The following is a 54048-nucleotide window of genomic DNA, read 5'->3' as shown; positions in this document are numbered from 1 at the left end:
CGAGCTGTGGCTGCATCATCGCGGCAGTCCGCTGCTGCTCGACATCGGAAGCGAACGGCACAGCACCACAACGCATGTGCTCGGCAGCGACATCATGGCCGGTGAGCGACCACAGGCGCTGGTGCCGCCCCGATACTGGCAGCGGGCCCGGCCTCGCGACGACGAGCCCAGCCTGGTCAGCTGTGTGGTAGTGCCTGGCTTCGACTACGCCGACTTCGGCCTTGGGCCGGCCGACTAATCCTGCAGCGACGACAGGTTGAACCCCGCGCCCGTCGGGTCGGCGGCTGCCGCCAGCCGCCCGTAGGGAGTGTCTTCCGCACCGCGCAGCACCGCGCCGCCGTTGTCGGTGATCACCTGCAGCGTCTTGTCGACGTCTTCGGCGCCGAAGAAGATGGTCCAGTTCGATCCGACGCCGGCGGGCATGCAGCCGACGCCGTCCATCACGCCGAGCAACTGTTGGTCGTCGAAACATGCAGTGGCGTAACGGAATTCGTCGGTGTCGGACACCTGTTCGGTTCGCCAGCCGAATACCTCACGGTAGAAATCGACAGCAGCGCGAAAGTCGCGGGTGGTCAACTGGTGCCAGACCGGGGCGCCGGCCTCGCCGATCACCGCGAAGCCGTGGTGCTCCAGCGGCTGCCACAGGCCGAACGGCGCGCCCGTCGGGTCAGTGGCCATGCTCATGAATCCCTTGGCGGGTATCTTCATCGGCTCGATGCAGGACGAGCCACCCGCCGCGGTCAGCGCCGACACCGTCGCGTTGACGTCGGCCGTGTGAAAGTAGGTGGTCCAGCCGTCCGGCGCTTGCCATTCCGGGTTGTTGGCCGTCAGGCCAGCGACCGGCTGGCCGTCCTTGGCGGCGTTGACGTAGCCGCCGTATTCGGGTCCGGCGGATTCGAATGTCCAGCCGAAGACAGTGCCGTAGAAGTCGAGGGCACGGTCGAGGTCGGATGACGCCAGGTCGATCCAGCAGGGGGCGCCCAGCGGCGCGCCGTGACGAATGGGCACGATGGTCTCCTTCGATACGGTGTGGCCCCGAGTCGGGGTTCACCGGTATCGACCGCCGCCGGCTCCGAAACTCACCGCACCGGGGCGAACACCTTGACGAAATTGTCCAGCGATTCGCGGATGTCGCCCCGCAGGGCGCCGGCGACGATCATGCCGATCGGACCGAACAGCGCCGGACCACCCAGGTGCACGTCGAAGTTGACCTCGCAGCCGTCGCCCTTCGGTTTGATCTTGGCGAGCAGCTTGACCTTGACGCCGCCGACCCCAACTCCGTTGAGTGTCATGGCTTCCGGCGGCTTGTAATGCACGATCGTCCACTTGATCCGGTTCGGCATGCCCTTGACTTCGACGATCGACTCGACGACGGCGCCCTTCTCCAACTTCTCGGGCAGCTTGCTGCGCCATACCCGGTGGATGGTCAGCCATTCCTTGTAGCGGGAGAGGTCGGCGGCATGCTCCCAGGCCTGCTCGGCCGGCAGGGGTACGTCGATGGATCCGGAGACTTTCGCCATGAGCTAGTTCTCGGGGTTGCCTTTGTCCACAGCCTTTTTGGCCGCGTCCTGCACCTTGTCGACGGCGTCCTTGTATTTGCCGCCGGTCTTGTCATCGACGATGTCGCCCGCCTTGTCGATCGCCTGTTCAACCTTGTCGGCGTTCTGCGACAGCAGGCTTTTGGCCTTGTCCAGAAATCCCATCAGTTCATCCCTTCCGTCAGCCGACCTTACCGTCGGGCCTTGTCGTCCTGAAGTCGCCACCATGGTTCGAATTCCGTTGGTTCGCTGAGATCCACGCGTTGTCCGAGTTTGGGCACCACCACCCGGACATCGGATGCCTCGGCGGCCGTCAGCAGCCGTTCGACCGGCTCGTCCCACGGATGCGGCGCCAGCCGGAAGGTGCACCAGTGGATCGGCAGCAAAACCCGCCCGCCGACGTCCAGGTGTGCCCGGACCGCCTCCTCCGGATTCGTGTGGATGTCGGGCCACGCCTTGTTGTAGGCGCCGACCGGCAACAGCGTCAGGTCGAACGGCCCGTGCTCGGCACCGATCTGCGCGAAGCTGTTGGTGTAGCCGGTGTCGCCGCCGAAGTACGCGCGATGCCTCGGCCCGATCAGTGCCCACGAGGCCCACAGCGTGGTGCTGCGGTTCAAGAAGCGGCCGGAGAAGTGCCGTGCGGGTGTGCAGACCAGGGTGAGCTCGTCGACGTTGGCGCGCTCGTTCCAGTCGAGCTCGACGATGCGCTCCTCGGGAATGCCCCACGACCGCAGGTGCGCCCCCACGCCGAGCGGGACGAAGAACGGCGCCCATTGGGTGCGGGCCAATGCGAGGACCGTGTCGATGTCGAGGTGGTCGTAATGGTCGTGGCTGATGACGATCGCGTCGAGGGCCGGCAGTCCCTCCAGTTCGATCGGCGGCGGGTGCATCCGCTGCGGACCGATGACATCCGACGGCGAGCAGCGATCGCTCCAGACCGGGTCGGTGAGCACCCGGTAGCCGTCGATCTCCACCAGCGCCGTCGCGTGGCCCAACCAGCAGACCGCGAGGTCCAGCGGGCTGCCCATCGGCTCCGGCGCGGCCAGCGGGATCGCCGCGCGCGGGCGGGTGGCGGCGCGACCGCCGACGATCTCGCGCAGGATCAGCCGCTGCTGCTCGCGGTCCATGCTGAACAGCGAGCCCGGTTCCAGGTTGACAAAGACGCCGTCGCGGAAATTCGGCGAGCGGCCGGCCACCGCGCGGATCGCAGCGGGGTCGGCGCCGAGAGCGGCCGGTGCACCGTGCAGCGCGCGCAGCACCCACCCTCCGCTGGCCAGCGTGACGGTGCCGGCGGCCAGTCGCAGCGCTCCGCGCAGCATCCGATCAGGCTCCCTGGAATTTCGGTGGTCGTTTTTGCATGCGGGCCACCTGCGCTTCGATGACGTCCTGGCTGGCCCACGCCTTGTCGAAGAGTTCCTTGTGCACCGGCCAGGCTTCCTCGATGGCCCCGTCGTCGTTGAGCACCCGCTTGGCGTGCTGCAGCGCCAACGGCGCCAGGCCGGCGATCTCTGTGGCCCAGGCCTGCGCGTCGGCCAACGACCCGATCCGGTTGGCCATCCCGGTCTGCAGCGCGACGTCGGCGGTCAGCTTCTCCGCCGAGAGCAGCATGGCCCGGGCCCGGCCGTGACCGACCAGCGAACACAGTCGTCGGATACTCCAGTTGTCAAGGGCCAGACCATATTTCGAGGTCGGGAACTGGAAGAACGCCTCCGGCGCCACCACCCGCAGGTCGCATTGCATCGCCAGCTGCAAACCCGCGCCGATCGCGGGACCGTTGATCGCGCCGATCACCGGCATCGGTGCGGCGTCCATGGCCTTGTGCAGCTCGATCAGGCGGTCCGGGTAGTCGGCGGCGAATGCGTCTCCGGACAGGTCCGCGCCGGCGCAGAAGACGGTGCCCTGCCCGGTCAGCACGATGGCGCGGACGTTCTCGGCGGCCGCCTTCTGCACGGCTTCCCGCAGCTCCTCGACGAGCTGGGAGTTCAGCGCGTTACGCCGCTCGGCGCGCTGCATCTCAATGGTCAGGACGTCTTCGTCACGGGTGACACCGATCATGCGACCACCATACGAGAGGCTCCGGGTCAGTCCGAAGGCGTCACCAGCTGCCAGTCGTCGGGGAGCCCGTGGGCCTTGGCCAGCTCACTCTCGGCTTCCACATGCACGGTCAGGCTGCCCAGCCGCAGATCGGTCAGCGCGATCCGGCCCCAGGCCGCCGGAACATGCGGCGCAATCGACAGCCTGCGGTGCGGCACGTCGGGGTCGAGTCCCAGAAACGCGCGCAGCAGCAGCAGCGGCGCCGCACTCGACCATGCCTGCGGCGAGCAGGACGTCGGATAGGGCACCGGAGAACCGAACTGGCTGCGGGGAAAACCGCAGAACAGCTCGGGCAGCCGGCTGCCGAACGCGTCGGCCGCGTCGAGCAGCCCGGTGGCCAGGTGCTCGGCCAGCTCGACCGCGCCGGGGATGTGCCGGTAACGCAGCAACCCGGCCACCGCGATCGCGGTGTCATGCGGCCATATCGAGCCGTTGTGATAGCTCATCGGGTTGTAGGCGCCCATCGTGCTGGCCAGCGTGCGCAGGCCGAACCCGGAATCCATCTCCTGACCGGCCAGCCGCTCGACGATCTGTGCGGCGTGTTCGTCGCTGGCGATGCCCGTCCACAAGCAATGGCCCACGTTGCTGGTCAGCGCGTCGACCGGGCGCTTGTAGCCGTCCAGCGCGACCGCATACCAGCCTTTCGCCGGAAGCCAGAAGGTCTCGAGGAACTTGGCCCGCAGCGCCTCGGCACGCTCACGCAGCCGGGCCGCGGTCGGCAGGTCGCCGAACCCGTCGGCGAGGTCGGCGCGCGCCAGCAGCGCCGCGTACAGGTAGCCCTGGACCTCGCACAGCGCGATCGGCGGTTCGGCTCGCCGCCCGGCAGCGTCGTTGATGCCGTCGAAGCTGTCCTTCCACCCCTGGTTGATCAGCCCGCGGTCGGTGGCGCGGCGGTATTCGACGAAGCCGTCGCCGTCGCGATCGCCGTAGCGCTCCGCCCAGGCCAGTGCGGCGTCGGCAGCGGGCAGCAGCGCGCGGACCGCCGTCTCGTCGGCTCCCCATCGCCAGCACTCGGCAAGCAGCATCACGAAAAGCGGTGTGACGTCGACAGATCCGTAATAGACGTTGCCGCCCAACACGTCGTCGCTGGCCGGTCCGCGCCGGATTTCGTGCATGATCCGGCCGGGTTCTTCCTCGGTGATCGGGTCGATACGCCGGCCCTGCAAACTGGCGAGCCGCTGCAGCGTGCCGACCGACAGCCCGACCTCCAACGGCAGGGCCATCCAGGCGGTGAGCACGCTGTCGCGGCCGAACAGCGTCATGAACCACGGCGCGCCGGCGGCGACAAACGATCGGCCGCGGCCAGCCTCGTCGTGCATGAGCAGCGCCCCGAGGTCGCTCTCGGTCTGGCGCAACACCGCGGCCAGCCCCGGATGGTCGGTTTCGACGTTGGTGGCACTGTCCCGCCAGGCCTCGATCTTGCGCGCGGGCGCGCTGGATTCCACATTCGCGCCGGCGCGAACGCGGCTGGTGATCTTCTGGTTCGCCCACGTCGGCTGCAGCACGATCTCGGCCTGCCAGCGCTCCCCCGGCGGCACCACCACCCGCCAGTTCAGCGAACCGGGCAACACGATGGGGTCGCCGGTCGCGTCGATGGTCAGGCCGCGCACCTGCTCGCCGCGCTCGCGCAGCACCAACTCTCCGTCGGTAACCGCCATGTCGGCGCCGCCGACTGCGGCGCGGCCTTCCTTGACCGCGAACAGGTCGGCGAAGTCGGCGTCGGCGTGCAATTCCAACGACACCACGGTGCTTTCTTTGTCGAGGTTGTGCAGCGAGACGGTCTCCCGCAGCCCGTCGACGATCAGCCGTTCCCGCACCACCAGCAGAGTGCTGTCCGCACGCCCGGCGCGCGGCGCGCGCCGCAGGATGAACTGCGCCGCAAACGCTTCCGTCGACTCCACCGACAACGATTCGGGGACTTGGCCATCCACCCGCAGCTCCCAGCGCGACAGCACGCGTGCGTCGCGGAAGAACAGCCCGTGCGGCCGGCCCACGACCATGTCGCCGTAGCGGTTGGACAGGCAGAACGTCGCGCCTTCCACCAAGGTCACCGCGTCGTTGCCGGACCCCAGGCGGGCCGGCGTGCCGGTGTTGAATCCCGAGGTCACGCGGTGGCCTTGTCGCTCAGTTCAGGGATACGCGCGATCGGATCGATATCGGCCGTCGGCCCGGGCTGAAACCGGTGCCGGCCCAACGCCTTCCGGTATATCTGCTCGTATCCGTACCCCAGCTGCGCAACCTCGAAGTGCGCGGCGACGTGGCGGCGGCAGGCGTGCGGGTCGATCGTCTGCGTCCGCTCGATCGCAGCGGGCAACTCGGCGGGCCGCTCGCACACGAAGCCGGTGACGCCGTCGACAACCACCTCCGGCACGGCGCCGCCACGCAACGCGACGACGGGCGTGCCGCACGCCATCGCTTCGATCATCACGATCCCGAACGGCTCCTCCCACTGCACGGGGAACAGCAGACACCGCGCACCCGCCAGCAGTTTCCGCTTGCTGACCGCATCCGCCTCGCCGAACACGTGGTCGTCCTCGGTGAGCAGCGGGCGCACGCAGTCCTCGAAGTACTCCTTTTCCGCGGGCTCGCTGCACTTGCCGGCGAGGACGAGCGGCATGCCCACCTCGTGGGCGGCCCGCACCGCCAGGTGCGCACCCTTGTAGGGCGCGAAGCGCCCGAGGAACAGGCCATAGTCGCCCTTGTCGGCCGAAAACGGCCAGTCGTCGATTCGCAGCGCATTGTGAACGCGGCCAATCCAATTCAGGTCGGGCGCCAATTCCTGCTGGCGGTCGCTGATGGCGACCAGACCGACGTCGCGGCCGAGCTCGCGGTAGTACGGGTAGAGGTCGTCGTCGATGGGACCGTGCACGGTCACCACGGTCGGCAGCCCCAGCGCCTGATAGGCCGGGGCGTTCAGGGGGCCGGCGAACGTGTGGTCGTGCACGATGTCGACTCCGTCGGCAGCGGCGATCCGCGCGATCGCGCTGCGGACCTTCAACGCGTGCATCACCTCGGGGTAGGGCTCGCCGAGTCGGTCGGGCAGCGTCCGATCCCACAGCGGGACGAACTTGGCTGCGGTACCCGGCTCCCCGGCGCCGATCACCGTGACGGCGTGCCCACGGGCGACGAGCGTGTCGGCGAGGTCGGCCACGACGGCCTCGACACCTCCGTAACCCTTCGGCGGAATGTCGAAATAGGGCGGTGCCACCAAGACGATCCGCAACTGACGCGCGGGATCGGAACCATCCGACCAAAAGACGAAATCAGCGCCGCGCATTGACGTTTCCCTCCCTCCGACTCCATCTACACGCGTTAGCACTCTCATTCGACGAGTGCTAATTATGGTGGATCGACCGCGGTCTGCCAAGTCCTGGCTACTCTCATCCGGTGAGCCGGATCAGCGCCGACGAACTGCGCGAGGCGGTGCTCGACGCAGATTCATTTGTCAGCTGGGACACCGAGCCGCTCGCAGTCCCGACCGACGAGACGTACGCCCGCGAGCTGGCCGCTGCCCGGGCCGCGACCGGGCGCAGCGAGTCGGTGGTCACCGGTGAAGGCCGGGTGCGCGGGCGGAGGGTAGCCGTGATCGCTTGCGAATTCGACTTTTTGGCCGGCTCGATCGGGGTGGCCGCGGCCGAGCGGATCACCACCGCGATCGAGCGAGCCACCCGGGAGCGCCTACCGTTGCTGGCCTCGCCGAGTTCGGGCGGCACCCGGATGCAGGAAGGCACAGTGGCTTTCGTGCAGATGGTCAAGATCAGCGCGGCGATCCAACTGCACAAGCGGGCGCATCTGCCCTACCTGGTGTATCTGCGCCATCCAACCACCGGCGGGGTGTTCGCGTCGTGGGGTTCGCTCGGCCATGTCACGATCGCCGAGCCCGGTGCGCTGATCGGTTTCCTGGGTCCGCGGGTGTACGAGCAGCTGTATGGTGAGCCATTCCCGGAGGGCATCCAGGTCGCCGAGAATCTGCAACGCCATGGCGTGATCGACGGTGTCATTCCGCTGCGATGGCTGCGCCGCACGCTGGAACGGGTGCTGAAGGTATTGGTGGATCCGCCCGCCGGCCCGCCGCCCGCGCTCGAGCGTGAGCCGGTACCCGATGTGCTGGCATGGGATTCGGTGGTGGCGTCGCGTCGCCCGGAGCGTCCCGGGATCGCCACGTTGCTGCGCCACGGCGCCACCGAGCGAGTCCTGCTGTCGGGCACCGGCCAGGGCGAGGCGGGCAGCACGCTGCTGGCGCTGGCGCGCTTCGGCGGTCAGCCCGCCGTCGTTCTCGGCCAGCAGCGTGTCTTCGGCGGGATCGTGGGTCCGGCCGCGCTGCGCGAAGCCAGGCGCGGCATGGCACTGGCCGCGGGTTTGCGGCTGCCGCTGGTGCTCGTCGTCGATACTGCCGGCCCCGCGCTGTCCGAAGCCGCCGAGCAGGGCGGGCTGGCCGGTGAAATCGCGCGCTGCCTGGCCGAACTCGTCACGCTGGAGACGCCGACGGTGTCGGTCCTGCTGGGTCAGGGCAGCGGCGGGCCGGCGCTGGCGATGCTGCCCGCCGACCGAGTGCTGGCCGCGCTGCACGGCTGGCTGGCTCCGCTGCCGCCGGAGGGCGCCAGTGCAATCATGTTCCGCGATACCGACCATGCCCCCGAACTCGCTGCGGCCCAAGGCATCCGGTCTACAGACCTGCGGGCATCGGGCATTGTCGACGTCGTCGTGCCCGAACACCCCGATGCGGCCGACGAGCCGATCGCGTTCGCCAAGCGGCTGTCGAGAGCCATTGCGCACGAATTACACACGCTACGAGCGGTTCCCGAGGCCCAGCGCATGACTGACCGCCTACAACGTCACCGGCGGATCGGCCTGGTCTAATGGCGGCGACCCGCTGCCATGAGCCGATCAGCGGTGCCAGCGGACCGGGCCGGCCCGCAGCGGAGGCTCGTCGTACTCGCGGGAACGTCTGCGGGTCACCGGTATCCGGGTAGGGGCGGTGCGTTTGCGGACAACCGGATGAGCCCGGTCATAGGCTGCGCGACGCTTGGGATCGCGCAATAGCGCATAGGCGGCCAGGATTTGGCGGAGCCGTTCGTCGGCTCCGGAATTCGGCTCACCGGAACGTCTGTCGGGGTGATAGTCACGCAGCTGGCGCCGGTAGGCGTGGGTGATTTCGGCCTGCGTCGCCGTCGGAGATACACCGAGCACCGAGTAGGGGTCATCCATCTCAGGCACCGGAGCCTTTCCGCCCAGGGCCGACAGTCGTGTGCCGGGGTGGGCGCGTATCGGGCCACAAACGCGCCCACCCCGGGCCGATGAGGTCCGTGCGGTCCACCAAAATGGCCACTATCGGTGGCGATGCGTGCGCGATACTGCGTCGGCCGCTCTCAGGTAGCAATCCTTGTGGACGGCACGGGGGTCACCGCTGTGGGTTTCGACTGTCGACGCATCACCTCCTCATCGTCATGCGACACGTTGGCCATGGATGGGGCAGCGCCCCACCCCCGTCGAGCGGCGACCGGCGCGATCGCCGCTACGTCCCTCAGGCGTTGATCGCCGTCTGGTGGCCGTCGTGGCTGATTTCGATGCGGCGCGGCTTGGCCTTTTCAGCCACTGGAATCGTCAGGCGTAGGACGCCGTCGTGGTAGCTGGCCTCGATCTTGTCGGTGTCGAGGTTCTCGCCGAGGAATAGTTGCCGGCTGAAGACGCCACGCGGACGTTCGGCGGAAACCATTTCGCGGTTTTGATCCAGCTCGGGACGCTCGGCACGGACGGTGAGCACATTGCGTTCGACGTCCAGGTCGAGCGAATCGGCGTTCACGCCAGGCAGGTCGAATTCGACGATGAACTTGTCGCCGTCTCGCCAGGCGTCCATCGGCATGACCGCCGGCCGGGCTGCGGTCCCGAGCACTTGCTGGGTCCACCGGTCGAGGTCACGGAACGGATCGGTACGCATCAGCACCATGACTTAACCTCCCGAGTAGTTGCCAGATGACTTGTGTCTACTGACATAGCTTTGTGATATCACTAGAGGCAGCATTATGCAAGTGTTAGCCACTAAATTTTTGGAGAATCCCAGTCGCCCCGCCCTACTGCTTCGACGAGAAATCTATGTGCGCTGACACAGCTTTGTCGTATCCGTTATGATAGCTTTGTGTACGCGGCAACCAGGAAGCTCGACGACGAATGGAGACGCAGTTGACCAGCGACGCGACCCCGCGGTCCGCGCGGGGCGTCTACGGCATCTCGGTGGCATCCGAGCTGTCGGGCATTGGGCCGCAAACGTTGCGGCTCTATGAGCGCTGGGGACTGCTGAGCCCGTCGCGCACCGACGGCGGCACCAGACGCTACAGCGACGACGACCTCGACCGGCTGAAGCGAATCAGCGAACTGGTCGACCAAGGGATCAACCTGGCCGGCGTCGTGCAGATCCTCGACCTGGAGGAGCGCAACTCCCGGCTCGAGTCCGACAACACTCAACTACGGTCGGACAACGCCGAACTCAAGGCTCGTCGCGCCGCACCCGGCGGCAACGCATCGCGAAGGGGAAGGAGGGACTCCGATCATGAAGAACGTCGAGGGAATCGTCCGGGTCGACGAAGCACCCGAAGCTGATGCGATGGACCAGCAGTGTCTCGTCGATGCCGATGACCAAAGCGGTCTGGACACTTCGTATGTCGCCGACGTCGCCGATCGCGATGCCAACCCCGCTGACCTGATCGACCAGGCGATCGTGGTCCCGGTGCCCGCCGACGACTGAGCGCAGGCGTTCACCGTCTAGCCGTCGGTGGCCGGAAGCTCGTCGAGGTCCTCGACACCCGCACGGTCGTGTGCGTTGTGACCGAATAGGCGCCCCCACGTGCTGAGGGCGACGGCCATGGCCGCGTCGTCGAGGTCCTTGCCCGGCTGAGCCTCGGCGATGGCCACCAGTGCATCGGCCAAGCTGACCGGATTGACTCCGTGACGCTTGGCCGTATGCATGAGTTCGACGAACGCTTGGTCGACACGGCAGCGGCGCAACGCGACGAGCACTCCCTCGGCGGTGTCCAGAATCCGCGCACCGATGCGGCGCGTGTCGCGCGGCCGTCGATAGTCGTTCATCAGGTCACCTCCTCACGCAGAGAAACTTGTGATATTACACATATATTTCCTGTGCTCGCTTGACAAGATCTCGCAACGTTGCGGTCGCCCCGCGGATACCTCAACATTCAATCGATGGCCAGCCACGACACATCCACGCCAGCGGTCCCGACGCATGATCGGGCCGCGCTGCAAGCGGTCAGCTTCTTCATGGCCGACATGGAGGCCGGCATGGGGCCGTTCCTGGGAGTCCTGCTGGCCGGGCGTGGCTGGACGACCAGCGCTATCGGCGCGGTCATCACCCTGGGCGCCATTGTCGGCATGTGCACCGTCGCTCCGGCAGGAGCCTTGGTCGACGCCACCACTCGAAAGCGGGCGTTGGTCATCGTCGTCGGTTTGGGTGCCGTGGCAGCGTCGGCCGTCATTCTCGCCTCGGGAAATTTCTGGGTCGTCACCGCCGCGCAGTCGGTGATGTGCATCTCCGGGGCGACCATCGCGCCGGCGGTCATCGGCATCACGCTCGGCGTCGTGGGCCAAGCGGGATTCACCGCGCAAAACGGCCGCAACCAGGCTTACAACCACGCGGGCAACATGATTGGCGCCGCACTGTCCGGGCTGCTGGGCTGGCTCTTCGGTTACGCCGGGGTGTTCTGGCTGGCGGTGGGATTCGCCGCTGTGACCATCGGCGCCGTGCTGGCCCTCCCGGCCGATCACATCGACCACCATGTGGCCCGCGGCGAGGCGCCGCCCGGCGATCGTGCGCCGGTCAAGCGGTTGCGGGTGTTGCTCGAGTCGCGGCCACTGTTGGCGGTGGCGGCGGCGGTGATGTTGTTCTGGCTGGGCAACGCCGCGATGCTGCCGCTCTACGGCCTGGCCGTCGTCGCCACCCACACCAACCCGTTCACCACGGTGGCCAGCACGGTAGTGGTGGCCCAGGCCGTCATGATCGTCGCCGCGCTGGCCGCTACACGGATCGCCCAAACCCGCGGGTACTGGCTGGCCATCGCGATCGCGTTCAGCGCACTGCCAGTCCGTGCGCTGCTCGCCGCCGGGGTCATCACGACTTGGGGCATCATCCCCGTGCAGGTGCTCGACGGCGTCGGCGCCGGCATGCTGTCCGTGGCGGTGCCGGGCCTGGTGGCACGCATCCTCGACGGCACCGGCCACGTCAACGTCGGGCAGGGCGCCATCATGGCGGCGCAAGGCCTCGGCGGTGCGCTCAGCCCGGTCCTGGGCGGTTTCGTCGCCCAACACCTGGGATTCCCAACGGCTTTCCTGATGCTGGGCGGGCTGTCGCTGGGGTCGTTGGTCATCTGGTTCGGCTTCGCGTCCACGCTGCGCCGCGCCGAACAGGTGGAACCTTCGCTCAACGCGGCAGAAGATACGCGTCGCGCTCCAAGCCGTCCCTGACCCACGCCACGGTCTCCTCGACGGTCTGGTCGCTTGAGTCGACGACGTGGCGTTCCAGTTCGCCGCGGTCGCTGAATTGCGCACGCAACTGCGAAATAGGTTCGGGCAGGGACAATTCGTCCCCGCCCCGTGTGGTGGCCCGAGACAGCGCGACATCCACGCGCGGCCGCAGGACCACCTGTCCGGTCGGTCTCATGCCGCCGCCTCGTCGGCACCGCCGAATTGGGTGAGATAAAACTCGGCGTAGCGCCCGCCGCGGGCGAGTAGTTGGTCATGCGTGCCGCGCTCCACGATCCGGCCGTCCTCCACGACCAGGATTTGATCGGCGGCCCGCACGGTGGACAGCCGGTGCGCGATGACGATCGAGGTCCGGCCCGCCAACGCCTCCGAAAGCGCCTGCTGCACAGCGGCTTCCGACGCCGAATCCAGCGATGCCGTCGCTTCGTCGAGAACGACCACCCGCGACTGGCCCAGCAGCAGCCGGGCAATCGTCAGCCGCTGCCGCTGACCGCCGGAGAGACGGTAGCCACGCTCCCCGACCACGGTGTCCAGACCGTCGGGCATCTCGGCGACGACGTCGGCCAGCCGGGCACGCCGCAGCGCCTCCCACAACTCGTCGTCCGAGGCGTCAGGCGCCGCCAGCCGCAGGTTCGACCGGATCGACTCGTGGAACAAGTGGCCGTCCTGGGTGACCAGGCCGACGGTCTGGCGCAGCGACGCGGTGGTCAGGTCGCGCACGTCGACCCCGGCCAGCCGCACCGCGCCGGAGTCCACGTCGTAGAGCCGGGCCAGCAGAGCCGCGATGGTCGACTTGCCGGCCCCGGACGATCCCACCAGCGCCACCATCTGCCCCGGGTCTGCGGTGAACGAAATCCCGTGCAGCACTTCGTCTCCCCCGCGCGCATCGAGCACCGCGACCTCTTCCAGCGACGCCAGCGACACCTTGTCGGCCGACGGGTAGCCGAATCGCACGTCGTCGAAGGCCACCGAAACGGGACCGTTGGGCACCGCCACGGCGCCCGGTCGCTCGACGATCAGCGGCTCCAAATCCAGCACCTCGAAAACCCGCTCGAAACTGACCAGCGCACTGGCGATTTCCACCCGTGCGTTGACCAGCGCGGTCAGCGGCGCGTACAGCCGGGTCAGCAGCAGCGCCAGCGACACGATTGCGCCGGCCTGCAGATGACCGCCGATGGCCAGCACCCCGCCCAGCCCGTACACCAGTGCCAGCGCCAGCGCCGACATCAGCGTCAGCGAGTTCATGAACACCGACTGCAGCATCGACGAGCGCACCCCGATGTCGCGCACCCGCCCGGCGCGCAGCGCGAACTCGTGCGACTCGCGCGCCGGGTCGCCGAACAGCTTGACCAGGGTGGCGCCCGGCGCGGAGAACCGCTCGGTCATCTGGCTGTTCATCGTCGCGTTGTGGACGGCGCGTTCCCGGCTCAGCCGCGCCATCGTGGTGCCGATGCGGCGGGCCGGCACCACGAACAGCGGCACCAGCAACAGCGACAACGCCGTGATCTGCCAAGAGATCCCGGCCATCACCACCAGTGTCAGCGTCAGTGTGACCAGGTTGGAGACAACGCCGGAAAGGGTGTCGGAAAACGCCCGCTGGGCGCCCATCACGTCGTTGCCCAGCCGGCTGACCAGCGCGCCGGTGCGGGTGCGGGTGAAAAACGCCACCGGCATTCGCTGCACGTGGTCGTACACCGCGGTCCGCAGGTCCAGGATCAGGCCCTCGCCGATGGTCGACGACAGCCACCGGGTGACCAGTGACACCGCCGCCTCGGCGACCGCCACCAGAGCAATCACACCCGCCAGCAGCACCACCGCAGCGGCGTCCGTGCCGCTGACGATCTCGTCGACCACCTTGCCGGCCAGCATCGGGGTGGCCACGGTCAGCAGCGCGCTGACCACGCTGACCGCGACAAATGCGCCCAGCCTGCGGTGATGCCGGCCGGAGAAGCGCCAGATCCGGCCGACCAGGCCGCGTCCCACCAGCGAGCGAAGCTCGCCCGACCGCGCATGCATCTGCCGGTAGAGAGCGCGGCTGGCCACCGATTCCATATTCACGGGCTTCACGGTAAAACCTCAACAAAGGATGAGGTCAACCGACGCGCCGAAGCCCGGGCGGCTCCTCCCACCGCCACGCCGCTCGATCAGGCAAGATGGGCGGCATGGACACTGGAGTGACCTCACCCCGGGTTTTGGTGGTCGACGACGACTCCGACGTGCTCGCATCGCTGGAGCGCGGGCTGCGGCTGTCCGGATTCGAGGTGTCGACCGCAGTCGACGGCGCCGAGGCGCTGCGCAGTGCCACCGAGACCCGGCCGGACGCGATTGTGCTCGACATCAACATGCCCGTGCTGGACGGCGTCAGCGTGGTCACCGCGCTGCGCGCGATGGACAACGACGTGCCGGTCTGCGTGCTGTCGGCGCGCAGCTCGGTCGACGACCGGGTGATGGGCCTGGAGGCCGGCGCCGACGACTACCTGGTCAAGCCGTTCGTGCTGGCCGAGCTGGTGGCGCGGGTCAAGGCGCTGCTGCGTCGCCGCGGATCCACTGCGACGTCGTCGTCGGAAACCATCACGGTCGGCCCGCTGGAGGTCGATATCCCGGGCCGACGCGCCCGGGTCAACGGGGTGGACGTCGACCTGACCAAGCGGGAGTTCGACCTGCTCGCGGTGCTGGCCGAGCACAAGACCGCGGTGCTGTCCCGCGCGCAGCTGCTGGAGCTGGTCTGGGGCTACGACTTCGCCGCCGACACCAACGTCGTCGACGTGTTCATCGGCTACCTGCGGCGCAAGCTGGAGGCCAACGGCGCGCCGCGGCTGCTGCACACCGTGCGAGGAGTGGGATTCGTGCTGCGCATGCAGTAGCACCGCGACCATGAACGTCTTGTCCCGGATCCTGACCCGTACGCCCTCGCTGCGTACCCGGGTGGTGATCGCGACGGCGATCGGCGCGGCCATTCCGGTGCTCATCGTGGGTGCCGTCGTGTGGTTCGGGATCACCGGCGACAGCAAGGAGCGCCTGGACCGCCGCCTCGACGAGGCTGCGGGGTTCGCGATCCCGTTCCTGCCGCGCGGCCTGGACGAGATTCCGCGATCGCCCAACGACCAGGACACCGTCATCACCGTGCGCCGCGGCAACCAGGTCACGTCCAACTCGACGGTGGTGTTGCCGGAGCTGCCCGCGGGCTACGACGACACCTACGTCAACGGGGTGCGCTACCGGGTGCGCACGGTGGAAATCCCGGCGCCGCAGGCCACGTCGGTGGAAGTCGGGGCGACCTACGATGACACCATCGCCCGGACCAACAACCGGCACCGCCGGGTCATCATCATCTGTGGCCTGGCGATCGGCGCCTCGGCCGTATTCGCTTGGCTGCTGGCAGCTTTCGCGGTGCGACCGTTCAAGCGGCTGGCCCAGCAGACCCGCTCGATCGACGCCGGCGACGAGGCGCCGCAGGTGGCAATCCGCGGCGCCACCGAGGCCGTGGAGATCGCCGAGGCGATGCGAGGCATGCTGCAACGCATTTGGAAGGAGCAGGAACGCACCAAGGAGGCGCTCGCGTCGGCGCGTGACTTCGCGTCGGTGTCGGCGCATGAGCTGCGAACGCCGCTGACCGCAATGCGCACCAACCTCGAAGTGCTGACCACCCTGGACCTTCCGGACGACCAGCGCAAAGAAGTGCTCAACGACGTGGTCCGCACCCAGACACGTATCGAGGCCACGCTGTCGGCGCTGGAGCGACTGGCGCAGGGTGAGCTGTCGACCTCCGACGACCACGTGCCGGTAGACATCACCGAACTTCTCGACCGCGCCGCGCACGACGCCATGCGGGTCTACCCCGACCTCGACGTCTCGCTTGTGCCGTCACCGACGTGCATCATCGTGGGGCTGCCGGCCGGGTTGCGTCTCGCGGTCGACAACGCCATCGCCAACGCTGTCAAGCACGGCGGCGCGACCCGGGTTCAGCTGTCCGCGGTCAGTTCCCGTGAGGGCGTGGAAATCGCCATCGACGACAACGGCAGCGGCGTTCCCGAGCAGGAGCGCCACGTGGTGTTCGAGCGGTTCTCCCGCGGGTCGACGGCCTCGCATTCCGGCTCGGGTCTGGGGCTGGCGTTGGTGGCCCAGCAGGCCCAATTGCACGGCGGGACAGCGTCATTGGACGACAGCCCGCTGGGCGGGGTGCGGCTGCTCCTGCGCCTGCCGCCGCCGACTTAGGATGCGTCGTCGCTCTTCTCGGAGGTCTGCGAGTTCGAAGCGCTCACCGGCACTTCGCGTTTCACCCGCCGCACCATCAGCGCGAAGGTCAGCACCAATCCGAGCACAAAGGACAGCACCATCAGCCACCAGTTCGGGTCGTGCATCAGCGCGCTCCCATCTCACGCGAGCCGGGCAGGTCCGCCAGGGCTTCCTCTTCGCTTGTGCGCCGAATCGATGCGACGGTGATCGCCCACGCCACCGCCGAGCCCACCACGAACGCCAGGAGATACCACAGCCATTGGATGACGAAGTCCATGTCGGATCCTCCTTATCTGCCGTGGCCGCCGGGAGCAGGAGCCGGGGCCGGCGATCCGGTCGGCGTGATGGGGCCGCTCACCTCGATCTGGTTGTCGATATTCAGGTTGGGCCAGGCGTCGTCGGCGGCCTGCAGGACGGCGTCGGCCTGAGCCATCGATGCGGCAGTGCCGGTCAGCGTGATGGTGTCGCCAGCGACGGAGAGGCCGAAATCAGGAATCGATGCCGCGGCGTTGAAAACCGGTCCGGCATCGGAGAAGTCGAGCGCGTTGATGTCCGGGTTGATTCCGAGGTTGTCGATGACGTTGGCTTCTGAGCCAACCGATGCGATCACCGCGTCGAGCAAAGCCCTCTTGGCTTTTTCATCGGGAAAGTCGCCGCGCAGCGTAATGTCCTTGCCGTTGCGGGTGATTGACACCGGAGCCAACGATATCGGCGGAATGGTCGGCGCCGGTGGCGAAGCACCCGCCGACGTGGGCGGGGCCAGCGTCGGCAATGCGCCGGTGGGTCCGTTGACCTGCGAGCGGGTGCGTTCCGACAAGCCGTAGCCGATTGCGCCCAGCAGCAGCGGAATTACCACCAGGGCGATCAGCCAGGGCACACCGAGGGGTCGTCGGTAAAACTTGGCGGCTCGCCGCCACTGCGTGGTTTCGGCTGCTTCGTCGGAATCCGCCATAGGCCCTCCGTCATCGAGTTCGTGCCACCGCGCGATTTGAAGCCTAGGGCAGCAGGCTACCGAGTGGCGAGCAGATCGATGACGAAGATCAGCGTCTTGCCTGACAGTTGGTGGCCCGAACCGGCCGGCCCGTAGGCCTGTGCGGGCGGGATCACCAGTTGCCGCCGACCGCCCACCTTCATTCCGGGAATGCCGTCCTGCCAGCCCTGGATGAGGCCGCGCAGCGGAAACTCGATGGATTCGCCGCGGCTCCACGAGCTGTCGAACTCTTCGCCGGTGTCGTACTCCACGCCGACGTAGTGGACCTCGACGGTGCCGCCCGGCACGGCTTCGGGGCCGTCGCCGATCACCAGGTCTTGGATGACGAGCTGTGTGGGAGCCGGGCCGGTCGGGAAGTCGATCTCTGGTTTCTGCGTCACCGGGCCCACCCTACTGATGGGTGCACACTGGAGGCGTTGCAGCGGACAGAAACCCGACCAGGTCGAGAGCTGAGCCACGACGCGATTGTCGTCGGCGGCGGCCACAACGGCCTGGTCGCGGCGGCGTATCTGGCCCGGGCCGGGCTGCGGGTGCGGCTGCTGGAGCGGCTCGGGCAGGTCGGCGGGGCTGCCGTGTCGGCGCAGCTCTTCGACGGTGTGGACGCCCGGCTGTCGCGATACGCCTACCTGGTCGGCCTGCTGCCGCCGCGCATCGTCGACGACCTGGGCGCCGCGGTGCGATTGGCGCCGCGCCGCTATTCGTCGTATCCCGAGGTCGGCGAGGCCGCCGATGTCCGTGAGTTCTATCGCCGCTGCCGCCCGGTGACGCAGCGGCTCTGGCCGACTCTGCTGGAGCCGCTGCGCACCCGGGAGGCGGCCCGCCGTCTGGTTGCCCGCGATCCCGACGCGTCCGCAGCCTGGCAGGCGATGATCGAGCAGCCGATCGGTCACGCGATCGTCGACGGACTGAGCGGCGACCTGGTGCGCGGGCTGGTCGCCACCGACGCACTGATCGGCACCTTCGCCCGGCTCGACGACCCGTCGCTGCAGCAGAACGTCTGCTTTCTCTATCACCTGCTGGGTGGCCAGTGGCGGGTCCCGGTCGGCGGGATGGGTGCGGTGACGGCGGCGCTTGCCACGGCGGCGGCAGATCACGGCGCCGAGATCGTCACGGGCGCAGACGTTTACGTGGTGGATCCGGACGGCGAGGTGCGGTATCGCCGCGGCGACGACGAGTGCGTGGTCCACGGCCGCGTCGTGCTGGTCGGCGTCGCTCCGGCGGTGCTGGCCGACCTGCTCGGCGAGCCACAGCCGGCAAGCAACTCCGGCGCGCAGGTCAAGGTCAACATGCTGGTGCGACGGCTGCCGAGGCTGCGCGACGACACCGCGACACCCGAGCAGGCGTTCACCGGCACGCTGCACGTCAACGAGGCCTGGACGCAACTGGACACGGCCTATTCGCAAGCGGCCGCGGGACGGTTACCTGATCCGCTGCCGTGTGAGGTCTATTGCCATTCGCTGACCGACCCCACCATCTTGTCGCCGGCGCTGCGCGACTCCGGCGCTCACACCCTGACCGTGTTCGGCCTGCACACGCCGCACGGGCTGCGTGGCGACCTCACCGGGGCAGTCCTGGCGTCGCTGAATTCCGTTCTGGCCGAACCTATTCAGGAGGTGTTGATGAACGACGCCAACGGCCGGCCGTGCATCGAAACGCTCACCACGCACGATCTCGAACAAAGCCTGAACATGCCCGGCGGCAACATCTTTCACGGCGGATTGAGCTGGCCGTTCGCCGACGACGACGACCCGCTGGACACCCCGGCGCGGCAATGGGGTGTGGCCACCGCGCATCCGCGGATCCTGCTGTGCGGCTCGGGTGCGCGCCGCGGCGGGGCGGTGTCGGGCATCGGCGGGCACAACGCCGCGATGGCCGTCCTTAACTTGCACCGAGTGTGGACTTAATGCACGCCCCACGCGAATTTGCGTGGCACAAGGCCACACTCGACGATTACCGCGAATCGATGGTGGCGTAGTTGCGCTCGGTGTAGCCGGTGTAAATCTGGCGGGGCCGCCCGATCTTGGAATCGCCCTCGTCGTGCATTTCCCGCCAGTGGGCAATCCATCCGGGCAGCCGACCCAATGCGAACAGCACGGTGAACATCCGGGTCGGGAAGCCCAGCGCCCGGTAGATCAGGCCGGTGTAGAAGTCGACGTTGGGGTAGAGCTTGCGCTCGACGAAGTAGTCGTCGGTCAGGGCCGCCTCTTCGAGTTCCTTGGCGATTTTCAGCAGGTCGTCGTCGCCGCCCAGCTTGGCGAGGATCTTGTCGGCCTGCTCCTTGACGATGCGCGCCCGCGGGTCGTAGTTCTTGTAGACCCGGTGGCCGAAGCCCATCAGCTTGACGCCTTCTTCGCGGTTCTTGACCTTGCGGACGAACTCGCGGACGTCGCCGCCGCTCTCCCGGATCTGCTCGAGCATCTCCAGCACCGCCTGGTTGGCGCCGCCGTGCAGCGGTCCCCACAGCGCGTTGATGCCCCCGGAGATCGAGGTGAACAGGTTGGCCCGCGACGAACCGACCAGCCGCACGGTCGACGTGGAACAGTTCTGCTCGTGGTCGGCGTGCAGGATGAACAGCATGTCGAGCGCCCGTACTACCTCGGGGTCGGGCTGGTAGGGCTCGGCAGGCAGGCCGAACGTCATCCTCAGGAAGTTCTCCACCAGCGTCAGCGAGTTGTCCGGGTACAGGAACGGCTGACCGACCGATTTCTTGTAGGCGTAGGCGGCGATGGTCGGCAGCTTGGCCAGCAGCCGGATCGTGGACAGCTCGACCTGGTCGTTGTCCATCGGGTCCAGCGAATCCTGGTAGTAGGCGCTCAAAGCGTTGGCCACGCTGGACAGCACCGGCATCGGGTGGGCGTTGCGCGGAAAGCCGTCGAAGAACCGCTTGAGGTCCTCGTGCAGCATCGTGTGCCGCTGGATTTGCCGGGTGAACTCGACGAGCTGGTCCTTGCTCGGCAGCTCGCCGTAGATCAGCAGGTAGCTGACCTCGAGGAACGTCGACTTCTCGGCCAGCTGCTCGATCGGGTAGCCGCGGTAACGCAGGATGCCGGCGTCGCCGTCGATGTAGGTGATGGCGCTCTTGGTCGACGCGGTGTTCATGAAGCCGCTGTCAAAGGTGGTGTATCCGGTCTTGGAGAGCAGCGAGCCCAGGGCGATCCCGTCGGCTCCCTCGCTGGCGTGGACGATCTCCAGGTCCAACTCACCACCCGGGTATTTCAGAGTGGCGGTGTCGTCGGTTGCGGCCACAAGAACCCCTTTGCGCTCTGCTGATGCTGCTAGGTTGCGTATAGCTGAAGGTAGTCGCTATCGCGGCGGCGCGCCTGACCGGGGTGCTGGCCAGCGGTAGCGGACGAACGCCGGCGCGGCCAGCGCGGCGATCACCATCCCGACGACCACCAGCGCGCCGCCGCCGGCCGCCGCGGCCGTCGTCCCGACCACCGCCGCGGCGGCACCGTGCACGGCGTCGCCCAGCCGGGGCCCGCCCGCGACGACCACCACGAACACCCCCTGCAGCCGCCCACGCAGCTCGTCGGAGGCGGCCTCCTGCAAAATCGTCTGCCGCAGGGACGCGGAAGCTGTGTCGGCGACACCGCCCAGCGCCATGAACGCCAGCGCCGCGGCCAGCAACGCCATCGTCGTGCCGCCCTCGACCGGGCCGCCGAAGCTCTCGTGCGCCATCTGCGGGAACAACGCCCGCGGCATGCCCAGCACCATCGCGATCAGGTCGACCACGAACGACATCAGCACCACGGTGTTGCCGGCCAGGTAGCGGAAACCGTCCAGTACCGCCGCCACACCCCAGCCCGGCGACCCCTCGGCCTGCCGGGTCACAGGCATGGATGCCAGCCGAAACGTCGCCCAGATCGGCGCCAAACAGGTCAGCGCGTCGATCAGGTACAGCGTCGACAAGTCGACCCAGTGCAGCATCACCCCGGCCACTAGCGGCCCCACGATCGCGCCGAAACCCGTCACGGTCTATGTTCAGCGCGTTAGCGGCGGGCAGCTGGTGGCCCGGCAGCATCCGCGGGATCGCCGCCGAGCGGGTGGGCGAGTTGATCGCGTAGAACGCCTGTTGCACCGCCAGCAGGCACAGCACCACCCACACGTCGTCGAGCGACAGCGCGGCCTGCAACCACAGCAGCAGCGACGCGACGGCCAGCCCGCACGAGGCGACGATCAGCAAAATCCGCCGGTCCATGGCGTCGGCCCAAGCACCGCCCAGCAGACCGAACACGATCAACGGCACCAACGCGAAGATGCCGGAAAGCCCGACGTAGGCGGAGTTCTGGGTGAGCGCGTAGAGCTGGACCGGGACGGCGAAGATCGTCAGGTTGGCGCCGACGACCGTGACGATGCCGGCCAGCCACAGCCGCCGGAAGTCGCTGTTGTGCAGCGGCGTGGTATCCGCAACCAGTCTCACAGCGGCCCGGCGCCTGCCGCGAGCGTGCGCAGTTGTACGCATGTGCGCGGCGTGTCGCGTACAAACACGCACGCTCGCGCCGGGGGTGCTCTCAAGGCTGCAGGCGCTCGACGCGATCGCCGATGACGCGAATCCTGTTGTGTACCCGGTTTTCCCGGCCCTGCCAGAATTCGACGACCTCGGGTGCGATGCGATAGCCGCCCCAGTTCGGCGGGACCGGAATGTGTTCGGTGTCGGCGAAGCGGGCGGTCACCTCGGCGAGTTGCTCGAGCAACGCCGCGCGCGACGCGATCGGCTGTGACTGGCGCGACGCCCATGCCCCCAGCTGCGAGCCGCGGGGACGTTTGGACCAGTAGTCCTGCGTTTCGGCGGGATCGACCTTGGTCACCGGCCCCCGGATGTGGAATTGCCGGCCCAGCAGATACCACGGAAAGGTCGCCGAAGCATACGGGGTGGCGGCCAACTCCGCGCCCTTGGCCGAGTCGTAGTTGGTGTAGAAGGAGATTCCGCGCTCGTCGATGCTCTTGCACAGCACCGAGCGGCTGACCGGCTTCCCGGCATCGACGGTGGCCAGCACAAAGGCGTTGGGCTCGGCGACACCGGCATCCTCGGCGTCGCGAAGCCACTTGCGCAGCAACGCAACCCAGCCATCCGCCAACCAGCCGACGTCGAGGTCGGGGCTGCCGTCCTTCTCGACCGAGCCGTACTCCACGCGCATCCTCGCCAGGTGCTCGTTGTCTGGTCTCACCACCGCGCCAACGCTACTACCGGCGGGCGGACCTTCGTTACCGACCGGTAGCGACCGGCCCGGACCGGCGTGCGAGAATCCACCTATGACTGTGATCCCGGACAATATCCCGGAGAATTTCGTCTCCGGCCTCGACGGAGTGGTGGCCTTCACCACCGAGATTGCCGAGCCGGACAAGGACGGCGGCGCGCTGCGCTACCGCGGGGTGGACATTGAAGATTTGGTGAGCCGGCGGGTCACTTTCGGCGACGCGTGGGCTTTGCTGGTCGACGGCAAGTTCGGCCATGGGCTGCCGCCGGCCGAGCCGTTCCCGCTGCCGATCCACAGCGGCGACGTGCGGGTCGACGTGCAGGCGGGTCTGGCGATGCTGGCGCCGATCTGGGGTTATGCGCCGCTGCTCGACATCGACGATTCCACCGCCCGCGAGCAACTGGCCCGGGCGTCGGTGATGGCGCTCTCCTACGTTGCCCAGTCCGCCCGCGGCATCTACCAGCCGGCGGTGCCCCAGCGGATCATCGACGAATGTCCCACTGTCACAGCGCGTTTCATGACCCGCTGGCAGGGTGAACCGGATCCACGCCACATCGAGGCCGTTGACGCGTACTGGGTTTCGGCCGCCGAGCACGGGATGAACGCCTCGACGTTCACCGCGCGGGTGATCGCGTCGACCGGCGCCGACGTGGCGGCGGCATTGTCCGGGGCGATCGGGGCCATGAGCGGCCCACTGCACGGTGGTGCGCCCGCGCGGGTGCTGCCGATGCTCGAAGAGGTCGAGCGCACCGGCGACGCGCGCGGTCTGGTCAAGGGCATCCTGGACCGGGGCGAGAAGCTGATGGGCTTCGGGCACCGCGTCTATCGCGCCGAGGACCCGCGGGCGCGGGTGCTGCGGGCGACGGCCCAGCGGCTGGGGGCGCCGCGCTATGAGGTGGCTCAGGCTCTGGAGCAGGCTGCGCTGACCGAACTTCGGGAGCGACGCCCGGATCGCGCCATCGAGACCAACGTCGAGTTCTGGGCCGCGGTGATCCTGGACTTCGCGCGGGTGCCCGCCAAGATGATGCCGGCGATGTTCACCTGCGGTCGCACCGCCGGCTGGTGCGCGCACATTCTCGAGCAGAAGAAGCTGGGCAAGTTGGTGCGCCCGTCGGCCATCTACGTCGGCCCCGAGCCGCGCAGCCCGGAATCAGTCGAGGGGTGGGACCAAGTTCGCACCGGCTGACGATGAGTTCTTGTCGCCCGGGTGGTCTATAACGGGTATCGCACCTACGACCCCCAGGAGGCCACCATGGCGATCGCCGTCGAACCCGCACTGTCCCCGCACCTCGTCGTCGACGATGCCGCTGCCGCAATTGACTTCTACACCAAGGCGTTTGACGCCGTCGAGCTCGGACGCCTGCCCCGCCCCGACGGCAAACTGGTCCACGCCGCACTCCGCATCAACGGCTTTGTGGTGATGCTCGCCGACGACTTCCCGGAAATGAGCGGCGGCAAGTCGATGACCCCGAAGTCACTCGGCGGGACGCCCGTCACCATCCACCTGACGGTGACCGATGTCGACGCCAAGTTCCAGCGTGCGCTCGACGCAGGCGCCACCGTGGTCATGCCATTGGAGGACCAGTTCTGGGGCGACCGCTACGGCGCGGTCGAGGATCCGTTCGGTCAGCGCTGGTCGCTGGGTCAGCCGGTGCGCGAGGTCAGCATGGACGAGATCGCCGCGGCGATGGGCCAGCAGTCCGGCTAGCGCGTCGGATAACAGGAGATGCCAGCCTCAGTTGACCAGCAGACCCCGTGGCCGTCGAGTGAGTCGACGAAATGCCGCACCGGTGGTTTGTTCGGGTCTGGATGCTTCGCCATCAACCCGATGAAGAGACCGGCGGCCAGGATGGATAGACAGATCCAGAACGTGGAAATCCGTCTGCCGCGTAGCTTTACGATCGGCTCGGACTGAGTCTCTTGCTGCGGCGGTGGTGTGTTTTGCGGATACGGCGGGTAATTGGCCATGCCGGACAGCATGGCACACAACGAGTTACGGTTATCGTCCCCGCACCGCAGCCAGGAATCGCCGATGCAGCGGTACCGGGGGCGCACTCGCCGCCACCGCGAGCATCTCGGCGACCGAGGTGAACTTGTCGCGGGGCCGTTCGTCGGCGCTGCCTCGTGCCTTCTCGGCGGCATCGATGGCATGCCATCCGGCAGCGTCGACGACGTCGGGCTGACGGGCGTGCACCAACCTGGCCAGCGCACGCGGTCCGGCCACGGGGTCCGACAGCAAGCCCTTGTTGAAGTCGGCGACCAATGCCTGCACGGTTTGCAGCGAGCAGGACTTGTTGGTGCCGATGAATCCCGTCGGACCCCGCTTGATCCACCCCGCGACGTACGCGCCCGTCACCGGCTGGCCGGTGTCGGGGTCGACGACGCGGCCGCCGTCGTTAGGTACCACTCCGGCGCTGTCGTCGAACGGCAGATCGGCAATGCGCTTGCCGCGGTAGCCGATTGAAGTCAGCACCAAGCCGGCGTCGAGCCGGCGCACGTGGCCGGTCCCGGTGACGGCAAACTCGATCCCGGTGACGCGATCCTGGCCGAGGACACGGGCCGGTGTCAGCTGGAAGGCCAGCCGGATGCGCGGCCGTCGCGCCGGAACCGAGGCCTGCCCGAGTTTGCTGAGGATTTCCAGCTTCTGCCGGGTCAGCGTATCGGTGGCGGTGGCCAGGTCGCGCCGCACCAGCTCGTGGTCTTCGGCGTCGAGCACCACGTCGGCGGCGGTGGTCAGTCCGATCAGCTCGGGCAGCGTGAACGCCGAGTGCGCCGGACCGCGCCGGGCGGCGATCACCACCTCCTGGACCCGCGACCCGCGCAGCACTTCCAGCGCGTGATCGGAGATGTCGGTGCGGGCCAGCTCATCGGGGTCGGCGGTGAGCACCCGGGCCACATCGAGCGCGACGTTGCCGTTGCCGATGATCACGACCCGCTCGTGGCCGAGATCTATTGGCAGATCATCGAATTCGGGGTGACCGTTGTACCACGCGACCACCTCGGTAGCGGTGGCCGTACCGGGCACGCCCATTCCCTCGATGTCGAGCCGCCGGTCGTTGGGTGCGCCGCTGGCATACACCACGGCGTGATGGTGCGCCAGCAGATCGGCGTGACTCAGATGCTTGCCGACCTCGACGTTGAGAAAGAACTGGAAACCCCGCCGAGCGGCAATCTTGTCGAACAGCCTGGTGACCCGCTTGGTGCTCTGGTGGTCGGGCGCCACGCCCGCACGCACCAATCCGTAAGGCGTCGGCAGCTTTTCGAACATGTTGACCCGCACCCGGGGCTGGATGAGCAACTCGTCGGCGGCATACATCGCCGCGGGCCCGGAGCCGACGATCGCAACCGTCAGCGGGTGCCCGTCCTGGCGCACCTCCGCGGCCGGAATCACCGGCGCCAGCTTCGAGGTCGGCGGCAGCTTGACGTCGGCCGGCCGCTCCGGATAGAACGACGCGTTGATCTCGACGAACGGCAAATGCTTTGCGTCCAACCGGGTGTCGGGCGCGATAGCGCCGACCGGGCACGCACTCACACACGCGCCGCAATCCACACACGCATCCGGGTCGATGTAGAGCATCTCGGAGGTGGCGAACCCGGGCTCGTCCGGTGTGGGGTGAATGCAGTTCACCGGACAAGCGAAAACACAGGACCCGTCGTTACAGCACGACTGGGTGATGACGTGCGGCATGGACCCCTCTAGGCGACCGCGGACAGATGCTGGCGCTGCGGCTCGCTGCGGTACCGCGACGGCTTGCCGTTGATCTTGCAGATCCGCCACATGAGCTTGGCAACGGGATTCATCAGGCCGGTGTCGTGGCAGAGCATCCGCACGTCGCCGAACATGTCGCGCAGCATTTGGCGCGACTCCGGCGAACGGAAGAACACGTCCTTGCGCACCTCGCGCGGGATGTCGAACTCACGCCAGAAAGCCTTGGGCGGCACCACGATTGCCGAGCAGAGGATCCGCATGGTGAGCGGCACGTACAGCGACAGCCAGAACCGCTTGCGGCGCGGCAGGTGCGGCACTCGCTTGCGCAGGTACTCGTGGGCGAACGAGATGTGGCGGGCTTCCTCGGCCACGTGGATGGCCATCACCCGTTCCATGATCGGGTGCAATTCCTTGCCCTCACGCAGGATGTTCTTCTGCGTGTGGTCGATGGGCTCCTCACCGGCGAGGATGCCGAACCAGAACGGAATCGGCAGCGGCCCGGCAACCAATGGGATCAGCGGTTGGACCCACTTCAGCAGCCGCGGCATGCCGGGCACGTCGGCGCCGATGTGGTTCACCATCTCCTGGAACATCATCGTGTGGTTGCACTCTTCGACCGCCTCGTGCAGGCAGTAGCGGTACTCCGGTGAGCCGTTGGGCACCCAGAACGCGTATTCCATCAGGCCGCGAATCAGGATCGATTCGAAGTGCAGGCCGACCTTGGCCACGTTCGCCTGGCGCCACATGCCGATCTTGATCTGGCGCTCTTCAGGCTGCGCCTTGTACCAAGGGTGACGGCCCAGCGGGTCGGTGGCCGGCAGCTTCCAGCGCGGGTCGTTCTCGGTGACCGCGAACTCGGGCGCCTTCCAATCGATGTCCGTGTACGGGTTGAAGTTGCGCCGCACAGACCCCTCGGACAGCGTCTGCAACATCTGGACGTACTCTGTGTCGTCTTGTACTTCCATGTTGCGGCGCCAGCGCTGCACGATTTTCGTCCGAGCCATTGAAGCCTCCCGATGAGGTTTACATTTGGACGTGTTATGTACACAGTACCGCAGGTATCGGCAACTTTCCATACCCAATGCGAGAACTGTGGCGCAGCCGGGATCGACGCCCTTGATGTGGTTTAGGTCACACTACCGGGATCACTAGCCTGGTCACCATGGCTGAGACGCTCACGATCCCCGACGGCATCAAACCCCGCGACGGCCGCTTCGGATCGGGGCCGTCCAAAGTTCGGCCCGAACAGCTGCAGACCCTCGCGACCAGCGCCGCCGGGCTGTTCGGCACGTCCCATCGGCAAGCGCCGGTCAAAGACCTGGTCGGCCGGGTGCGCACCGGATTGCGCGACTTCTTCTCGGTGCCCGACGGCTACGAGGTCATCCTGGGCAACGGCGGTGCGACGGCGTTCTGGGACGCTGCGGCGTTCGGGCTGATCGACAAGCGGTCGCTGCACCTGTCCTACGGCGAGTTCAGCTCGAAATTCGCCAGCGCGGTCACCAAGAACCCGTTCGTCGACGAACCGATCGTCGTCAAAGCCGAGCCGGGCAGCGCCCCCGAGCCGCAGAGCGACCCGTCCGTCGACGTCATCGCGTGGGCGCACAACGAGACCTCGACCGGGGTGGCGGTCCCGGTGCAGCGTCCCGCCGACTCCGGCGACGCGCTGGTCGTCATCGACGCAACCTCCGGCGCCGGCGGGCTGCCGGTCGACATCACCGAGACCGACGCCTACTACTTCGCGCCGCAGAAGAACTTCGCCAGCGACGGCGGCCTGTGGCTGGCGATCCTGAGCCCGGCGGCGCTGGCGCGCATCGAGGCCATCGCCGGGTCCGGCCGCTGGGTGCCCGACTTTCTGTCGCTGCCGATCGCGGTGGAGAACAGCTGCAAGAACCAGACCTACAACACCCCGGCGATCGGCACGCTCGTGCTGCTGGCCGAGCAGATCGACTGGCTGCTGAGCAACGGCGGGCTGGACTGGGCGGTCAAGCGCACCGCGGACTCGTCGCAGCGGCTGTACCGGTGGGCGCAGGAGCGGCCCTACACCACTCCCTTTGTTGCCGAGCCGCGGCTGCGCTCCCAGGTCGTGGGCACCATCGACTTCAGCGATGCCGTAGACGCTGGGGCTGTTGCCGCGATTTTGCGCGCCAACGGGATCGTCGACACCGAGCCGTACCGCAAACTCGGTCGCAACCAGTTGCGCGTCGCGATGTTCCCCGCGGTGGAGCCCGACGACGTCAGCGCGCTCACCGAGTGCGTCGACTGGGTGGTCGAACGCCTCTGAGCTGGGCGGCGTGTCAGCGCCGTTAAGGCTGTTCGCTGCATTAGAGTGCGCATCTGACAGGCCCCGAGGAGGTCGCGATGCGGGAACTCAAGGTCGTCGGTCTCGACGTCGATGGCAAACACATCATCTGCGAAAGTGACGACCCGGCCGAGAAGTTCAAGCTGCGGGCCGACGACCGGCTGCGCGCCGCGGTACGCGGCGACGGCGCACGGGTGGCACAAACCCAGATCGACTACGAGGTCCCCAGCATGCTGCGTCCCAAAGACATTCAGGCCCGCATCCGCGCCGGCGCGTCCGTCGAACAGGTCGCCGAAGCGGCCGGGGTGGATATCGAACGCGTCCAGCGATTCGCCCACCCGGTGCTGCTGGAGCGATCCCGCGCTGCGGAGCTGGCAACGGCCGCGCATCCGGTGCTCGCGGACGGGCCCGCGGTGCTTACGCTGCTGGAGACGGTCACCACCGCGCTGGTTGCTCGCGGCCTGAACCCCGACAACACCACGTGGGACGCCTGGCGCAACGAGGACGGACGCTGGACGGTGCAGCTGGGCTGGAAGGCCGGTCGCTCGGATAACGTCGCGCATTTCCGCTTCGTCCCGGGCGCGCACGGCGGCACGGTCACCGCCGTCGACGACGCAGCCAGCGAGCTGATCGACCCCGACTTCGATCGTCCGCTGCGGCCGCTGGCCCCGGTGGCCCAGCTGGACTTCGACGAACCCGAGCCCTCGCCCGTGGAAGAAACCGCACCCGAACCGCAGCACGAGCCGACGCGTGCTCGTCGCCGCAAGCCGCCCGTGCCGGCGTGGGAGGACGTGCTGCTCGGCGTCCGCTCCGGCGGGCAGCGCTAGCCGACGCCGACCATCGCCAGCGTGAGCAGCGCCAGCCACGCGCCCGTCACGCCCACGCCCGCACCCAGCACGAACCAGCGCAACACCGGCGTGTGCCGCCACCCCCACAACGTCGGCGCCAATCCCCCGGCCGCAACCACATTGAGTCCCACGGCCAGCAACGGGTGCACGCGCTCCAGGCCCAGACTGAGCACCACGATCGCGACGGCAGTGACCGCGGCGACAAACGCGGCCACGGTCAAACCCGTTGCCCAGGGCGTGGATTCGTCGGTCACGAGCTGAGCCTAACGCGCTCGTAGAACGCCAGCGCCGCGGCGGTGGCGACGTTGAGCGAGTCGGTGCCACGCGACATCGGGATACGCACCCGCATGTCGCTCGCCCGCATCGCGGCACGGCTCAGGCCCGGACCTTCGGCGCCCACCAAAACCGCCACCGGCTCGTCGCCCACCGTCGACATCGCCGCCGACAGCGCCATGGCATCGTGGCTGGGCGTCATCGCTATCAGGCGAAAACCGCTGTCTCGCAACAACTTCAAGTCGCCAGGCCAGTTTGTCGCACGGGCATATGGCACCAGCAGCGCGTGGCCCATCGACACCCGCACCGCACGCCGGTAGAGCGGATCGGCGCAGCCGCTGCCGAACACCACCGCATCGACACCGAGACCGGCGGCGTTGCGGAAGATCGACCCCAGGTTCTCGTGGTCGTTGACGCCTTCGAGCACCGCGACCGTGCGGGCGCCGTCGAGCACGTCGGCCACACTCGGTTCGGGGACCCGGCGCGCCGCGGCCAGCACGCCGCGGTTGAGGTGAAACCCGACCACCCGGGCCATCACGTCGGCGGAGACCCGGTAATACGGTGCGTCGCAGCCCGCCAGGTCGGCCCGCAGTTCGGCGAGCCTGCGGTCGGTGCCCAACAACGCCAGCGGCGTGAACCGCGACGCCAGCATGCGCTGCACCACGAGCACGCCCTCGGCGATCACCAGCCCCTTGCCGGTCGGCAGATCCGGGCGGCGATCGACGCTGTTCAGATCGCGGAAGTTGTCCAGCCGCGGATCGTCGGGATCGCTGACGTCGCAGACAGCGCTCACGGGGTTTCGTCGACGATGGCCAGCATCAGATCGGCTGCGTCGCGCAGGGTTTCGCGGTCGGCGCGACCCAGACCCGCCAGCCGCTGCGCCAGCCACTCCTGGCTGGCCCGGCGTTCGGCCTCCAGCAACTCGGTGCCGGCCTTGGAAACCGAGACCAGGACTTGGCGCCCGTCGTCGGGATGGGCAACCCGGTCCACGAAACCTAGTTCGGCCAACGACGCGATCACCCGGGTCATCGACGGCGGGCGTACCCGCTCCCGGATGGCCAGCGCGCCGGGCGTCATCGGTCCTTCTTTGGCCAACGTCGACAGCGCCGACAGCTGCGACAACGAAACCGGCGACTGCGGCCGCCGAAAACGCAGCTGCCGCGACAATCGCATGACCGCCAGCGACAGGTCGCTGGCCAGCCGCGTATCGCCGTCGGTCACAGCGCGAAGGTTACGACACAACCTCGCAGCGTCAACACCGAACCACCGAGTCACCGGTCATCGGTTAGCGTGATCTCGATGTCCGAGCCCGCCACCACACCCAACCCGCCGATGCTTCCGCCCGCGCTGCTGGAGGTGTGGCCGGTCGTCGGAGTCGGCGCGCTGGCCTGGCTGGGCGCGACGGTGGCCGCCTTCCTCGTGCCGGGCCTGGACGGTTGGCGGCCGGTGACGCTGGCCGGGCTGGGCGTCGGGCTGCTGGGTACCGGTATCTTCCTGTGGCAGCGCGACGCCGTCCGGCGCGGCGCACGCGGTGCGCAAACCGGTCTCGGACACTTGCGGACCACCAAGTAGGAGGGAACGGTCAATGGCAGCGCCGCTACTGCAAGCACAGGTCGACATCAACGCCCCGGTCGCCAAGGTGTGGGAGTTGGTGTCCGATGTCCGCCGGATGCCGCAGTGGAGCCCACAGTGCCGGTGGATGAAGCCGCTCGGTCCGGTGCGGCAAGGCACCCGCACGCTCAACCTGAACCGCCGCAACTTTCTGTTCTGGCCGACAACATGCACGCTCACCGAGGTCATTCCCGAGCAGAAACTGGCGTTCAAGGTCAACGCCAACGGCACCATCTGGAGCTACGAGCTGCAGCCGATCCCGGAGGGCACCCGGCTAATCGAAAGCCGGCACGCCGAGAACGGCGTCAAACCCATCTCGACGATGACGGTGAACGCGCTGTTGGGCGGCGTGGACAGCTTCGAGCGGGAACTGGTCGACGGCATGAACACCTCACTGGCCAAGATCAAAGCCGCCGCCGAAAACAGCTAGCCGTCCTCGGGTTTCTCGACCAGGTCGAGCACCCCGTCGTCGTAGGGGTCATACATCGGCGAACCGCTGCCCGCCGGGGCCGGGGTGTCCGAATGTGCGCCGCAGCCGTATTCGGAGTCGACGACATGTCCGTCGGCCGACATCTCGTTGCCGCACACCCCGAACATCACGCCCAGCGAGCCGGACAGCGGCAGGTAGAAACCGCAGTCGCGGCACACCCGTTTGGTCGACCGCGCCATCGACGAGCCGGGACCATAGTCGCCGTCGTGCCACCGCTGGGCGGCCTGGGCGCGGCCCCAGGAGCTCATCACCCGGCGCCGCCCGAGCCCGAGTTCGACGGCGACGTCGTCGACCTGCGGATCACCGCTTGCCAGGTAGCCGGGCACCAGGCGCGGATCGTCCGGTGGCGGCGCCAGTAGGTCGCCCGGGCTCAGGTCGCCGGGCCGGACCCGTTGGTCCCACGGCACCCATTCCGGCGCCAGCAGCGCCGTCGGCCCCGGAACCAGCACCACCTCGCTGACGGTCGCGTGATCAGCGCCCGGGTAGGCGGCCACCACGACGGCCCACTGCCATCCCTGGTAACCCGGCAGATGGGCCAGGAACCGGTGGGTGGCGGCGGTCGGATCCTCATAACCGACACCGAGGTAGTCGCCCACCGTGTCGGCGCCGCTGAATTCCGCGACGGCGGCGCGCGCCTGCTCGACGGCACCGGTGAGGATCGGCGCCAGGCCTTCCGCCCACTCGGCCGTGGTCACGCTGTCCGCTGTTTCCATACGCCTTCAATACTGCCGTAGCGGCCGGGTGGCCAGCCACACCGGTCGCCTGCGCGCTCGATTACCGACGATGGGTGAGAATTGATGCGTGTCCGGACGGCGGCGTGATCGACCCACCCAGCACCCCGGCATGGCCAACTATCCGGCCGACGAGCCGGGCTACCGCCGACGGTCGCCACGTGCTTCCATGCCCAGCGCCAACCGCTACCTGCCGCCGCTGCACCGTGAAGCTGAACCCGGCCCACGCCGCGAGCCGCCGCCCGCCGCGCGCGGCACCGAACGCATCACCGTCACCCGTGCGGCCGCGCAACGCAGCCGCGAAATGGGTTCGCGCATGTACGGGTTGGTGCATCGGGCCGCGACGGCAGACGGCGCCGACAAGTCTGGGCTCACCGCGCTGACCTGGCCGGTGGTGGCGAATTCGGCAGTCGACGCCGCGATGGCCGTGGCGTTGGCCAACACGCTGTTTTTCGCGGCGGCCACCGGCGAAAGCAAGGACCGGGTGGCGCTGTACCTGCTGATCACCATCGCGCCGTTCGCGGTGATCGCGCCGCTGATCGGTCCCGCGCTGGACCGGCTGCAGCACGGCCGGCGCGTCGCGCTGGCGCTCTCGTTCGTGCTGCGCACCGCGCTGGCCCTGGTGCTGATCGCCGACTACGACGGGGTGACCGGCAGCTTCCCGTCGTGGGTGCTCTACCCGTGCGCGCTGGCCATGATGGTGCTGTCGAAATCCTTTTCCGTATTGCGCAGCGCAGTGACCCCGCGGGTGATGCCGCCGACGATCGACCTGGTGCGAGTCAACTCGCGGCTGACCATGTTCGGTCTGCTGGGCGGCACCATCGCCGGCGGCGCCGTCGCCAGCGGCGTCGAATACGTCTGCACCCATCTGTTCGAGCTGCCGGGCGCGCTGTTCGTGATCGTCGCGGCCACGCTGGCCGGCGCGTGGCTGTCGATGCGTATTCCGCGCTGGGTCGAGGTTACCGCGGGTGAGGTCCCTACCACGCTGAGCTATCGCCGCCACAGCGACGCGCTTCGGCAACCCTTGGGCCGCAACATCATTACCTCGCTGTGGGGTAATTGCACGATCAAGGTCATGGTAGGGTTCCTGTTCTTGTATCCGGCGTTCGTCGCCAAGGCGCACGACGCGAGCGGATGGGTGCAGCTGGGCATGCTGGGGCTGATCGGCGCGGCGGCAGCGGTGGGCAACTTCGTGGGCAACTTCGCCAGCGCGCGACTGCAACTGGGCAGGCCAGCCGTGCTGGTGGTGCGCTGCACCGTCGCGGTCACCGTCGCCGCGCTGGCCGGGGCGGTGGCCGGCACCCTGGTGGTTGCCGCCGTCGCCACCTTGATCACGTCGGGCGCCAGCGCGATCGCCAAGGCCGCACTGGACGCCTCGTTGCAGGACGACCTGCCGGAGGAGTCCCGGGCGTCGGCGTTCGGCCGTTCGGAATCGACGCTGCAATTGGCGTGGGTGCTCGGCGGCGCGCTGGGCGTGCTGGTGTACACCGAGCTGTGGATCGGGTTCACCGCCGTGAGCGCGCTGCTCATCCCGGGCCTGGCGCAGACGATCGTCAGCTTCCGCGGCGACTCGTTGATCCCCGGCTTCGGCGGCAACCGGCCGGTCATGGTCGAGGCGGAGGGTGCCCGGGCGATGGTGACGCCGCAGTGAAGCGTCCCGTCGTCGTGCTGCTCGCGGTCATGGTGGTTGCAGCGTCGGCGGCCGGCGGGGTCGGCGCGTGGCTTCTTGCGCGCGGGCATGGCCCCGCCCTGCCCGAAATCAGCGCGTATTCGCATCGCCACCTGACCCGGGTTGGGCCCTACCTGTATTGCGACGTGCTCGACCTCACCGATTGTCAGGCCCCGCACACACAGGGCGAGCTGCCGGTGAATTCCCGTGACCCCGTGCAGCTTTCGGTGCCGACGGCGGTCGGCCGGGCGCCGTGGCGGCTGCAGCGGTGGTATGAGCACGGCGCCACGGCAACCGTCTTCCGGCCGGGCACCCGGCTGGCGGTCACCATCCCCACCATCGACCCGCAGCGGGGGCGGTTGACCGGAATCGTCGTGCAGCTGATGACCCTGGTCGTCGACCCCGCCGGCGAGCTGCATGACGCCCCGCACGCCGAGTGGTCGGTGCGAATGATTTTCTAGCGCCGAACGTCGAGTTGTTGGGCGGAATCAGCGTCATCGTGCACAACAAGTCGACGCTCGGCCGCACGTGTCGGTGGCCATCGGCATCGTGTCCGCATGAGAATCCTGGACTGGCCCTTTAGAGGTACCGAAGCACTGGCCGCCGGACTCGTCACACCGCACCGGCTGCGCACCGAGTTCGAATGCGTCCACCGAAACGTATACGTCCCACGCGGGCAACCGCTCACCGCGGTAACCCGCGCGATCGCAGCTTGGCTGTGGTCAGGGCGGACGGCGACGGTGGCGGGACTTTCCGCTGCCGCTCTGTACCGCACCGCGTGGATCGACCCATGGCTGCCCGCCGAGCTCAACCGACGAAGTCGCGACAAGACCCCAGGAATCGTCTTACACAGCGACGCGCTGTGGGACGACGAAATCTGTCTGCGCGACGGTGTCCAAATGACATCACCGGCACGTACAGCATTTGACTTGGGGCGGCGAAAAGGCTTGACCACGGCGTTGATTCGGCTCGACGCACTCGCGCATGCGACCGGCGTAAAGGCAGCCGACATCGAGCTGTTGGCGGAGCGCCATCGCGGCGCCCGCGGGCTTGTCCAATTGCGCCGGGTCTTACCGATGGTCGACGGCGGCGCCGAATCACCCTACGAGACGAAGACTCGGTTGGTGATCATGGCAAGCGGATTGCCGCGGCCGCAGACCCAGATAGAGGTGCGAAACGATTGGGGCGCCGTCCTCGCCAGGATCGACATGGGTTGGGAGGAATGGAAGGTCGGCGTCGAATTCGATGGCGCACACCACTGGACCGATCCCGCGCAGCGGACGCGTGACATCGATCGACTCGCCGAACTCGAGCTCCGCGGGTGGACGATCATCCGGGTGAGCGCCGATCTGCTGCGTCACCGTCCGGAAGTCGTTATCGCGCGGATATGCTGGGCGCTACGCGCGGCCGGATGTCGTATTTGATCCATCGAACGTCGAGTTGTTGAAGGAAACATTTTCAGCACAACATGTCGACGCTCGGCGTTCAAAATTGAGCGGGCACCTCTTCGCCCTCGAGCGGCGGCCCGGGCGGAGTGCCGTCGCCAAATGGCCTGCCGCCCAGATCTTCCCGGCCGTGCGGGGTGAGCCAGTTGGTCAGGTCAGGCCCCTTCGGGACGATGCGGGTGGGATTGATGTCGGTGTGCACCATGTAGTAGTGCTGCTTGATCTGGACGAAGTCGACAGTGTCGCCGAAACCCGGCGTCTGGAACAGGTCGCGCGCATACGCCCACAGCACCGGCATCTCGGACAGCTTGGACCGATTGCATTTGAAATGCCCGTGATAGACCGGGTCGAAGCGGGCCAGCGTGGTGAACAGCCGCACGTCGGCCTCGGTGATGGTGTCGCCCACCAGGTATCGCTGTCGTGCCAGTCGATCGCTCACCCAGTCCAACGCGGTCAACAGCCGGTCGTAGGCCGCGTCGTAGGCCTGCTGTGAGCCAGCGAACCCGCACCGGTACACCCCGTTGTTGATCTCGGTGTAAATCCGTTGCGCCACTTCGTCGATCTCGGCGCGCAGCGGCTCCGGGTACAACTGCGGGGCGCCGTCACGGTGATAGGCCGCCCATTCGGTCGAGAAGTCCAAGGTGATCTGCGCGAAATCGTTGGTGACCACCGCGCCGGTCGGCACGTCGACGATCGCCGGGACGGTGATGCCCTTCGGGTAGTCGGGAAACCGTTTGAAGTAAGCGTCTTGCAGCCGCGGAATCTTGAGCACCGGGTCGACGCCACCGGGATCCAGGTCGAACGTCCAACTGCGCTCGTCGTGGGTGGGCCCGCAAAACCCAATGGAGATAACCTTTTCCAGCCCCAGCAGCCGCCGCACAATGATCGCGCGATTTGCCCACGGGCACGCCCGGGCGACGATCAGCCGGTAGCGGCCCGGCTCGACCGGGTAGCCATCCCGCCCGTCGGCGGTGATGCGGGTCGCAATGTAGTTGGTGTCGCGGGTGAACTCGCCGGAGTCGGCAACGTAAGCAGCACTCATGGTTGCGATACGGTCAGGAACCGCCGAGCCAGATTCTCCTCGGTCGACGGGCCCGGCTCCCAGTGCGCGATCCACGGCCCGGTGCCCTCGGACTGGTCGAGGACCCCCTCCTCCAGCCAGGTGTAGCGTCCGCCCAACACGTTTCGGGCCAGCTGCATGTCGGTGGCATCGGTGTTGGACCACAACGCGTGGAACAACGCCTCGACCCGCAGGGTGGACTGCTGGCAGAACGCGTCGGCCAACTCGTATGCCTGCTCACCTTCGGCCTGATTCGAAACCCGCTGCGCCTCAGCACGAACGCACGCGGCCGCCATAGCGAACAGCTCGGCACCGATGTCCACGACTCGACCCAGGAATCCCTGCTTCTGCTCAAGCGCGGCCTGCCAGCGCGCCATCCCGTAGAACGTGTTGCGGGCCAGCTTGCGTGACGAGCGCTCGACAAAGCGCATATGCGTTGCCAGCCTGCCGAAGTCGCGGTAGGTGGTCGGCAGCTGCCCTTCGCCGAAAACCAGCTGCGGCAACCATTTTGCGTAGAACCCGCTCGCCCCGGCGGCAGCCTTGGCCTTCTGCCGCATGTCGGCCTTGGGGTTGGCCAGATCGCCGGCGGCGGTCAGGTGCGCGTCGACGGCCTCCCGGGCGATCAGCAGCCGCATGATCTCGCTGGATCCTTCGAAGATTCGGTTGATCCGAAGATCGCGCACGATCTGCTCCACGGGCACGGCACGCTCACCACGAGCAGCCAGTGACTCGGCGCTCTCGTAGCCGCGGCCGCCGCGGATCTGCACCAGCTCGTCGGCGATCACGCAGGCCATTTCACTGGACCATAATTTGGCCAGGGCCGCCTCGATCCTGATGTCGTTGCGCCCTTCGTCGGCCATCTGGCCGGACAGTTCCAGCACTGCCTCCAGCGCGTACGTGGTCGCGGCGATGAACGCGATCTTGTCGGCCACCGCGGCGTGCTCGCCGACCGGCTTGCCCCACTGCACCCGCTCGCACGACCACTCCCGCGCGATCTTCAGCGACCACTTGGCGGCGCCGGTCGCCATCGCCGGGATGGACAATCGCCCGGCGTTCAGCGTTGTCAGGGCGATCTTCAGTCCATCGCCTTCCCGCCCGATCAGGTTTTCGCGCGGAACCCGGACCTTATGCAACCGGGTGACGCCGTTTTCGATGCCGCGCAACCCCATGAACTTGTTGCGCCGCTCGACGGTGATGCCGGGCGAATCCGCCTCGACCACGAACGCGCTGATGCCGCCGCGATGGCCCTCGCTCTTGGGCACGCGGGCCATCACCACCAGCAGATCGGCGACGACGCCGTTGGTGGTCCACAACTTCACCCCGTCGAGTTCGTAGGCTGCTCCGTCTTCGACCGGGATTGCCGTCGACGCCAGCCGTGCCGGGTCGGAACCGACATCCGGCTCCGTGAGCAGAAACGCCGAGATCGCCCCGGCCGCACACCGCGGCAAGAAATTGCGCTTCTGTTCCTCGGTCCCGGCCAGCTTGAGTGGTTCGGGCACCCCGATCGACTGATGCGCCGACAGCAGCGCACCGATGCTCGGATGCACGGACGCGGCCATCATCAACGCGCGGTTGTAGGCGACCTGCGACATGCCCAGTCCCCCATACTCGGACGGGATCTTCATGCCGAAACAGCCCAGGTCGGCGAAGCCTTTGACGTACTCGTCGGGAATCTGGGCGTCGCGCTCGATGACGGCGCCGTCGACAGTGCCCAGAAAGTCGCGCAGCTTGGCCAGGAATGCCTCGGTGCGGGCGGCCTCCTCGCCGGCCGGGCGGGGAAACGGATGAATGAGCTCCAACGGGAAGCGGCCCAGGAAGAGTTCCTTGGCGAATGACGGTTTATCCCAACCGCTTTCGCGCGACTCCTCGGCTACGGCCCTGGCCTGCTCCTCGGTGACCTGTATTTGCTGCGCCATCGGACACTCCCTGGTGTTGCGCCACTAGTTTACTCGTCAGTAACTAGTGTTGCCCGTGGCGCACTTCTCTACACCCGCTTTCGCGGAATGGCGGACGCCTAACGGTCAGCCATCAAGCTCGCGGGCGACGGCTCTGACCACCTCAGAGACCCGGCGGGCGGTCTTGCGGTCCGGGTAGCGGCCCTTGCGCAGTTCGGGCTGCACGGTGCTTTCCAGCAACGTGATCATGTCCTCGACCATGCCGTGCAGTTCGTCAGGGCTGTGCTTGTGTTCGGCGGGCCCTTCGCGGCGAGCACGGGACAGGCTCGGAGGCGGATCAATCAGCTTGAGGCTCAACGCCTGCGGTCCCCGGCGACCTGTGGCCACGCCGAACTCGACGCGCTGGCCCGCCTTGAGGCCCTCGACACCCTCAGGCAACGCCGAGGAGCGGACATAGACGTCCTCGCCGTCCTCCTGTGACAGGAAGCCGAACCCCTTCTCCGGGTCGTACCACTTCACCTTGCCGGTCGGCACTGGTCTCACCTGCTTGTCTGATGGATCCCTACACGACGAAGCGTCCCGCCAGCGCAGGACGCGATGACCGGTGATCCTACTCGGATGCCGCCCGCACAATCACCCCTGATGCGTGCGTAATCGTCGTGGCGACCCGCTGCGCCCGGCTCCGCCGCGCTTGCGATCGCCACTGGGTACGCTGGGAGTACCGCTGGAGGAAGATATGCGCTTGATCCTGAACGTCATCTGGCTGATCTTCGGCGGCCTCTGGTTGGCCGTCGGTTATCTGTTGGCGGCGCTTGTCTGCTTCCTGCTGATCATCACCATTCCCTTCGGCTTCGCGGCACTGCGCATCGCGTCGTACACGCTGTGGCCGTTCGGACGCACGATCGTCGAAAAACCGGGCGCCGGGACCGGCGCGCTGATAGGCAACGTGATCTGGGTGCTGTTGTTCGGCATCTGGCTCGCGATCGGGCATCTGGTGAGTGCGGTCGCGATGGCGGCCACGATCATCGGTATCCCGCTCGCATTGGCCAATCTGAAGTTGATCCCGGTGTCGCTTGTGCCGCTGGGCAAAGAAATTGTTCCCGTCGGTCCGCCGGCTCGAGCGGAAGCGGTGCGGGCATGACGGTGATCGCACTGGGCGTGCCGACGGTGCGCCGCCCCGCAGACAACCCGAGCGGCCCCGCGCCCGCCACCGGCCCGCTGGTCGACACCTACGGGCGGGCCGCGACCGACCTGCGGGTGTCGCTGACCGACCGCTGCAACCTGCGCTGCAACTACTGCATGCCGGCCGAAGGGCTCGACTGGCTACCCAGCGAGGACCTGCTGCGCGCCGACGAACTGACCCGGCTGCTGCGTATCGCCGTGACCAGGCTGGGCATCACCAGCGTGCGCTTCACGGGCGGCGAGCCGCTGCTGGCGCGCCATCTCGAAGAGGTGGTGGCCGCGGCCGCGGCGTTACGGCCCCGCCCGGAGATCTCGCTGACCACCAACGGCCTCGGCCTGGAGCGACGGGCGGCCGCCCTCGCGCAGGCTGGTCTGGACCGGGTCAACGTGTCGCTCGACACCGTCGACCGCGACCACTTCGCGGCGATCACCCGTCGCGACCGGCTTTCCGACGTACTGGCCGGCCTGGCCGCGGCCAAGGCGGCCGGCTTCGAGCCGGTCAAGGTGAACGCGGTCCTCGATCCGGTGACTGGCCGCAAGGACGTCGTCGAGCTGCTGCGGTTCTGCCTCGAACACGGTTACCAGTTGCGGGTGATCGAACAGATGCCGCTGGATGCCGGGCATCAATGGCGCCGGGGCGCCGCGCTGAGCGCCGACGACGTGCTGGCCGCGCTGCGCCCGCACTTCAGGCTGCGGCCCGACCCCGCGCCACGCGGCTCGGCGCCTGCCGAACTGTGGCTGGTCGACGCCGGCCCGGGTGGACCGTCGGGCAAGGTCGGGATCATCGCCTCGGTGTCGCACCCGTTCTGCGGGGACTGTGACCGCACCCGGCTGACCGCCGACGGCCAGATCCGCAGCTGCCTGTTCGCCACCGAGGAAACCGACCTGCGTGGGCTGCTGCGCGCGGGCGCCGACGATGACGCGATCGAGGCGGCGTGGCGTGCCGCGATGTGGGGCAAGCCGGCCGGGCACGGCATCAACGACCCCGACTTCATCCAGCCGGACCGCCCGATGAGCGCGATCGGCGGCTGACCCGTGACGCAGGTGCCCGACGAACTCACCGGGATTCAGGTGACCGTCCGCTATTTCGCCGCGGCGCGGGCCGCGGCCGGCACCGAGACCGAGACCGCCGCACTTAGGTCGGGCGCCACGGTTACCGAGCTGGTGGACACCCTCGCCGAACACAACGAGCGGCTTGCGACCGTGCTGAAGCGATGCTCGTACCTGTGCGACGGCGTTGCCGTGCGCGACGAGTCCGCCGTGCTGCAGGCAGGCCAGACGATCGACGTGCTCCCGCCCTTCGCCGGCGGCTGATGCGCGTGATTTGCGTCACATAACGGATTGATCACAGCCCGGCAACGGCCCGGTTGCGATGAGCTCTGACCTGTGCAAATCGAACGCTTTCCTGGCGTTTTTGTCGGGCGTCACATCCCAAAACGCTGTGTTCGCGCAGACGTGACTCAACCGCCCTCACCCGCTACCGTTCTCCGCGGGTTTGCCGAATCTTGTTGAGCGGCGGGCCTTCCCCGCTTGTAGCGCCGAGCTCCATCCAGCAGGCGGGGGCCGACGACAACCGTGGATGGAGGCGGGGGACCCAACCAGTCCGCCGTGATCGGACCGGGGCCGTCCGCGGCTCCTTGGGGTGAAGCCACCGCGGTGGCCGGGCAGCCCTCTCTTGTTGCATCCAGCCCGAACCCGACAGCTGACCTCGTAGGCGCATACAGAGAGGACATCACCGGCGTATGAGTGGACGGCATCGTAAGCCCACGACATCCAGCGTCAGCGTTGCCAAGATCGCCTTTACCGGGGCGGTGATCGGCGGCGGCGGTATCGCCCTCGCGGGCCACGCATCGGCGGCCACCGACGGCGAATGGGACCAGGTCGCTCGTTGCGAGTCGGGCGGCAACTGGTCGATCAACACCGGCAACGGGTATCAGGGCGGCCTGCAGTTCAACCGCGGCACCTGGGCCGCGCACGGCGGCGGCGAGTTCGCCCCGGCCGCCAACATGGCCACCCGGGAACAGCAGATCGCGATCGCCGAGCGCGTGCTGGCCACCCAGGGCCGCGGCGCGTGGCCGGTATGCGGTCACGCCCTGTCGGGCCCGACGCCGCGCACAGTCCTCGCCGATGCCGCGGCGCACCCGCCGGAGGACAACCCGGCTCCCGAGGCCGAGCCCGCCGCGCTCGACGCCCCGGCGCCGGAGGACGCCCCCGCGGTCGAGCTGGCTGCCGTCGACGAGACCGTTCCCGCCGACGAGCCGGCCGAGCCCGTCGTGTTCAACGCGCCCGCCCCGGTCGACGAGCCGGCGCCCGTTGCCGAGCCCGCCCCGCCAGCTGAGCCGGTCGTGTTCGACGAGGCACCCGCCGACGAGCCGGCGCCGGCCGAACCCGCCACCCTCGACGAGGCGCCACCCGCCGACGCTCCCGAGGGGGTTCACGAGGCCCGGGAGGTGGGAACCTGGACCTTCGTCAACGACGCACCGCTGGCCCCGGCTCCGAGCGACCCTGCGCCGGCGCTGCCGATCGATCCGGCCGCCGCCGGTTCGGCCGCACACGACCTGCAGGTGCCGTCGCAGTTCGCGCCGCTTCTCGACCAGGCGACCAACCTGCCCTCCAACGCCAACGGGCTGCCCGCCACGGCGCCGCAGAACATGGACCCCGGCTACCTCAAGGACTTGTGGCAGGCGATCCAGGCGCAGGGCATCAACGGCAACGACGCATTGGCCGCGCTGGCCCAGCAGCCGACCAACCCGGCGCCGTAACAGTCAGGCCGAGCCCACCCACTCGTCGGTTCCGTCGGCGAAGAACTGGTGCTTCCACACCGGTAGCCGCGCCTTGATGGTGTCCACCAGATGCGCGCAGGTCTCGAATGCTGCCCGACGATGGTCGGCGGCCACCGCCGCCACTAGCGCCGCCTCGCCGATCTGCAACACGCCCACGCGGTGACTGGCCGCGATGGCCCGCACCCCGCTGCACTGCTCGGCGACCTCGGCCAGCACCTCGCCCATCACCTGCTCGGCCGACGGGTGCGCGGAATACTCCAGCCGCAGCACCTCACGGGCGCCGTCGTGGTTGCGGATCATCCCGACGAACCCCACGATCGCGCCGGCGGCCGCATGGCTCACAAGCTCCTCGTGCTCGGCCAGCACAATCGGCTGCTCGGTCAGCGCGGCCCGCAGCACCTGGGTCATCAGTGGTCCCCGCCGGCCAGTTGATCCAGCGCGTGGTCGAGCACGTCGGCCAGCACCCCGAGGCCGTCGCGCACACCACCCGTCGACCCCGGCAAGTTGACCACCAGGGTGCGGCCGGCCACCCCGCACACACCGCGGGACAGCACCGACGTCGGCACCTTCGGCAGCCCCGAGCGGCGGATGGCGTCGGCCAGGCCGGGGATCTCGTAGTCGAGCACCGCCAACGTCTGGGCCGGGGTGTCGTCGCTCGGTGAGATGCCGGTGCCGCCGGAGGTGATGACGACGTCGACGCCGTCACCGACCGCGTCGCGCAGCGCCTGACCGACCGGGTCGCCGTCTGGCACCACCACCGGCTTGACCGGCGAAAAGCCGTGCTGCTCAAGCCATTCCGCGATGATCGGGCCACACCTGTCCTCGTACACACCGGCCGACGCCCGGGTCGAGGCGATGATGACGCGCGCAGACCGCCCGGCCATCACCGTGTCCAGGTCCCGGTTTTGCCGCCGTCCTTGCGCAGCACCCGGATGTCGTCGATGCGGGCCGCCGGATCCACCGCCTTGACCATGTCGTAGAGCGTCAGGCCGGCCACGCTGACGGCGGTCAGCGCCTCCATCTCCACTCCGGTGCGGTCGGTGCTGCGCACGGTCGCGGTGATGTCGACGGTCGACTCACCGACGGTGAAGTCGACGTCGACGCCGGTCAGCGCCAGCTGGTGGCAGAGCGGAACCAGGTCGCTGGTGCGTTTGGCGGCCAGAATGCCCGCAATCCGCGCGGTGGCCAGCGCGTCGCCCTTGGGCAGGCCGCCCGCCGAGATCAGCGACACCACCTGCGCCGACGTGTGGAACGTGCCCGCGGCGACGGCGGTGCGCTTGGTGGCTCCCTTGTCGGTGACGTCGACCATGTGCGCGGCTCCGCGCTCGTCGATATGCGAAAGCCGAGAAGACGGGGAGCCGGACATCTACCTGTTGACGACGGTGACCGGGTGGACGTAGGGCAGTTCGTCGGACGGCAGCGGGAACACCAGGTCGCCGAACGGGGACAGCGCACCCGTGCGATCGGTCGCCAGTTCGCTCACCGCATGGTCGTCGGGGTCGGTGGTCGGCCAGCCCGGGTCGACGTACCTGGTCTTCTTGTCAGCATTGTCAGCCACGACGTCCATTCTGACAGGTCGCCGATCAAGTAACCGGCCGAGTGGCCAGTTAACGCACGCGATCGCCTAAACGCCGCGCCATAACTGGCCACTCGGCGGTCAATTACGCTGGTCAGCAATGACAGAACACCCCCCGAGCATCCCGCTGGGGTCCTGGCTGGCCGACCTGCCCGACGAGCGGCTGGTGCGCCTGCTGGAACTGCGCCCGGATCTAGCCCAGCCGCCGCCCGGCAGTATCGCGGCCCTGGCTGCCCGGGCCCAGGCTCGCCAGTCGATCCGGGCCGCCACCGACGAGCTGGACTTCCTGCGGTTGGCGGTCATCGACGCCCTGCTGGTGCTGCACGCCGATGCCGCGCCGGTACCGGTCGCCAAGCTGGTCGCGCTGATCGGCGACCGCGCGCCCGACGGCGACGTCCTCGGCGCGCTCGACGACCTCAAGGAGCGCGCCCTGGTGTGGGGTGACACCGACGTCAGGGTGGCAGCCGATGCCGGTGCGGGGCTGCCCTGGTATCCCGGGCAAGCGATCCTCGAGGACGAGTCCCGCACCCACGACCAGCTCGTCACGCTGTTCGACGAACTCGACGACGACGCGCTCATGGTGCTGCAGAAGCTGTCGGACGGCTCACCGCTGGGGCGCACCCGCGACGCCGCGCCGGGCGCCCCGCCCGACCGCCCGGTGCCGCGGCTACTGGCCATGGGACTGCTGCGTCGGATCGACGCCGAGACGGTGATCCTGCCGCGCCAGGTCGGACACGTGCTGCGTGGCGAGGATCTCGGCCCTTCGCAGCTGACCGCACCCGATCCCGCCGTCACCAGCACAACGCCGGCGGATGCCGACGCGGCCGCCGCCGGAGCGGTCGTCGACCTGTTGCGCGAACTCGACGTGCTGCTGGAAACCCTCAGCGCCGCACCGGTTCCCGAGCTGCGCAGCGGCGGACTCGGGGTCCGCGAAGTCAAGCGGCTGGCCAAAATCACCGGCATCGACGAAGCCCGGCTGAGCCTGATCCTGGAACTTGCAGCGGCGGCCGGTCTGATCGCGGCCGGCATGCCCGAGCCACTGCCGGAGGACGGCGAGGGGCCGTACTGGGCGCCGACGGTGGCCGCCGACCGCTACGCCGAGGCGTCCACCGCCGAGCGCTGGCATTTGCTGGCCCGCACCTGGCTGGACCTGCCGCGGCGGCCGGGGCTGATCGGCACCCGTGGACCGGACGCCAAACCCTATGGTGCACTGTCGGATTCGGTGTATTCCACGGCCGCGCCGCTTGACCGCAGGCTCTTATTGGGGCTGCTGGCCGGACTTCCTCCAGGCACTGGTGTCGACGAGACGTCGGCGTCGGCCGCCCTGGTGTGGCGCAGGCCGAGGTGGGGCAAGCGGCTGCAGCCCGGGCCGGTCGCCGACCTGCTCGACGAGGCGCACTCCCTCGGTTTGGTCGGCCGTGGAGCGATCAGCACACCGGGTCGCGCGCTGCTGAACCACGACGACTCCGTCGTCGACGCGATGAACCGGGCGCTGCCCGAACCGATCGATCACTTCCTGGTACAGGCCGACCTGACCGTGGTGGTGCCGGGACCGCTGGAACGCCATCTGGCCGAGGAACTCGCCGCGGTCGCCACCGTCGAGTCCGCCGGCGCGGCAATGGTGTACCGAATCAGCGAAGCCTCGATCAGGCATGCACTCGACATCGGGAAAACCGCTGACGGTATCCGGGCGCTGTTTGAGAAGCACTCCAAAACGCCGGTGCCGCAATCACTTACCTACCTCATCGACGACGTGGCCCGTCGGCACGGGCAACTTCGGATCGGCATGGCCACCTCGTTCGTCCGCTGCGAAGACCCGGCCTTGCTGGCCCAGGCGGTGGCCGCGGCCGAGCAGCTCGGACTGCGAATCCTGGCGCCCACGGTGGCGATCTCCCAGGCACCGATCGCAGAGGTACTCGCGACGTTGCGCGACGCGGGGTTCGCGCCGGCTGCCGAGGACTCGACCGGCACCATCGTCGACATCCGGGCTCGCGGCGCGCGGGTGCCCGTACCTCAGCAACGCCGGACGCCCCGTCCGATCCCCCGCCCGAGTGCCGAGTCGCTGGCGGGGATCGTCGAGATGCTGCGCAAGGTGAGCGCCGCGCCGTTCGCCCACGTTCGCGTCGACCCGGCGGTCGCCATGTCGCTGCTGCAGCGCGCCGCCCAGCGCGACGAGACCGTGGTGATCGGCTACGTTGACGCCGCCGGGGTGGCGACCCAGCGGGTGGTGTCGCCGATCGCCGTGGTGGGCGGTCAGTTGGTGGCCTTCGATTCGACGTCCGGGCAGGCCCGCGACTTCGCCATCCATCGCATCACGTCCGTGTCGGCCGAGTCCGGATAATCGAGTCCATGCGTGCCGGCGACGATGCAGAGCGCAGCGATGAGGAGGAGCGGCGCTAGATGACTGACGGGCCGTTGATCGTGCAGTCCGACAAGACGGTGCTGCTCGAGGTGGACCACGAGCTGGCCGGCGCCGCCCGCGCGGCGATCGCGCCGTTTGCCGAGTTGGAACGCGCACCCGAGCACGTGCACACCTACCGGATCACGCCGCTGGCGTTGTGGAACGCCCGCGCCGCCGGCCACGACGCCGAGCAGGTGGTCGACGCGCTGGTCAGCTTTTCCCGCTACGCGGTGCCCCAGCCGCTGCTGGTCGACATCGTCGACACCATGGCCCGCTACGGTCGCCTGCAGCTGGTCAAGAACCCCGCGCACGGCCTCACCCTGGTCAGTTTCGACCGCGCGGTGCTCGAAGAAGTGTTGCGGCACAAGAAGCTCGCGCCCATGCTGGGTGCCCGTATCGACGACGACACCGTCGTGGTGCATCCGAGCGAACGGGGCCGGGTCAAGCAGATGCTGCTCAAGATCGGTTGGCCCGCCGAGGATCTCGCCGGCTATGTCGACGGCGAGGCGCATCCGATCAGTCTGCGCCAGAACGGCTGGCATCTGCGCGACTACCAGGAGATGGCCACCGAGTCATTCTGGTCCGGCGGCTCGGGCGTAGTGGTGCTGCCGTGCGGGGCCGGCAAGACGCTGGTCGGCGCCGCTGCGATGGCGAAAGCCAGTGCGACGACGCTGATTCTGGTCACCAACACCGTGGCGGGCCGGCAGTGGAAACGCGAACTGATCGCCCGCACCTCGCTGACCGAGGACGAGATCGGCGAATACTCCGGCGAGCGCAAGGAGATCCGGCCGGTCACCATCGCCACCTACCAGGTGATCACGCGGCGCACCAAGGGCGAGTACCGCCACCTCGAGCTCTTCGACAGCCGCGACTGGGGGCTGATCATCTACGACGAGGTGCATCTGCTTCCGGCGCCGGTGTTCCGGATGACCGCCGATCTGCAGTCGCGGCGGCGGCTGGGATTGACCGCCACCCTGATCCGCGAGGACGGCCGCGAGGGCGACGTGTTTTCTCTGATCGGCCCCAAACGCTACGACGCACCGTGGAAAGACATTGAGGCGCAAGGCTGGATCGCGCCGGCCGAATGCGTCGAGGTGCGCGTCACGCTGACCGACAGCGAACGGATGACGTACGCCACCGCCGAGCCCGACGAACGCTACCGGATCTGTTCGACGGCGCATTCGAAGATTGCAGTGGTGCGCTCGATCCTGAGCCGGCATCCCGGCGAACAGACGCTGGTGATCGGCGCCTACCTGGATCAACTGGAAGAGCTCGGCGAGGTCTTGAATGCGCCGGTGATCCAGGGCTCGACCAAGACCGCCGAACGCGAAGCACTCTTCGATGCGTTCCGCCGTGGCGAGGTGACCACGCTAGTGGTGTCCAAGGTGGCCAACTTCTCCATCGACCTGCCGGAAGCGTCTGTGGCCGTGCAGGTTTCGGGAACGTTCGGATCGCGCCAGGAGGAGGCGCAGCGGCTGGGCCGATTGCTGCGGCCCAAGGCCGACGGTGGCGGCGCCATCTTCTACTCGGTGGTGGCCCGCGACAGCCAGGACGCCGAGTACGCCGCACACCGGCAGCGCTTCCTGGCCGAGCAGGGCTACGGCTACGTCATCCGCGACGCGGATGACCTTCTGGGCCCGGCAATCTGAGCGCGAGCAGACGCAGAATCGCACCAGCGCAGCATGTTTCGTGCGATTGTGCGTCTGCTCGCCGTACAGCGCTACAGCGAGACGATGGTCGCCGACGCGGTGCCGGGCGCCCCGTACACCTGCGCCAAGCCGACGCGTGGGTTGCCGGGCACCTGACGCTCGCCCGCCTCGCCTCGCAACTGGCGCACCAGCTCGTGCATCTGCCGCAGGCCCGAGGCGCCGATGGGCTCACCGTTGGCGATCAGACCGCCATCGGTGTTGATCGGCATCGAGCCGTGGATCTCGGTGGCACCGTCGGCCAGCAATTTCTCCTGCTCACCGTCGGCACACAGACCCGTCTCGGCCATGTGGATGACCTCGTTGCCGGCGTCGGTGTCCTGTAGTTGTGCCACGTCGACGTCCTCAGGCCCAATACCCGCCGCCTCGTACGCCGCTTTGGACGCGTAAACCGTTGGGGAGACGTCCTCGTCGAGCGGCGCGAACGTGGCGTGCACCTCGTAGGCGCCGTAGCGGCGGGTGCGGATCTCGCAGGCTCGCACATATACCGGTTTGGCGGTGTACTTGTGCGCGATGTCGGCCCGGCACATCACTACCGCTGCTGCACCCTCGTCGGGCGCGCAGAACATGTACTGGGTCAGGGGGTAGTTGAGCACGGCCGAGTTGAGGATCTCTTCCTCGGAAAGTGGCTTGCGGCGGAACGCGTTTGGGTTCAGCGCGCCATTGCGAAAGTTCTTGGCGGCCACCTTGGCCAGCGTGGCCTGCGAGATGTTGTGGTCGTGCAGGTACTTGTTGGCCTTCATCCCGAAGAACTTGGTGGTGACGAACTGCCCGTTCTGCGCATACCACTGCGGCAGGGCCAGCTTGGCCGGGTCGTCGGTGAACGCGCCGCGCGGATGCTTGTCCAGCCCGATGGCAATGCCGATGTCGTACTTGCCCAACCGGATGGTGTCGGCGGTCTGCTGGATGGCGCTGGCCGCCGTGGCACAGGCGTTGAACACGTTGGTGAACGTGATGCCGGTCAGGCCCACCAGTCGCGTCACAGCGTCGGGGTTGGACACCTCATGGCTACCGCCGAACCCGAACTGGATGTCCTTCCACTCCACGCCGGCGTCGGTCAGCGCGGCTTGGATGGCCTCGGCGCCCATCTGCATCGCCGTCTTGTCGAACCTGCCGAACGGGTGCAGGCCCACGCCGATGATGGCCACATCGTTCATGTGCCGACTCCTATCGGCTCGAACGCGAACGTGACGACCTCGTTGCCCTCGTCGTCGGCGGTAAGCGGCACCATGGTCAACTCGACGTCCATGCCGAACTGCAGCTTGTCCGGGTCGTTCTCGGTCAGCCGGCCCTCGACCCGGATCACGTCTCCGAGTTGGACCAGGCCGACGCCGAACGGGACGAAATCCTTGCCCGTCGGGCCGGCGTAGGGAGGTCCGGGCGGGAAACCCTGCGTCGTCCAGGCCACCAGGGTTCCGCGCCGCGGCAGCAGCACCTCGGACATCTCGGCGCCGCTGCATCGCGGGCAACGCTGCTGAACCGGGAACGTGGTGGCGCCGCAGTCGCCGCACTTACTGCCGATCAGCTGCGGGTTGTCGTCGGGCCAGGTGGAGATCTCGGGCGCCAGTGCCTTCTGCATAACGGAACCGTACAACAGCATTCGGCAAAAACGGAAACCCCATTCTCCTAGTTGAGCGCGGGAATGATTTCCCGCTCGAACACCTCGATGCTCGAGCGGTCGTACGCGGCTTCGGGAAAGTAGCAGATGACGTACTGGCAGCCGAGCTCGCGCAAACGCTCCAGCCGCTCGATCACCTGCTCGGTGGTGCCGGTCGCCGATTCCGGGCCGCTGGTGCCGGCGATCATCGAATCCGCCGCGGCCTCGGGCACGTAGCCGACCATCCGGTCGCGGATCCGCTGTAGGCGCTCGTCGACCTCGGCCTGCGAGCCGCCGAGCACGGCATTGACGTTGACCGAGCGCACGATCGCGTCGAAGTCGGTGCCCATGTCGCGGCAATGCTGGGCGAGCACGTCGGACTTGTGGGCGAATGCTTCGGGCTCGGGCGTGAAATTGGTGTACTGCGCGTACTTGGCGGCGATCCGCAGCGTCACCTTCTCCCCTCCGCCGGCGATCCAGAGCGGAATACCGTTGTCCTGCAGCGGTTTCGGAGAGACAATCGCGCCGTCGGCCTGGTAGTGCTCACCGGTGAAGCTGACCTTGCCGTCGCGCCAGGCGTCGCGCATGATCTGCACGCCCTCGTCGAGGCGGCCCAGCCGTACCTTCGCCGACGGGAAACCGTAACCGTAAGCGCGCCATTCATGTTCGTACCAGCCGCCGCCGATGCCCATCTGGATGCGGCCACCGGAGATGACGTCGGCGGTGGCGGCCACCTTGGCCAGGTACACCGGATTGCGGTAGCTCATCGCCGTGCACATCTGGCCGAGCTTGATCCGCGACGTCGTCGCCGCGTAGGCCGACATCAGCGACCAGGCCTCGTGGGTGGCTTCACCGGTCGGCATCGGCACGGTGTGGAAATGGTCGTAGACCCACAACGAATCCCATGCGCCGCCGTCGGCATACGAGGCCAGATCGCGCATCACCGCCCAGTGCTTCTCGGGTTCGATCCCGACGAGGTCCAGCCGCCAGCCCTGTGGAATGAAAAGTCCGAAGCGCATGGCAGGGACTGTAGCGCTGTGTCAGATACCCAACGCAGCGAGCGCACCTTGCACCGACGCGGCGCGCAGCCTGTCGGCAGGAGCATCCGGGAACTGCAGACAGCAGTCCTGCAGGCCACCGAAGGCGATCACTGCCCGGGTAGCCTGCGCCAGCGTCGGTTTCGGCCCGAACACCAGCCTGCCCAGCCGCTCGCGCCAGGCCAGCACCTTCTCTACCAGGCCGAGGTCTTCCAGTATCGCGAATTCCGCCAGCACCACCACCAGATCCCGTCGACGCCGGTAATGGAAATCGAAGTAACCCTCGAGCAGCTCCCGTACATCGACCCGGCGCCGTGCCTCGTGTTCGGCGACGAACTGCTCGCCGTCGTCGATCAACGGCTGCACGATGCTGCGGACCAACTCCTCCCGTGACGAGAAGTGGTAGTACAACGCGGGTTTGGTGATCCCCAACCGGTCGGCGATGTCCTGCAGGCTGGTGCGCTGCACACCCTGCTGCGCGAACAGCTCGCGAGCGACATCTTGGATGCGCTCGCGGGTGTCGGAGCGGGGCCTGGTCACTTGGCCAAGTTTACCTTGACTTAACGGTAGGTAAGCCGCATTATGAGCTTACCTATCGTTAAGTAAGGAGGTGCGCCATGCGGGTTTTGATCTCGGGAGCGAGCATCGCCGGGCCGGTGCTGGCGTTCTGGCTCGACCGGTACGGGTTCGACGTGACCGTCGTCGAGCGTGCGCCGACTTTGCGCAAGACCGGTGGCCACGCCGTCGACCTGTTCCGGCCGGCCATGGAGATCTCGGCGAAGATGGGCGTGCTGCCCCGCATCGAGGAGCGCGCCACCGAGACCACGCGACTGAGCATCTACCGCGGCGGCGCCGGTCGGCCGATCCGCGTCGACCTCACCAAGATCTACCGCGCCGCCTCCGACCGGCATGTCGAGATCATGCGCGACGACCTCAGCGAAATCTATTACGACGCAGCCGACGTCGAGTATCTGTTCGGCGACTCGATCACGGCCATCTCTGCCGACGGCGAGGTGACGTTCGAGCACGCGGCTCCCCGCCGCTTCGACGTCGTGATCGGCGCCGACGGCCTGCATTCCAATGTCCGGCGGTTGGTCTTCGGCGACGAGGCCGGCCACACCCGGTTCCTCAGGGGTTACCTGGCGGTGGCGTCGGCGCCGAAAGCTCTTGCGCCCGATGGCGAGATGGTCGGTCAGGTCGAGATCGGCCGCATCGCGGGAGTCTACAGCGCTCAGCATTTGGACGACGCCCGGGTGCTGTTCATGTTCCACAGCCCCGAGCTGGCCTACCACCATCGAGATGTCCAGCGGCAGAAGGAATTGCTGCACGGCGCGTTCGCCGGAATACACCCGCGGGTGGACGGCTGGCTCGACCAGCTCGACACCACGCCGGCGTTCTACTTCGACTCGATCACCCAGCTGCAGATCGACAGCTGGTCGCGGGGGCGCGTCAGTCTGGTCGGCGACGCCGGCTACTGCCCCGGGCCGGCGGTCGGCGGCAGCACCAGCCTCGCGGTGATCGGCGCCTACGTGTTGGCCGGAGAACTGGCCCGCGCGGACGGCGACTACCAAGCGGCGTTCGCGGCCTACGAACAGCGGATGCGCGAGCCGGTGCGCCGCAGCCGCGCTTTCGCGCGCGGCGCGGCCAAGACCGTCGTACCCGGTTCGGCCGCCGCGCTGTGGGCGGTGACGCGTGGCGCACAACTCGTGTCCGCGCTGCCGACTCCGGTCAGCCGTGCCGTCGCCAAGCTCAACACCAAGGGTGTGCGCATGCACGACTCGATACCGGTGCCCGACTACTGCGCCGGCGTCTGGCAGCATTGACGGATGCAGCTTTCCGGTATCGGGATATGGAGCAGTCAGCTTCGCTACGGCGATCCGACCGAATCCGCCGAAGCCGCAGCCGAATTGGAGGAACTCGGCTTCGATGCGCTGTGGATTCCCGACGTAGGCGGGCCGGTTTTCGACGCGGTCGAACGCCTGCTGGCCGCCACCAAACGGACGGTGATCGCCACCGGCATCCTCAACCTCTGGATGCACGAGCCGGTTGACGTCGCGGCCTCGTACGCGCAGTTGACCGCCGCGCACGGTGAGCGCTTCCTGCTGGGAATCGGTGTCAGCCACGCCCCACTGATCGGGTCGGATAGATACCGCAAGCCGCTGGCGGCAACGGCGGCGTTCTTGGATGGGCTCGACGCGGCTGAACAACCCGTGCCTGCCGAAAATCGGGTGCTGGCCGCACTGGGCCCGAAGATGCTGGCGCTGGCGGCAAGCCGCGCCCGCGGAGCTCATCCCTATCTCGTCACGCCCGAGCACACCGCCACCGCCCGCTCGGTATTGGGCGACGGTCCGTTGCTGCTGCCCGAGCAGACCGTGATCCTCACCGAGGATGCCGAGCAGGCCCGTGCCGTCGGCACCGAGTGGCTGCGCTCGTATTTGGCGTTGCCCAACTACGCCAACAACCTGTTGCGCAGCGGATTTTCCTCCGATGACGTGGCGCATGCCAGCGATCGGCTCATCGACGCGATCATCGCCTGGGGCGACGAGGAGGCCATCATGCACAGGGTCGACGAGCATCGCTCGGCCGGCGCCGACCATGTCTGCCTGCAGGTGTTACTGCCCGACCCGCAGGACTTCCCCCGGGAGCAGTGGCGCCGAATCGCCGCCGCCCGCGAAGCCTGACCGCGGCGTCTCAGGTGGTCGGAATCAGTTCTGCAACGTCGTTGTGGAGCTGAGCCAACCCCTGGTCGAACGTGACCAGTCGACCGTTGCGTGTCCGCGCCAGCTGTGCCAGATAAGCATCGGTGACTTGCCGACGACCGACAACACCGGTGAGCTTGACATCGGCGAATGAGACAGTGTCGGACCAGAATTCGTGCCGCCGATTCGCCGCGATCGCATCGATTACTTGTTTCACCGCGCTCACGGTTTGGCCTTGCCGGACAAGCAGCCTTACCAAGCTGCCTTGCGTCATCGGGCTTGTCGCAAATCCTCCGCTCGTTGACGACAGCCAATCCTCAGCCGGTTCGTGGTGGACGTGATCTGAAACCACCAGCGCGATCAGAACATTGGCATCGAGCAGTGCCGTCATTCGTCGTCCTCTAGGGACCGGACATCCTCCGACGTGACGACAGTGCCGAGACTGATAATCGGCAAACCCGTCTTGGCGCTGCGAGACACCTTGGTGGAT

At 67.9% G+C, this 54048-nt stretch carries 63 protein-coding genes, 1 pseudogene and 1 riboswitch (2 of these 65 cut by a window edge); of the genes and pseudogenes, 25 read left to right on the top strand and 39 right to left on the bottom strand.

What is annotated here, in order from left to right:
• Positions 1 to 238, top strand: partial view of a cupin domain-containing protein gene (locus tag AWB95_RS13955; protein ID WP_062540460.1) — the 3' portion only. Its footprint begins 206 nt before the window's first position; only the last 238 of its 444 coding nucleotides appear in the window; its start codon lies beyond the left edge, outside the window; the stop codon is at positions 236 to 238.
• Here AWB95_RS13955 and AWB95_RS13950 read toward each other — a convergent pair.
• The 7 genes from AWB95_RS13950 to AWB95_RS13920 form a co-directional block, all read right to left on the bottom strand.
• Positions 235 to 1008, bottom strand: a complete 774-nt coding sequence (locus AWB95_RS13950; protein ID WP_062540461.1) for a VOC family protein — start codon at positions 1006 to 1008, stop codon at positions 235 to 237. The two genes, AWB95_RS13955 and AWB95_RS13950, sit on opposite strands and share 4 nt — an antisense overlap.
• Positions 1009 to 1079: 71 nt before the next feature.
• Complete coding sequence (locus AWB95_RS13945; protein ID WP_062540462.1) at positions 1080 to 1520, bottom strand: type II toxin-antitoxin system Rv0910 family toxin; 441 nt, start codon at positions 1518 to 1520, stop codon at positions 1080 to 1082.
• 3 nt (positions 1521 to 1523) lie between these two features.
• On the bottom strand, positions 1524 to 1703 hold the full coding sequence (locus tag AWB95_RS13940; RefSeq protein WP_062540463.1) for an antitoxin: 180 nt from the start codon (positions 1701 to 1703) through the stop codon (positions 1524 to 1526).
• 26 nt (positions 1704 to 1729) lie between these two features.
• Positions 1730 to 2857: an MBL fold metallo-hydrolase gene (locus tag AWB95_RS13935; protein WP_099539586.1), complete on the bottom strand. Its 1128-nt coding sequence runs from the start codon at positions 2855 to 2857 to the stop codon at positions 1730 to 1732.
• A gap of 4 nt (positions 2858 to 2861) precedes the next feature.
• Positions 2862 to 3593, bottom strand: a complete 732-nt coding sequence (locus AWB95_RS13930; protein WP_062541672.1) for an enoyl-CoA hydratase — start codon at positions 3591 to 3593, stop codon at positions 2862 to 2864.
• A 26-nt stretch (positions 3594 to 3619) separates the two neighbouring features.
• A complete protein-coding gene (locus AWB95_RS13925) occupies positions 3620 to 5740 on the bottom strand; it encodes an amylo-alpha-1,6-glucosidase (protein ID WP_085168325.1) in 2121 nt (706 codons plus the stop codon).
• Positions 5737 to 6909 carry a glycosyltransferase family 4 protein gene (locus AWB95_RS13920; protein ID WP_062541542.1) on the bottom strand — a complete coding sequence of 391 codons (1173 nt, stop codon included), beginning with the start codon at positions 6907 to 6909 and terminating at the stop codon, positions 5737 to 5739. Before AWB95_RS13920 ends, AWB95_RS13925 begins: the two co-directional genes overlap by 4 nt.
• 110 nt (positions 6910 to 7019) lie before the next feature.
• Here AWB95_RS13920 and AWB95_RS13915 point away from each other — a divergent pair, with 110 nt between their 5' ends.
• On the top strand, positions 7020 to 8492 hold the full coding sequence (locus AWB95_RS13915) for an acetyl-coenzyme A carboxylase carboxyl transferase subunits beta/alpha (RefSeq protein WP_085168324.1): 1473 nt from the start codon (positions 7020 to 7022) through the stop codon (positions 8490 to 8492).
• Between the two features lie 27 nt (positions 8493 to 8519).
• Here AWB95_RS13915 and AWB95_RS13910 read toward each other — a convergent pair whose 3' ends face one another.
• Complete coding sequence (locus tag AWB95_RS13910; RefSeq protein ID WP_062541143.1) at positions 8520 to 8840, bottom strand: J domain-containing protein; 321 nt, start codon at positions 8838 to 8840, stop codon at positions 8520 to 8522.
• A 316-nt stretch (positions 8841 to 9156) separates the two neighbouring features.
• A complete protein-coding gene (locus AWB95_RS13905; protein WP_062541144.1) occupies positions 9157 to 9579 on the bottom strand; it encodes an Hsp20/alpha crystallin family protein in 423 nt (140 codons plus the stop codon).
• A 233-nt stretch (positions 9580 to 9812) separates the two neighbouring features.
• Here AWB95_RS13905 and AWB95_RS13900 point away from each other — a divergent pair, with 233 nt between their 5' ends.
• Positions 9813 to 10229 (top strand): MerR family transcriptional regulator, encoded by a 417-nt coding sequence (locus AWB95_RS13900; protein WP_099539589.1) that lies wholly within the window; start codon positions 9813 to 9815, stop codon positions 10227 to 10229.
• Positions 10230 to 10233: 4 nt separating this feature from the next.
• Positions 10234 to 10374: a hypothetical protein gene (locus AWB95_RS13895; RefSeq protein WP_373280800.1), complete on the top strand. Its 141-nt coding sequence runs from the start codon at positions 10234 to 10236 to the stop codon at positions 10372 to 10374.
• 17 nt (positions 10375 to 10391) lie between these two features.
• Here the strand turns inward: AWB95_RS13895 and AWB95_RS13890 are convergent, their stop codons facing one another.
• Entirely contained in the window at positions 10392 to 10715 is a 324-nt protein-coding gene (locus tag AWB95_RS13890; protein WP_062541147.1) for an ANTAR domain-containing protein, read from the bottom strand.
• Positions 10716 to 10829: 114 nt separating this feature from the next.
• Here AWB95_RS13890 and AWB95_RS13885 point away from each other — a divergent pair, with 114 nt between their 5' ends.
• Positions 10830 to 12104: an MFS transporter gene (locus AWB95_RS13885; protein WP_062541148.1), complete on the top strand. Its 1275-nt coding sequence runs from the start codon at positions 10830 to 10832 to the stop codon at positions 12102 to 12104.
• Here the strand turns inward: AWB95_RS13885 and AWB95_RS13880 are convergent.
• Together AWB95_RS13880 and AWB95_RS13875 are read right to left on the bottom strand one after the other, a co-directional pair.
• The gene (locus AWB95_RS13880; protein WP_062541149.1) at positions 12061 to 12300 is read right to left on the bottom strand and encodes a hypothetical protein; all 240 of its coding nucleotides are present in this window, start codon (positions 12298 to 12300) and stop codon (positions 12061 to 12063) included. The genes AWB95_RS13885 and AWB95_RS13880 overlap by 44 nt on opposite strands.
• A complete protein-coding gene (locus AWB95_RS13875) occupies positions 12297 to 14180 on the bottom strand; it encodes an ABC transporter ATP-binding protein (protein WP_062541153.1) in 1884 nt (627 codons plus the stop codon). The genes AWB95_RS13880 and AWB95_RS13875 overlap by 4 nt, the downstream gene beginning before the upstream one ends.
• 95 nt (positions 14181 to 14275) lie before the next feature.
• Between AWB95_RS13875 and prrA the strand changes: the two genes are divergently transcribed.
• Entirely contained in the window at positions 14276 to 14986 is a 711-nt protein-coding gene (prrA, locus tag AWB95_RS13870; RefSeq protein ID WP_099539585.1) for a two-component system response regulator PrrA, read from the top strand.
• Positions 14987 to 14996: 10 nt separating this feature from the next.
• Complete coding sequence (locus AWB95_RS13865) at positions 14997 to 16337, top strand: sensor histidine kinase (protein ID WP_062541150.1); 1341 nt, start codon at positions 14997 to 14999, stop codon at positions 16335 to 16337.
• Here the strand turns inward: AWB95_RS13865 and arfC are convergent.
• Genes arfC through AWB95_RS13855 form a run of 4 tightly spaced genes read right to left on the bottom strand, consistent with a single transcriptional unit; the run spans position 16334 to position 17729 of the window.
• A complete protein-coding gene (gene arfC, locus AWB95_RS23300; protein WP_157011619.1) occupies positions 16334 to 16483 on the bottom strand; it encodes a channel accessory protein ArfC in 150 nt (49 codons plus the stop codon). The two genes, AWB95_RS13865 and arfC, sit on opposite strands and share 4 nt — an antisense overlap.
• Positions 16483 to 16635 carry a channel accessory protein ArfB gene (arfB, locus tag AWB95_RS23295; protein WP_099539584.1) on the bottom strand — a complete coding sequence of 51 codons (153 nt, stop codon included), beginning with the start codon at positions 16633 to 16635 and terminating at the stop codon, positions 16483 to 16485. Before arfB ends, arfC begins: the two co-directional genes overlap by 1 nt.
• A 12-nt stretch (positions 16636 to 16647) precedes the next feature.
• Entirely contained in the window at positions 16648 to 17310 is a 663-nt protein-coding gene (arfA, locus tag AWB95_RS13860) for a channel-forming protein ArfA/OmpATb (RefSeq protein ID WP_062541151.1), read from the bottom strand.
• A gap of 56 nt (positions 17311 to 17366) precedes the next feature.
• Positions 17367 to 17729: an FKBP-type peptidyl-prolyl cis-trans isomerase gene (locus tag AWB95_RS13855; RefSeq protein WP_062541154.1), complete on the bottom strand. Its 363-nt coding sequence runs from the start codon at positions 17727 to 17729 to the stop codon at positions 17367 to 17369.
• A gap of 69 nt (positions 17730 to 17798) precedes the next feature.
• On the opposite strand from AWB95_RS13855, the gene AWB95_RS13850 reads away from it, so the two are divergent.
• Positions 17799 to 19253: a phytoene desaturase family protein gene (locus tag AWB95_RS13850; RefSeq protein WP_373280801.1), complete on the top strand. Its 1455-nt coding sequence runs from the start codon at positions 17799 to 17801 to the stop codon at positions 19251 to 19253.
• A 46-nt stretch (positions 19254 to 19299) separates the two neighbouring features.
• Here the strand turns inward: AWB95_RS13850 and AWB95_RS13845 are convergent, their stop codons facing one another.
• The 3 genes and pseudogenes from AWB95_RS13845 to pdxH all read right to left on the bottom strand — a co-directional run bounded on the left by AWB95_RS13845 (position 19300) and on the right by pdxH (position 22520).
• Positions 19300 to 20595: a citrate synthase gene (locus AWB95_RS13845; protein ID WP_062541152.1), complete on the bottom strand. Its 1296-nt coding sequence runs from the start codon at positions 20593 to 20595 to the stop codon at positions 19300 to 19302.
• 57 nt (positions 20596 to 20652) lie between these two features.
• Positions 20653 to 21703, bottom strand: a pseudogene (locus AWB95_RS13840) (MFS transporter).
• 157 nt (positions 21704 to 21860) lie between these two features.
• On the bottom strand, positions 21861 to 22520 hold the full coding sequence (gene pdxH / locus AWB95_RS13835; RefSeq protein WP_169714682.1) for a pyridoxamine 5'-phosphate oxidase: 660 nt from the start codon (positions 22518 to 22520) through the stop codon (positions 21861 to 21863).
• An 82-nt stretch (positions 22521 to 22602) separates the two neighbouring features.
• Here pdxH and AWB95_RS13830 point away from each other — a divergent pair, with 82 nt between their 5' ends.
• Both AWB95_RS13830 and AWB95_RS13825 read left to right on the top strand, forming a co-directional pair.
• Entirely contained in the window at positions 22603 to 23733 is a 1131-nt protein-coding gene (locus AWB95_RS13830) for a citrate synthase 2 (RefSeq protein ID WP_062538877.1), read from the top strand.
• Positions 23734 to 23799: 66 nt separating this feature from the next.
• The gene (locus AWB95_RS13825; protein ID WP_062538895.1) at positions 23800 to 24255 is read left to right on the top strand and encodes a VOC family protein; all 456 of its coding nucleotides are present in this window, start codon (positions 23800 to 23802) and stop codon (positions 24253 to 24255) included.
• Here AWB95_RS13825 and AWB95_RS13820 read toward each other — a convergent pair.
• From AWB95_RS13820 to AWB95_RS13810, 3 genes are read right to left on the bottom strand one after another with little or no spacing between them, the layout of a single operon-like run.
• A complete protein-coding gene (locus tag AWB95_RS13820; RefSeq protein ID WP_139818499.1) occupies positions 24252 to 24515 on the bottom strand; it encodes a hypothetical protein in 264 nt (87 codons plus the stop codon). The two genes, AWB95_RS13825 and AWB95_RS13820, sit on opposite strands and share 4 nt — an antisense overlap.
• A gap of 31 nt (positions 24516 to 24546) precedes the next feature.
• Positions 24547 to 26235, bottom strand: coding sequence for an FAD-dependent oxidoreductase (locus tag AWB95_RS13815; protein ID WP_062538879.1), 1689 nt, complete (start codon positions 26233 to 26235; stop codon positions 24547 to 24549).
• An 8-nt stretch (positions 26236 to 26243) separates the two neighbouring features.
• Positions 26244 to 27260, bottom strand: a complete 1017-nt coding sequence (locus AWB95_RS13810; RefSeq protein WP_062538880.1) for an AurF N-oxygenase family protein — start codon at positions 27258 to 27260, stop codon at positions 26244 to 26246.
• A 158-nt stretch (positions 27261 to 27418) separates the two neighbouring features.
• Between AWB95_RS13810 and serC the strand changes: the two genes are divergently transcribed.
• Both serC and sepH read left to right on the top strand, forming a co-directional pair.
• Positions 27419 to 28537, top strand: a complete 1119-nt coding sequence (gene serC, locus AWB95_RS13805; RefSeq protein WP_062538881.1) for a phosphoserine transaminase — start codon at positions 27419 to 27421, stop codon at positions 28535 to 28537.
• Positions 28538 to 28614: 77 nt separating this feature from the next.
• Complete coding sequence (gene sepH, locus AWB95_RS13800) at positions 28615 to 29382, top strand: septation protein SepH (protein ID WP_062538882.1); 768 nt, start codon at positions 28615 to 28617, stop codon at positions 29380 to 29382.
• Here sepH and AWB95_RS13795 read toward each other — a convergent pair.
• The 3 genes from AWB95_RS13795 to AWB95_RS13785 are packed head-to-tail and all read right to left on the bottom strand — an operon-like array spanning position 29379 to position 30897.
• Positions 29379 to 29657, bottom strand: a complete 279-nt coding sequence (locus tag AWB95_RS13795; RefSeq protein ID WP_062538883.1) for a DUF2537 domain-containing protein — start codon at positions 29655 to 29657, stop codon at positions 29379 to 29381. The two genes, sepH and AWB95_RS13795, sit on opposite strands and share 4 nt — an antisense overlap.
• Positions 29654 to 30469, bottom strand: a complete 816-nt coding sequence (locus AWB95_RS13790; protein WP_062538884.1) for a TrmH family RNA methyltransferase — start codon at positions 30467 to 30469, stop codon at positions 29654 to 29656. Before AWB95_RS13790 ends, AWB95_RS13795 begins: the two co-directional genes overlap by 4 nt.
• Positions 30466 to 30897: an Rv0880 family HTH-type transcriptional regulator gene (locus AWB95_RS13785; RefSeq protein WP_062538885.1), complete on the bottom strand. Its 432-nt coding sequence runs from the start codon at positions 30895 to 30897 to the stop codon at positions 30466 to 30468. Before AWB95_RS13785 ends, AWB95_RS13790 begins: the two co-directional genes overlap by 4 nt.
• Before the next feature lie 78 nt (positions 30898 to 30975).
• On the opposite strand from AWB95_RS13785, the gene AWB95_RS13780 reads away from it, so the two are divergent.
• Both AWB95_RS13780 and AWB95_RS13775 read left to right on the top strand, forming a co-directional pair.
• A complete protein-coding gene (locus tag AWB95_RS13780) occupies positions 30976 to 31248 on the top strand; it encodes a DUF2530 domain-containing protein (RefSeq protein ID WP_062538896.1) in 273 nt (90 codons plus the stop codon).
• Positions 31249 to 31261: 13 nt separating this feature from the next.
• Entirely contained in the window at positions 31262 to 31717 is a 456-nt protein-coding gene (locus AWB95_RS13775; RefSeq protein ID WP_062538886.1) for an SRPBCC family protein, read from the top strand.
• On the opposite strand, the gene AWB95_RS13770 is transcribed toward AWB95_RS13775, so the two are convergent.
• Positions 31714 to 32490 carry a DUF3027 domain-containing protein gene (locus AWB95_RS13770; RefSeq protein WP_062538887.1) on the bottom strand — a complete coding sequence of 259 codons (777 nt, stop codon included), beginning with the start codon at positions 32488 to 32490 and terminating at the stop codon, positions 31714 to 31716. The genes AWB95_RS13775 and AWB95_RS13770 overlap by 4 nt on opposite strands.
• 130 nt (positions 32491 to 32620) lie before the next feature.
• Here AWB95_RS13770 and AWB95_RS13765 point away from each other — a divergent pair, with 130 nt between their 5' ends.
• The 3 genes from AWB95_RS13765 (at position 32621) to AWB95_RS13755 (ending at position 35601) form a co-directional block, all read left to right on the top strand.
• The gene (locus AWB95_RS13765) at positions 32621 to 34159 is read left to right on the top strand and encodes an MFS transporter (RefSeq protein ID WP_062538888.1); all 1539 of its coding nucleotides are present in this window, start codon (positions 32621 to 32623) and stop codon (positions 34157 to 34159) included.
• Positions 34156 to 34638 (top strand): DUF2771 domain-containing protein, encoded by a 483-nt coding sequence (locus AWB95_RS13760; RefSeq protein WP_085168323.1) that lies wholly within the window; start codon positions 34156 to 34158, stop codon positions 34636 to 34638. The genes AWB95_RS13765 and AWB95_RS13760 overlap by 4 nt, the downstream gene beginning before the upstream one ends.
• 96 nt (positions 34639 to 34734) lie before the next feature.
• On the top strand, positions 34735 to 35601 hold the full coding sequence (locus tag AWB95_RS13755) for a DUF559 domain-containing protein (protein WP_062538889.1): 867 nt from the start codon (positions 34735 to 34737) through the stop codon (positions 35599 to 35601).
• Between the two features lie 61 nt (positions 35602 to 35662).
• On the opposite strand, the gene AWB95_RS13750 is transcribed toward AWB95_RS13755, so the two are convergent.
• The 3 genes from AWB95_RS13750 to AWB95_RS13740 all read right to left on the bottom strand — a co-directional run bounded on the left by AWB95_RS13750 (position 35663) and on the right by AWB95_RS13740 (position 39111).
• A complete protein-coding gene (locus tag AWB95_RS13750; protein ID WP_062538890.1) occupies positions 35663 to 36664 on the bottom strand; it encodes a glutathione S-transferase family protein in 1002 nt (333 codons plus the stop codon).
• Entirely contained in the window at positions 36661 to 38598 is a 1938-nt protein-coding gene (locus AWB95_RS13745; RefSeq protein WP_062538891.1) for an acyl-CoA dehydrogenase family protein, read from the bottom strand. Before AWB95_RS13745 ends, AWB95_RS13750 begins: the two co-directional genes overlap by 4 nt.
• A gap of 105 nt (positions 38599 to 38703) precedes the next feature.
• Positions 38704 to 39111: a cold-shock protein gene (locus tag AWB95_RS13740; protein WP_062538892.1), complete on the bottom strand. Its 408-nt coding sequence runs from the start codon at positions 39109 to 39111 to the stop codon at positions 38704 to 38706.
• Between the two features lie 202 nt (positions 39112 to 39313).
• On the opposite strand from AWB95_RS13740, the gene AWB95_RS13735 reads away from it, so the two are divergent.
• The 4 genes from AWB95_RS13735 (at position 39314) to AWB95_RS13720 (ending at position 42521) form a co-directional block, all read left to right on the top strand.
• Positions 39314 to 39718: a YccF domain-containing protein gene (locus tag AWB95_RS13735; RefSeq protein ID WP_062538893.1), complete on the top strand. Its 405-nt coding sequence runs from the start codon at positions 39314 to 39316 to the stop codon at positions 39716 to 39718.
• The gene (gene moaA / locus AWB95_RS13730) at positions 39715 to 40791 is read left to right on the top strand and encodes a GTP 3',8-cyclase MoaA (protein ID WP_085168322.1); all 1077 of its coding nucleotides are present in this window, start codon (positions 39715 to 39717) and stop codon (positions 40789 to 40791) included. The genes AWB95_RS13735 and moaA overlap by 4 nt, the downstream gene beginning before the upstream one ends.
• A gap of 3 nt (positions 40792 to 40794) precedes the next feature.
• On the top strand, positions 40795 to 41073 hold the full coding sequence (locus AWB95_RS13725; protein WP_062541792.1) for a MoaD/ThiS family protein: 279 nt from the start codon (positions 40795 to 40797) through the stop codon (positions 41071 to 41073).
• 237 nt (positions 41074 to 41310) lie between these two features.
• Positions 41311 to 41492: riboswitch (cyclic di-AMP (ydaO/yuaA leader) on the top strand.
• A gap of 9 nt (positions 41493 to 41501) precedes the next feature.
• The gene (locus AWB95_RS13720; protein WP_085168321.1) at positions 41502 to 42521 is read left to right on the top strand and encodes a transglycosylase family protein; all 1020 of its coding nucleotides are present in this window, start codon (positions 41502 to 41504) and stop codon (positions 42519 to 42521) included.
• A 3-nt stretch (positions 42522 to 42524) separates the two neighbouring features.
• On the opposite strand, the gene AWB95_RS13715 is transcribed toward AWB95_RS13720, so the two are convergent.
• From AWB95_RS13715 to AWB95_RS13700, 4 genes are read right to left on the bottom strand one after another with little or no spacing between them, the layout of a single operon-like run.
• Positions 42525 to 42950 (bottom strand): molybdenum cofactor biosynthesis protein MoaE, encoded by a 426-nt coding sequence (locus tag AWB95_RS13715; protein ID WP_062540699.1) that lies wholly within the window; start codon positions 42948 to 42950, stop codon positions 42525 to 42527.
• Entirely contained in the window at positions 42950 to 43426 is a 477-nt protein-coding gene (locus AWB95_RS13710; RefSeq protein WP_062540700.1) for a MogA/MoaB family molybdenum cofactor biosynthesis protein, read from the bottom strand. The genes AWB95_RS13715 and AWB95_RS13710 overlap by 1 nt, the downstream gene beginning before the upstream one ends.
• Entirely contained in the window at positions 43426 to 43908 is a 483-nt protein-coding gene (moaC, locus tag AWB95_RS13705; RefSeq protein ID WP_084707192.1) for a cyclic pyranopterin monophosphate synthase MoaC, read from the bottom strand. The genes AWB95_RS13710 and moaC overlap by 1 nt, the downstream gene beginning before the upstream one ends.
• Positions 43909 to 44109 carry a hypothetical protein gene (locus AWB95_RS13700; RefSeq protein ID WP_062540702.1) on the bottom strand — a complete coding sequence of 67 codons (201 nt, stop codon included), beginning with the start codon at positions 44107 to 44109 and terminating at the stop codon, positions 43909 to 43911. It abuts the gene before it with no gap.
• Between the two features lie 109 nt (positions 44110 to 44218).
• On the opposite strand from AWB95_RS13700, the gene AWB95_RS13695 reads away from it, so the two are divergent.
• Both AWB95_RS13695 and AWB95_RS13690 read left to right on the top strand, forming a co-directional pair.
• The gene (locus tag AWB95_RS13695; RefSeq protein WP_085168320.1) at positions 44219 to 46459 is read left to right on the top strand and encodes a helicase-associated domain-containing protein; all 2241 of its coding nucleotides are present in this window, start codon (positions 44219 to 44221) and stop codon (positions 46457 to 46459) included.
• 59 nt (positions 46460 to 46518) lie between these two features.
• The gene (locus AWB95_RS13690) at positions 46519 to 48168 is read left to right on the top strand and encodes a DNA repair helicase XPB (protein ID WP_062541552.1); all 1650 of its coding nucleotides are present in this window, start codon (positions 46519 to 46521) and stop codon (positions 48166 to 48168) included.
• A 71-nt stretch (positions 48169 to 48239) separates the two neighbouring features.
• Here the strand turns inward: AWB95_RS13690 and AWB95_RS13685 are convergent, their stop codons facing one another.
• From AWB95_RS13685 to AWB95_RS13670, 4 genes are read right to left on the bottom strand one after another with little or no spacing between them, the layout of a single operon-like run.
• Complete coding sequence (locus AWB95_RS13685; protein ID WP_062541553.1) at positions 48240 to 49382, bottom strand: thiolase family protein; 1143 nt, start codon at positions 49380 to 49382, stop codon at positions 48240 to 48242.
• Positions 49379 to 49804, bottom strand: a complete 426-nt coding sequence (locus AWB95_RS13680) for a Zn-ribbon domain-containing OB-fold protein (RefSeq protein WP_062541556.1) — start codon at positions 49802 to 49804, stop codon at positions 49379 to 49381. Before AWB95_RS13680 ends, AWB95_RS13685 begins: the two co-directional genes overlap by 4 nt.
• Before the next feature lie 47 nt (positions 49805 to 49851).
• Positions 49852 to 50841: an LLM class F420-dependent oxidoreductase gene (locus AWB95_RS13675; RefSeq protein ID WP_062541554.1), complete on the bottom strand. Its 990-nt coding sequence runs from the start codon at positions 50839 to 50841 to the stop codon at positions 49852 to 49854.
• Positions 50842 to 50862: 21 nt separating this feature from the next.
• Positions 50863 to 51399, bottom strand: a complete 537-nt coding sequence (locus tag AWB95_RS13670) for a TetR/AcrR family transcriptional regulator (protein ID WP_062541555.1) — start codon at positions 51397 to 51399, stop codon at positions 50863 to 50865.
• A 77-nt stretch (positions 51400 to 51476) separates the two neighbouring features.
• Here AWB95_RS13670 and AWB95_RS13665 point away from each other — a divergent pair, with 77 nt between their 5' ends.
• Positions 51477 to 52682: an FAD-dependent monooxygenase gene (locus tag AWB95_RS13665; protein ID WP_085168319.1), complete on the top strand. Its 1206-nt coding sequence runs from the start codon at positions 51477 to 51479 to the stop codon at positions 52680 to 52682.
• Positions 52683 to 52685: 3 nt separating this feature from the next.
• Positions 52686 to 53540, top strand: coding sequence for an LLM class F420-dependent oxidoreductase (locus tag AWB95_RS13660; RefSeq protein WP_062538563.1), 855 nt, complete (start codon positions 52686 to 52688; stop codon positions 53538 to 53540).
• A 10-nt stretch (positions 53541 to 53550) separates the two neighbouring features.
• Here the strand turns inward: AWB95_RS13660 and AWB95_RS13655 are convergent, their stop codons facing one another.
• Complete coding sequence (locus tag AWB95_RS13655; protein ID WP_062538564.1) at positions 53551 to 53949, bottom strand: TA system VapC family ribonuclease toxin; 399 nt, start codon at positions 53947 to 53949, stop codon at positions 53551 to 53553.
• Positions 53946 to 54048 carry the final stretch of a hypothetical protein gene (locus AWB95_RS24035; RefSeq protein WP_062538584.1) on the bottom strand. 125 nt of this gene lie beyond the right edge of the window, so the window shows 103 of its 228 coding nt (coding positions 126-228); the start codon falls outside the window, past its right edge — the gene reads right to left on this strand; it ends in the stop codon at positions 53946 to 53948. The genes AWB95_RS13655 and AWB95_RS24035 overlap by 4 nt, the downstream gene beginning before the upstream one ends.

Source organism: Mycobacterium celatum, assembly GCF_002101595.1.
Taxonomy (GTDB): domain Bacteria; phylum Actinomycetota; class Actinomycetes; order Mycobacteriales; family Mycobacteriaceae; genus Mycobacterium; species Mycobacterium celatum.
The sequence above is the reverse complement of the archived record's forward strand: the minus strand, read 5'-3'. Positions and strand labels throughout refer to the sequence as shown.

Coding starts and splice junctions, on each gene's coding strand:
- sepH (WP_062538882.1), top strand. CDS start 28,615: ATGCGGGAACTCAAGGTCGTCGGTCTCGACGTCGATGGCAAACACATC.
- AWB95_RS13700 (WP_062540702.1), bottom strand. CDS start 44,109: ATGGACGTCGTGGCTGACAATGCTGACAAGAAGACCAGGTACGTCGAC.
- AWB95_RS13710 (WP_062540700.1), bottom strand. CDS start 43,426: ATGGCCGGGCGGTCTGCGCGCGTCATCATCGCCTCGACCCGGGCGTCG.
- AWB95_RS13770 (WP_062538887.1), bottom strand. CDS start 32,490: ATGGAAACAGCGGACAGCGTGACCACGGCCGAGTGGGCGGAAGGCCTG.
- AWB95_RS13810 (WP_062538880.1), bottom strand. CDS start 27,260: ATGGCTCGGACGAAAATCGTGCAGCGCTGGCGCCGCAACATGGAAGTA.
- arfA (WP_062541151.1), bottom strand. CDS start 17,310: ATGGCGGATTCCGACGAAGCAGCCGAAACCACGCAGTGGCGGCGAGCC.
- prrA (WP_099539585.1), top strand. CDS start 14,276: ATGGGCGGCATGGACACTGGAGTGACCTCACCCCGGGTTTTGGTGGTC.
- AWB95_RS13720 (WP_085168321.1), top strand. CDS start 41,502: ATGAGTGGACGGCATCGTAAGCCCACGACATCCAGCGTCAGCGTTGCC.
- AWB95_RS13940 (WP_062540463.1), bottom strand. CDS start 1,703: ATGGGATTTCTGGACAAGGCCAAAAGCCTGCTGTCGCAGAACGCCGAC.
- AWB95_RS13735 (WP_062538893.1), top strand. CDS start 39,314: ATGCGCTTGATCCTGAACGTCATCTGGCTGATCTTCGGCGGCCTCTGG.
- AWB95_RS13825 (WP_062538895.1), top strand. CDS start 23,800: ATGGCGATCGCCGTCGAACCCGCACTGTCCCCGCACCTCGTCGTCGAC.
- AWB95_RS13885 (WP_062541148.1), top strand. CDS start 10,830: ATGGCCAGCCACGACACATCCACGCCAGCGGTCCCGACGCATGATCGG.
- AWB95_RS13745 (WP_062538891.1), bottom strand. CDS start 38,598: ATGGCGCAGCAAATACAGGTCACCGAGGAGCAGGCCAGGGCCGTAGCC.
- AWB95_RS13680 (WP_062541556.1), bottom strand. CDS start 49,804: ATGCAGAAGGCACTGGCGCCCGAGATCTCCACCTGGCCCGACGACAAC.
- AWB95_RS13695 (WP_085168320.1), top strand. CDS start 44,219: ATGACAGAACACCCCCCGAGCATCCCGCTGGGGTCCTGGCTGGCCGAC.
- AWB95_RS13815 (WP_062538879.1), bottom strand. CDS start 26,235: ATGCCGCACGTCATCACCCAGTCGTGCTGTAACGACGGGTCCTGTGTT.
- AWB95_RS13660 (WP_062538563.1), top strand. CDS start 52,686: ATGCAGCTTTCCGGTATCGGGATATGGAGCAGTCAGCTTCGCTACGGC.
- AWB95_RS13665 (WP_085168319.1), top strand. CDS start 51,477: ATGCGGGTTTTGATCTCGGGAGCGAGCATCGCCGGGCCGGTGCTGGCG.
- AWB95_RS13750 (WP_062538890.1), bottom strand. CDS start 36,664: ATGAGTGCTGCTTACGTTGCCGACTCCGGCGAGTTCACCCGCGACACC.
- AWB95_RS13830 (WP_062538877.1), top strand. CDS start 22,603: ATGACTGTGATCCCGGACAATATCCCGGAGAATTTCGTCTCCGGCCTC.
- AWB95_RS13820 (WP_139818499.1), bottom strand. CDS start 24,515: ATGGCCAATTACCCGCCGTATCCGCAAAACACACCACCGCCGCAGCAA.
- AWB95_RS13895 (WP_373280800.1), top strand. CDS start 10,234: ATGGACCAGCAGTGTCTCGTCGATGCCGATGACCAAAGCGGTCTGGAC.
- AWB95_RS13775 (WP_062538886.1), top strand. CDS start 31,262: ATGGCAGCGCCGCTACTGCAAGCACAGGTCGACATCAACGCCCCGGTC.
- AWB95_RS13920 (WP_062541542.1), bottom strand. CDS start 6,909: ATGCGCGGCGCTGATTTCGTCTTTTGGTCGGATGGTTCCGATCCCGCG.
- moaA (WP_085168322.1), top strand. CDS start 39,715: ATGACGGTGATCGCACTGGGCGTGCCGACGGTGCGCCGCCCCGCAGAC.
- AWB95_RS13755 (WP_062538889.1), top strand. CDS start 34,735: ATGAGAATCCTGGACTGGCCCTTTAGAGGTACCGAAGCACTGGCCGCC.
- AWB95_RS13765 (WP_062538888.1), top strand. CDS start 32,621: ATGGCCAACTATCCGGCCGACGAGCCGGGCTACCGCCGACGGTCGCCA.
- AWB95_RS13685 (WP_062541553.1), bottom strand. CDS start 49,382: ATGAACGATGTGGCCATCATCGGCGTGGGCCTGCACCCGTTCGGCAGG.
- AWB95_RS13945 (WP_062540462.1), bottom strand. CDS start 1,520: ATGGCGAAAGTCTCCGGATCCATCGACGTACCCCTGCCGGCCGAGCAG.
- AWB95_RS13910 (WP_062541143.1), bottom strand. CDS start 8,840: ATGGATGACCCCTACTCGGTGCTCGGTGTATCTCCGACGGCGACGCAG.
- AWB95_RS13880 (WP_062541149.1), bottom strand. CDS start 12,300: ATGAGACCGACCGGACAGGTGGTCCTGCGGCCGCGCGTGGATGTCGCG.
- moaC (WP_084707192.1), bottom strand. CDS start 43,908: ATGTCCGGCTCCCCGTCTTCTCGGCTTTCGCATATCGACGAGCGCGGA.
- AWB95_RS13905 (WP_062541144.1), bottom strand. CDS start 9,579: ATGGTGCTGATGCGTACCGATCCGTTCCGTGACCTCGACCGGTGGACC.
- AWB95_RS13865 (WP_062541150.1), top strand. CDS start 14,997: ATGAACGTCTTGTCCCGGATCCTGACCCGTACGCCCTCGCTGCGTACC.
- AWB95_RS13690 (WP_062541552.1), top strand. CDS start 46,519: ATGACTGACGGGCCGTTGATCGTGCAGTCCGACAAGACGGTGCTGCTC.
- arfC (WP_157011619.1), bottom strand. CDS start 16,483: ATGCACGACCCGAACTGGTGGCTGATGGTGCTGTCCTTTGTGCTCGGA.
- arfB (WP_099539584.1), bottom strand. CDS start 16,635: ATGGACTTCGTCATCCAATGGCTGTGGTATCTCCTGGCGTTCGTGGTG.
- serC (WP_062538881.1), top strand. CDS start 27,419: ATGGCTGAGACGCTCACGATCCCCGACGGCATCAAACCCCGCGACGGC.
- AWB95_RS13930 (WP_062541672.1), bottom strand. CDS start 3,593: ATGATCGGTGTCACCCGTGACGAAGACGTCCTGACCATTGAGATGCAG.
- AWB95_RS13780 (WP_062538896.1), top strand. CDS start 30,976: ATGTCCGAGCCCGCCACCACACCCAACCCGCCGATGCTTCCGCCCGCG.
- AWB95_RS13935 (WP_099539586.1), bottom strand. CDS start 2,857: ATGCTGCGCGGAGCGCTGCGACTGGCCGCCGGCACCGTCACGCTGGCC.
- AWB95_RS13890 (WP_062541147.1), bottom strand. CDS start 10,715: ATGAACGACTATCGACGGCCGCGCGACACGCGCCGCATCGGTGCGCGG.
- AWB95_RS13715 (WP_062540699.1), bottom strand. CDS start 42,950: ATGACCCAGGTGCTGCGGGCCGCGCTGACCGAGCAGCCGATTGTGCTG.
- AWB95_RS13675 (WP_062541554.1), bottom strand. CDS start 50,841: ATGCGCTTCGGACTTTTCATTCCACAGGGCTGGCGGCTGGACCTCGTC.
- AWB95_RS13655 (WP_062538564.1), bottom strand. CDS start 53,949: ATGACGGCACTGCTCGATGCCAATGTTCTGATCGCGCTGGTGGTTTCA.